52 protein-coding genes, 1 tRNA gene and 2 rRNA genes (2 of these 55 cut by a window edge) are annotated in these 56,277 nt (G+C 63.5%); 21 read left to right on the top strand and 34 right to left on the bottom strand.

Going from position 1 to position 56,277, the window contains the following annotated elements:
* Positions 1 to 338: the 5' portion of an imidazole glycerol phosphate synthase subunit HisH gene (gene hisH / locus CDQ91_RS16425; RefSeq protein ID WP_088473806.1), read on the bottom strand. Its footprint begins 271 nt before the window's first position; only the first 338 of its 609 coding nucleotides appear in the window; the start codon lies at positions 336 to 338; the stop codon falls past the left edge of the window.
* A gap of 8 nt (positions 339 to 346) precedes the next feature.
* Positions 347 to 934, bottom strand: a complete 588-nt coding sequence (gene hisB / locus CDQ91_RS16420; protein WP_088473863.1) for an imidazoleglycerol-phosphate dehydratase HisB — start codon at positions 932 to 934, stop codon at positions 347 to 349.
* An 87-nt stretch (positions 935 to 1,021) separates the two neighbouring features.
* On the opposite strand from hisB, the gene CDQ91_RS16415 reads away from it, so the two are divergent.
* From CDQ91_RS16415 to CDQ91_RS16400, 4 genes are read left to right on the top strand one after another with little or no spacing between them, the layout of a single operon-like run.
* Positions 1,022 to 1,504: an SspB family protein gene (locus CDQ91_RS16415; protein ID WP_088473805.1), complete on the top strand. Its 483-nt coding sequence runs from the start codon at positions 1,022 to 1,024 to the stop codon at positions 1,502 to 1,504.
* A gap of 4 nt (positions 1,505 to 1,508) precedes the next feature.
* Complete coding sequence (locus tag CDQ91_RS16410) at positions 1,509 to 1,820, top strand: hypothetical protein (RefSeq protein ID WP_088473804.1); 312 nt, start codon at positions 1,509 to 1,511, stop codon at positions 1,818 to 1,820.
* Positions 1,817 to 3,214 (top strand): class II fumarate hydratase, encoded by a 1,398-nt coding sequence (gene fumC, locus CDQ91_RS16405; RefSeq protein ID WP_088473803.1) that lies wholly within the window; start codon positions 1,817 to 1,819, stop codon positions 3,212 to 3,214. Before CDQ91_RS16410 ends, fumC begins: the two co-directional genes overlap by 4 nt.
* 40 nt (positions 3,215 to 3,254) lie before the next feature.
* Entirely contained in the window at positions 3,255 to 3,623 is a 369-nt protein-coding gene (locus tag CDQ91_RS16400) for a hypothetical protein (RefSeq protein WP_088473862.1), read from the top strand.
* Positions 3,624 to 3,725: 102 nt separating this feature from the next.
* On the opposite strand, the gene CDQ91_RS16395 is transcribed toward CDQ91_RS16400, so the two are convergent.
* Positions 3,726 to 4,289 carry a DUF2585 domain-containing protein gene (locus CDQ91_RS16395; protein ID WP_088473802.1) on the bottom strand — a complete coding sequence of 188 codons (564 nt, stop codon included), beginning with the start codon at positions 4,287 to 4,289 and terminating at the stop codon, positions 3,726 to 3,728.
* A 52-nt stretch (positions 4,290 to 4,341) separates the two neighbouring features.
* Here CDQ91_RS16395 and gmk point away from each other — a divergent pair, with 52 nt between their 5' ends.
* Positions 4,342 to 5,004 carry a guanylate kinase gene (gene gmk, locus CDQ91_RS16390; protein WP_088473801.1) on the top strand — a complete coding sequence of 221 codons (663 nt, stop codon included), beginning with the start codon at positions 4,342 to 4,344 and terminating at the stop codon, positions 5,002 to 5,004.
* 109 nt (positions 5,005 to 5,113) lie between these two features.
* Here gmk and CDQ91_RS16385 read toward each other — a convergent pair whose 3' ends face one another.
* The 4 genes from CDQ91_RS16385 to CDQ91_RS16370 form a co-directional block, all read right to left on the bottom strand.
* Complete coding sequence (locus CDQ91_RS16385; protein ID WP_088473800.1) at positions 5,114 to 5,551, bottom strand: acyl-CoA thioesterase; 438 nt, start codon at positions 5,549 to 5,551, stop codon at positions 5,114 to 5,116.
* 1 nt (position 5,552) lies between these two features.
* Positions 5,553 to 6,335, bottom strand: a complete 783-nt coding sequence (locus CDQ91_RS16380) for an SDR family NAD(P)-dependent oxidoreductase (protein ID WP_088473799.1) — start codon at positions 6,333 to 6,335, stop codon at positions 5,553 to 5,555.
* Positions 6,336 to 6,515: 180 nt separating this feature from the next.
* Positions 6,516 to 7,685 (bottom strand): acetyl-CoA C-acetyltransferase, encoded by a 1,170-nt coding sequence (locus tag CDQ91_RS16375; protein ID WP_088473798.1) that lies wholly within the window; start codon positions 7,683 to 7,685, stop codon positions 6,516 to 6,518.
* Between the two features lie 156 nt (positions 7,686 to 7,841).
* Complete coding sequence (locus tag CDQ91_RS16370; RefSeq protein WP_088473797.1) at positions 7,842 to 8,996, bottom strand: acyl-CoA dehydrogenase family protein; 1,155 nt, start codon at positions 8,994 to 8,996, stop codon at positions 7,842 to 7,844.
* Positions 8,997 to 9,348: 352 nt separating this feature from the next.
* Between CDQ91_RS16370 and CDQ91_RS16365 the strand changes: the two genes are divergently transcribed.
* The gene (locus tag CDQ91_RS16365) at positions 9,349 to 11,562 is read left to right on the top strand and encodes a M3 family metallopeptidase (protein ID WP_088473796.1); all 2,214 of its coding nucleotides are present in this window, start codon (positions 9,349 to 9,351) and stop codon (positions 11,560 to 11,562) included.
* Between the two features lie 349 nt (positions 11,563 to 11,911).
* Here the strand turns inward: CDQ91_RS16365 and CDQ91_RS16360 are convergent, their stop codons facing one another.
* Complete coding sequence (locus CDQ91_RS16360) at positions 11,912 to 13,072, bottom strand: IS30 family transposase (protein ID WP_088473795.1); 1,161 nt, start codon at positions 13,070 to 13,072, stop codon at positions 11,912 to 11,914.
* A gap of 438 nt (positions 13,073 to 13,510) precedes the next feature.
* Here CDQ91_RS16360 and CDQ91_RS16355 point away from each other — a divergent pair, with 438 nt between their 5' ends.
* The 5 genes from CDQ91_RS16355 (at position 13,511) to CDQ91_RS16335 (ending at position 18,103) form a co-directional block, all read left to right on the top strand.
* The gene (locus CDQ91_RS16355; RefSeq protein ID WP_088473861.1) at positions 13,511 to 14,413 is read left to right on the top strand and encodes an SPFH domain-containing protein; all 903 of its coding nucleotides are present in this window, start codon (positions 13,511 to 13,513) and stop codon (positions 14,411 to 14,413) included.
* 10 nt (positions 14,414 to 14,423) lie between these two features.
* Positions 14,424 to 14,627 carry a type II toxin-antitoxin system antitoxin gene (locus CDQ91_RS16350; protein ID WP_088473794.1) on the top strand — a complete coding sequence of 68 codons (204 nt, stop codon included), beginning with the start codon at positions 14,424 to 14,426 and terminating at the stop codon, positions 14,625 to 14,627.
* 119 nt (positions 14,628 to 14,746) lie between these two features.
* Positions 14,747 to 15,418, top strand: coding sequence for a ribulose-phosphate 3-epimerase (gene rpe / locus CDQ91_RS16345; RefSeq protein WP_088473860.1), 672 nt, complete (start codon positions 14,747 to 14,749; stop codon positions 15,416 to 15,418).
* Between the two features lie 2 nt (positions 15,419 to 15,420).
* The gene (locus tag CDQ91_RS16340) at positions 15,421 to 17,190 is read left to right on the top strand and encodes a heparinase II/III family protein (protein ID WP_088473793.1); all 1,770 of its coding nucleotides are present in this window, start codon (positions 15,421 to 15,423) and stop codon (positions 17,188 to 17,190) included.
* An 82-nt stretch (positions 17,191 to 17,272) separates the two neighbouring features.
* Positions 17,273 to 18,103 (top strand): hypothetical protein, encoded by an 831-nt coding sequence (locus CDQ91_RS16335; RefSeq protein ID WP_088473792.1) that lies wholly within the window; start codon positions 17,273 to 17,275, stop codon positions 18,101 to 18,103.
* A 54-nt stretch (positions 18,104 to 18,157) separates the two neighbouring features.
* On the opposite strand, the gene CDQ91_RS16330 is transcribed toward CDQ91_RS16335, so the two are convergent.
* Positions 18,158 to 20,488, bottom strand: a complete 2,331-nt coding sequence (locus CDQ91_RS16330) for a TonB-dependent receptor plug domain-containing protein (protein WP_088473791.1) — start codon at positions 20,486 to 20,488, stop codon at positions 18,158 to 18,160.
* Between the two features lie 184 nt (positions 20,489 to 20,672).
* Between CDQ91_RS16330 and CDQ91_RS16325 the strand changes: the two genes are divergently transcribed.
* Both CDQ91_RS16325 and purH read left to right on the top strand, forming a co-directional pair.
* Positions 20,673 to 21,704, top strand: a complete 1,032-nt coding sequence (locus CDQ91_RS16325; RefSeq protein WP_088473790.1) for a phytase — start codon at positions 20,673 to 20,675, stop codon at positions 21,702 to 21,704.
* A 300-nt stretch (positions 21,705 to 22,004) separates the two neighbouring features.
* Entirely contained in the window at positions 22,005 to 23,597 is a 1,593-nt protein-coding gene (purH, locus tag CDQ91_RS16320) for a bifunctional phosphoribosylaminoimidazolecarboxamide formyltransferase/IMP cyclohydrolase (protein WP_088473789.1), read from the top strand.
* 78 nt (positions 23,598 to 23,675) lie between these two features.
* Here the strand turns inward: purH and CDQ91_RS16315 are convergent, their stop codons facing one another.
* The 6 genes from CDQ91_RS16315 to CDQ91_RS16290 form a co-directional block, all read right to left on the bottom strand.
* Entirely contained in the window at positions 23,676 to 24,227 is a 552-nt protein-coding gene (locus CDQ91_RS16315) for a VOC family protein (RefSeq protein ID WP_088473788.1), read from the bottom strand.
* Between the two features lie 128 nt (positions 24,228 to 24,355).
* Positions 24,356 to 25,441: a 4-hydroxyphenylpyruvate dioxygenase gene (hppD, locus tag CDQ91_RS16310; RefSeq protein WP_088473787.1), complete on the bottom strand. Its 1,086-nt coding sequence runs from the start codon at positions 25,439 to 25,441 to the stop codon at positions 24,356 to 24,358.
* A 173-nt stretch (positions 25,442 to 25,614) separates the two neighbouring features.
* Positions 25,615 to 27,489 carry an ABC-F family ATP-binding cassette domain-containing protein gene (locus CDQ91_RS16305; RefSeq protein WP_088473786.1) on the bottom strand — a complete coding sequence of 625 codons (1,875 nt, stop codon included), beginning with the start codon at positions 27,487 to 27,489 and terminating at the stop codon, positions 25,615 to 25,617.
* An 88-nt stretch (positions 27,490 to 27,577) separates the two neighbouring features.
* Complete coding sequence (locus CDQ91_RS16300; RefSeq protein ID WP_088473785.1) at positions 27,578 to 29,125, bottom strand: DHA2 family efflux MFS transporter permease subunit; 1,548 nt, start codon at positions 29,123 to 29,125, stop codon at positions 27,578 to 27,580.
* Positions 29,126 to 29,129: 4 nt separating this feature from the next.
* Complete coding sequence (locus CDQ91_RS16295) at positions 29,130 to 30,278, bottom strand: HlyD family secretion protein (RefSeq protein ID WP_164499270.1); 1,149 nt, start codon at positions 30,276 to 30,278, stop codon at positions 29,130 to 29,132.
* Entirely contained in the window at positions 30,278 to 31,705 is a 1,428-nt protein-coding gene (locus CDQ91_RS16290) for an efflux transporter outer membrane subunit (RefSeq protein WP_088473783.1), read from the bottom strand. The genes CDQ91_RS16295 and CDQ91_RS16290 overlap by 1 nt, the downstream gene beginning before the upstream one ends.
* 53 nt (positions 31,706 to 31,758) lie before the next feature.
* Here CDQ91_RS16290 and CDQ91_RS16285 point away from each other — a divergent pair, with 53 nt between their 5' ends.
* Positions 31,759 to 32,415, top strand: a complete 657-nt coding sequence (locus CDQ91_RS16285) for a TetR/AcrR family transcriptional regulator (RefSeq protein ID WP_088473782.1) — start codon at positions 31,759 to 31,761, stop codon at positions 32,413 to 32,415.
* A gap of 12 nt (positions 32,416 to 32,427) precedes the next feature.
* Here CDQ91_RS16285 and CDQ91_RS16280 read toward each other — a convergent pair whose 3' ends face one another.
* Positions 32,428 to 33,288 carry an oxygenase MpaB family protein gene (locus tag CDQ91_RS16280; RefSeq protein WP_088473781.1) on the bottom strand — a complete coding sequence of 287 codons (861 nt, stop codon included), beginning with the start codon at positions 33,286 to 33,288 and terminating at the stop codon, positions 32,428 to 32,430.
* A 20-nt stretch (positions 33,289 to 33,308) separates the two neighbouring features.
* Positions 33,309 to 35,765, bottom strand: coding sequence for a TonB-dependent receptor (locus CDQ91_RS16275; RefSeq protein WP_088473780.1), 2,457 nt, complete (start codon positions 35,763 to 35,765; stop codon positions 33,309 to 33,311).
* A gap of 142 nt (positions 35,766 to 35,907) precedes the next feature.
* Here CDQ91_RS16275 and CDQ91_RS16270 point away from each other — a divergent pair, with 142 nt between their 5' ends.
* Both CDQ91_RS16270 and CDQ91_RS16265 read left to right on the top strand, forming a co-directional pair.
* On the top strand, positions 35,908 to 36,657 hold the full coding sequence (locus CDQ91_RS16270; protein ID WP_088473859.1) for a helix-turn-helix transcriptional regulator: 750 nt from the start codon (positions 35,908 to 35,910) through the stop codon (positions 36,655 to 36,657).
* A 48-nt stretch (positions 36,658 to 36,705) separates the two neighbouring features.
* Positions 36,706 to 37,836 (top strand): acyl-CoA dehydrogenase family protein, encoded by a 1,131-nt coding sequence (locus CDQ91_RS16265; protein ID WP_164499267.1) that lies wholly within the window; start codon positions 36,706 to 36,708, stop codon positions 37,834 to 37,836.
* On the opposite strand, the gene CDQ91_RS16260 is transcribed toward CDQ91_RS16265, so the two are convergent.
* Both CDQ91_RS16260 and CDQ91_RS16255 read right to left on the bottom strand, forming a co-directional pair.
* Entirely contained in the window at positions 37,833 to 38,858 is a 1,026-nt protein-coding gene (locus CDQ91_RS16260) for an acyl-CoA dehydrogenase family protein (RefSeq protein ID WP_088473779.1), read from the bottom strand. The two genes, CDQ91_RS16265 and CDQ91_RS16260, sit on opposite strands and share 4 nt — an antisense overlap.
* A gap of 97 nt (positions 38,859 to 38,955) precedes the next feature.
* Complete coding sequence (locus tag CDQ91_RS16255; protein ID WP_088473778.1) at positions 38,956 to 39,417, bottom strand: Lrp/AsnC family transcriptional regulator; 462 nt, start codon at positions 39,415 to 39,417, stop codon at positions 38,956 to 38,958.
* A gap of 124 nt (positions 39,418 to 39,541) precedes the next feature.
* Between CDQ91_RS16255 and CDQ91_RS16250 the strand changes: the two genes are divergently transcribed.
* Both CDQ91_RS16250 and CDQ91_RS16245 read left to right on the top strand, forming a co-directional pair.
* Positions 39,542 to 40,594 (top strand): Leu/Phe/Val dehydrogenase, encoded by a 1,053-nt coding sequence (locus CDQ91_RS16250; RefSeq protein ID WP_088473777.1) that lies wholly within the window; start codon positions 39,542 to 39,544, stop codon positions 40,592 to 40,594.
* On the top strand, positions 40,594 to 40,827 hold the full coding sequence (locus tag CDQ91_RS16245; protein ID WP_088473776.1) for a hypothetical protein: 234 nt from the start codon (positions 40,594 to 40,596) through the stop codon (positions 40,825 to 40,827). Before CDQ91_RS16250 ends, CDQ91_RS16245 begins: the two co-directional genes overlap by 1 nt.
* On the opposite strand, the gene hemN is transcribed toward CDQ91_RS16245, so the two are convergent.
* The 10 genes from hemN to ccoN are packed head-to-tail and all read right to left on the bottom strand — an operon-like array spanning position 40,824 to position 50,175.
* The gene (gene hemN, locus CDQ91_RS16240; RefSeq protein WP_088473775.1) at positions 40,824 to 42,131 is read right to left on the bottom strand and encodes an oxygen-independent coproporphyrinogen III oxidase; all 1,308 of its coding nucleotides are present in this window, start codon (positions 42,129 to 42,131) and stop codon (positions 40,824 to 40,826) included. The genes CDQ91_RS16245 and hemN overlap by 4 nt on opposite strands.
* A 59-nt stretch (positions 42,132 to 42,190) precedes the next feature.
* Positions 42,191 to 42,424: a hypothetical protein gene (locus CDQ91_RS16235; protein WP_144036799.1), complete on the bottom strand. Its 234-nt coding sequence runs from the start codon at positions 42,422 to 42,424 to the stop codon at positions 42,191 to 42,193.
* Positions 42,421 to 42,576 carry a cbb3-type cytochrome oxidase assembly protein CcoS gene (ccoS, locus tag CDQ91_RS16230; RefSeq protein ID WP_088473773.1) on the bottom strand — a complete coding sequence of 52 codons (156 nt, stop codon included), beginning with the start codon at positions 42,574 to 42,576 and terminating at the stop codon, positions 42,421 to 42,423. Before ccoS ends, CDQ91_RS16235 begins: the two co-directional genes overlap by 4 nt.
* Complete coding sequence (locus tag CDQ91_RS16225) at positions 42,573 to 44,642, bottom strand: copper-translocating P-type ATPase (protein ID WP_088473857.1); 2,070 nt, start codon at positions 44,640 to 44,642, stop codon at positions 42,573 to 42,575. The genes ccoS and CDQ91_RS16225 overlap by 4 nt, the downstream gene beginning before the upstream one ends.
* A 50-nt stretch (positions 44,643 to 44,692) precedes the next feature.
* The gene (locus CDQ91_RS16220) at positions 44,693 to 45,163 is read right to left on the bottom strand and encodes a FixH family protein (protein WP_088473772.1); all 471 of its coding nucleotides are present in this window, start codon (positions 45,161 to 45,163) and stop codon (positions 44,693 to 44,695) included.
* A complete protein-coding gene (ccoG, locus tag CDQ91_RS16215; RefSeq protein ID WP_088473771.1) occupies positions 45,160 to 46,617 on the bottom strand; it encodes a cytochrome c oxidase accessory protein CcoG in 1,458 nt (485 codons plus the stop codon). The genes CDQ91_RS16220 and ccoG overlap by 4 nt, the downstream gene beginning before the upstream one ends.
* Positions 46,604 to 47,578: a cytochrome-c oxidase, cbb3-type subunit III gene (gene ccoP / locus CDQ91_RS16210; protein ID WP_088473770.1), complete on the bottom strand. Its 975-nt coding sequence runs from the start codon at positions 47,576 to 47,578 to the stop codon at positions 46,604 to 46,606. Before ccoP ends, ccoG begins: the two co-directional genes overlap by 14 nt.
* Entirely contained in the window at positions 47,571 to 47,729 is a 159-nt protein-coding gene (locus tag CDQ91_RS16205; protein WP_088473769.1) for a cbb3-type cytochrome oxidase subunit 3, read from the bottom strand. The genes ccoP and CDQ91_RS16205 overlap by 8 nt, the downstream gene beginning before the upstream one ends.
* The gene (ccoO, locus tag CDQ91_RS16200) at positions 47,726 to 48,505 is read right to left on the bottom strand and encodes a cytochrome-c oxidase, cbb3-type subunit II (protein WP_088473768.1); all 780 of its coding nucleotides are present in this window, start codon (positions 48,503 to 48,505) and stop codon (positions 47,726 to 47,728) included. Before ccoO ends, CDQ91_RS16205 begins: the two co-directional genes overlap by 4 nt.
* Before the next feature lie 11 nt (positions 48,506 to 48,516).
* Positions 48,517 to 50,175, bottom strand: coding sequence for a cytochrome-c oxidase, cbb3-type subunit I (ccoN, locus tag CDQ91_RS16195; RefSeq protein WP_088473856.1), 1,659 nt, complete (start codon positions 50,173 to 50,175; stop codon positions 48,517 to 48,519).
* A 166-nt stretch (positions 50,176 to 50,341) separates the two neighbouring features.
* Between ccoN and CDQ91_RS16190 the strand changes: the two genes are divergently transcribed.
* Positions 50,342 to 51,013 carry an OmpW/AlkL family protein gene (locus CDQ91_RS16190; protein ID WP_088473767.1) on the top strand — a complete coding sequence of 224 codons (672 nt, stop codon included), beginning with the start codon at positions 50,342 to 50,344 and terminating at the stop codon, positions 51,011 to 51,013.
* A gap of 1 nt (position 51,014) precedes the next feature.
* Here CDQ91_RS16190 and CDQ91_RS16185 read toward each other — a convergent pair whose 3' ends face one another.
* Positions 51,015 to 51,707, bottom strand: coding sequence for a Crp/Fnr family transcriptional regulator (locus CDQ91_RS16185; protein ID WP_088473766.1), 693 nt, complete (start codon positions 51,705 to 51,707; stop codon positions 51,015 to 51,017).
* Between the two features lie 164 nt (positions 51,708 to 51,871).
* Between CDQ91_RS16185 and CDQ91_RS21325 the strand changes: the two genes are divergently transcribed.
* Positions 51,872 to 52,027, top strand: coding sequence for a hypothetical protein (locus tag CDQ91_RS21325; protein ID WP_158213696.1), 156 nt, complete (start codon positions 51,872 to 51,874; stop codon positions 52,025 to 52,027).
* Between the two features lie 28 nt (positions 52,028 to 52,055).
* On the opposite strand, the gene CDQ91_RS16175 is transcribed toward CDQ91_RS21325, so the two are convergent.
* Positions 52,056 to 52,463, bottom strand: a complete 408-nt coding sequence (locus CDQ91_RS16175) for a group III truncated hemoglobin (protein WP_088473764.1) — start codon at positions 52,461 to 52,463, stop codon at positions 52,056 to 52,058.
* Between the two features lie 100 nt (positions 52,464 to 52,563).
* On the opposite strand from CDQ91_RS16175, the gene CDQ91_RS16170 reads away from it, so the two are divergent.
* Positions 52,564 to 52,989, top strand: a complete 426-nt coding sequence (locus CDQ91_RS16170; RefSeq protein ID WP_088473855.1) for an RrF2 family transcriptional regulator — start codon at positions 52,564 to 52,566, stop codon at positions 52,987 to 52,989.
* 99 nt (positions 52,990 to 53,088) lie between these two features.
* Here the strand turns inward: CDQ91_RS16170 and CDQ91_RS16165 are convergent.
* From CDQ91_RS16165 to CDQ91_RS16155, 3 genes are all read right to left on the bottom strand, one after another.
* Positions 53,089 to 53,165: transfer RNA gene (locus CDQ91_RS16165), tRNA-Met, on the bottom strand.
* Between the two features lie 133 nt (positions 53,166 to 53,298).
* Positions 53,299 to 53,413 (bottom strand): 5S ribosomal RNA (rrf, locus tag CDQ91_RS16160).
* 132 nt (positions 53,414 to 53,545) lie between these two features.
* A 23S ribosomal RNA gene (locus CDQ91_RS16155) occupies positions 53,546 to 56,277 on the bottom strand; it runs 63 nt beyond the window's last position.

Here is a 56,277-nt window from a genome sequence, read left to right as displayed (position 1 = left end):
AAGGCGCGTACCGTGCCGCCGATCCAGCCGAGCCCGGCATGACGGCCATGCTCCTCGCCCGCATCGGCAAGCAATTGCATGCCGACGCAAATTCCCAGGAAAGGCGCACCTTCGCCGCGCACGCGCTGCTCCATCGCCTCGATCAGCCCCGCTATGGCGCTGAGCCCGTTCATGCACGAAGCAAAGGCGCCGACGCCGGGCAGCACGATCCGGTCGGCTTTGGCGACAATATCGGGGTCGGCTGTTACGGCGACATCGCTCGCGCCCGCCGCGACAAGCGCATTAAGCACCGAGCGAAGATTGCCCGCGCCATAATCGATCAGGGCGATGGCGCTCATGACAGGCCCTACAGCACACCCTTGGTCGAAGGAATCGCATCGCCCTTGCGCGGGTCGATCGCGATCGCCTGACGCAGCGCGCGTGCGAGCGCCTTGTAGCTCGACTCGGCGATATGATGATTGTTGTCGCCGTACAGTGTCTCGAGGTGCAGCGTGATCCCCGCGGTCTGCGCAAAGCTCGCGAACCAGTGCGGGAACATTTCGGTATCCATCTCACCCAGCCGCGGCTGCGAGAAGCCCGATTTATAGACGCAATAGGGCCGCCCCGAAATGTCGAGCGCGCAGCGCGTCAGCGTTTCGTCCATCGGCGCATGCGCCTCGCCGTACCGCGCGATGCCGCGCTTGTCGCCGAGCGCCTGCGCGACAGCTTCGCCGAGCGCGAGCGCCGAATCTTCGACCGTGTGATGCTGGTCGATGTGCAAATCGCCCTTCACCGCCATGCTGATATCGATCAGCGAGTGCCGCGACAATTGTTCGACCATATGATCGAGGAAGCCGATACCGGTGGACACCGCATATTCGCCCGTTCCGTCCAGATTGACGGTGATGGCGATGTCGGTTTCCTTGGTCGTTCGCTGGACAGTGGCGGTTCGCATGACCGCTCCCATAGCAGCCACTTTTTACCGCGCAAGGTGACTCTCCCCTCTTGACCCATCGACGCGGTCCGTTCATCCCCCTCCGCCATGAGTGACGACGTCCATGACAGCCTGATTCCCTATGACGAAATCGTGCAGGATGCCCTGCGCGCCGTGGTCGGCCGCGTGCTGCAGCCGATCGTGGGATATGATAGCCTTCCCGGCGAACATCATTTCTACATCACCTTCAAGACACAGGCCGCCGGGGTCAATATTCCGGCGCATCTGATCGCCAAATTCCCCGACGAAATGACGATCGTCCTTCAGAATCGCTTCTGGGACCTCCATGTCGCCGACGATCATTTCAGCGTCGGCCTGTCGTTCAACCAGACGCCATCAATTCTGACGATTCCCTATGCAGCGATCACCGCCTTCGTCGATCCGTCGGTCAATTTCGGGCTGCAGTTCCAGGTCAGTGACGACGATGCCATTCAGCCCGAACCGCATGACGAGGCCGACAACGACCGCCCCGACATATCGACCGAGGATGGGTCGAACGTCGTGACCGTGGATTTCGGCAAGAAGCGCTAGCGGCATGGCCAATCCCTGGCCTCCGACCCGCTTCTGGCAATATTGGGCTCTCGCCGGGATGCTGGTGCTGACCGCCGCCTTCTGGTGGAGTGTCACGGGCTATGCCCAGTTCGAAAGCGGCGGCACGCGCAGCCAGATTGCCGACGGCCTCCTTCGTTTCAGCCTGCTGATCCTCACCCCCGCGCTCCTGCTCGTCTGGCTGGCCGCGGCATGGTTGCGGCGCCGCGTCGGCGACGCGGGCTATTGGCAGATGCTGGGGCTGGTCGCGATGATCTGGGCAGGCTCCGTATTGGTGACAAGGATTTTGGCGGGATGAGCGATACGCGGCTCGAAAGCGACAGCATCGGCGAAATTGCGGTGCCAGCAGACGCTTATTGGGGCGCACAAACCGAACGTAGCCGGCAATATTTCGCTTTCCCCGCGCACGAGCGCATGCCGCTGCCGATCGTCCACGCGCTGGCGCGGATCAAGGGCGCCGCCGCGCGCGTCAACCGCTCGCATGGCCTCGACGACGGCGTTGCCGAAGCGATCGCCGCTGCGGCCGACGCGGTCGTCGCCGGGCAATATGACGACCAGTTTCCGCTCGCCATCTGGCAGACCGGCAGCGGCACCCAATCGAACATGAACGCCAATGAAGTGATCGCGGGCATCGCCAACGAAGCGCTGGCGGGAACGCGCGGCGGCAAGTCGCCCGTCCACCCCAATGATCATGTCAACATGGCGCAATCGTCGAACGACAGCTTCCCGACCGCGCTCCACGTCGCGGTCGCGGTCGAGACGGCGGCGCGCCTGCTGCCCGCGCTGGCCACGCTGACCGATGCGCTCGCGGCCAAGGCGGAAGCCTGGGCCGACATCGTCAAGATCGGCCGCACCCATTTGCAGGACGCAACCCCGCTGACGCTGGGGCAGGAATTTTCGGGCTATGTCGCGCAACTCACCGCCTGCCGCGCCCGGATCGAGGCCGCGCTCGCCCAGGATGTTTGCAAGCTCGCACAAGGCGGCACCGCAGTCGGCACCGGGCTTAACGCGCCCGCGGGTTTCGACGTCGCGATGGCTGCCGAACTCAGCCGCAGCACCGGCATCGTTTTCGAACCCGCGGCGAACAAATTTGAGGCGCTGGGGTCGAACGACGGGCTCGTCTTTTTCTCGGGCGCGCTGAACACCCTTGCCGCCGCGCTGACCAAGATCGCCAACGACATCCGTCTTTTGGGTTCGGGACCTCGCGCGGGACTCGGCGAGCTCGACCTGCCCGCAAACGAGCCCGGCAGCTCGATCATGCCGGGCAAGGTCAACCCGACCCAGTGCGAGATGCTGACGATGGTCGCGGCGCAGGTGATCGGCAATCATCAGGCAGTCACAGTCGGCGGGCTGCAGGGCCATCTCGAACTCAATGTCTTCAAGCCGCTGATCGGCGCCAATGTCCTGCGCTCGATCGAATTGCTGAGCATCGGCATGACGGGCTTCACCGAGCATTGCGTCGCGGGACTCGAGCCCAACCGCACCCGCATCGACGAACTGATGAAACGCTCGCTGATGCTCGTCACCGCGCTCGCGCCCGAAATCGGCTATGACAAGGCGGCGAAAATCGCGAAACATGCACATGAGTCGGGCAGCACGCTCAAAGAGGCCGCGCTCAACCTCGGCTATGTCGACAGCGCGACCTTCGACCGGCTGGTCGATCCGCGCACGATGCTGGGCCCGGAACCCTGAGGCCGGTTCGCACATTATGAGGGGATAAGGAGAGATGAGCATGATCGGTCGGATCGTTGGCGGCGTCCTCGGCGGCGCTATTGGACAGAAAAACGGCAATCACCCCATCGCGGGCACGGTGATCGGCGCGGCAACGCTGTTCGCGGCGCGCCGACTGATCCCACAGCGCTATGCCGTGCTCGCGGCGACGGTAGCGGCGGGCTATCTCACCAAGAAATGGGCCGAACGCGCGCAGGCGCGGCGGACAGCGGAAGAGGCGCACTCGGCAGACCCCGCGTTGATCGAGGCCGGGGTGGTCGATACCTATGCCGGAACAGCCAATGTCCCGCCCGACGGCCAGACGATGGGCGACGCCTTGCCGCCCGCGATTCCGGTCGCAAGCAATGGACGCGGCAGCGCGCTTCACTGATCGGCACATGTCGCCCCCGCGAAGGCGGGGACCGCTGCAGCCTGAAGTCGCGTAGAAAGACAAGCCGACAACGGCCCCCGCCTTCGCGGGGGCAACGATGTTTCACCCGCCCGCTTGCCATTTCTTCACCGCCTCGACCGGCGAGACCAGCATCAGTACATTGAGCGTCAGATTGTCGCGGATCGTCCACAGCGTGAACAATTCAAAGACGATAGCGATGGCAACCGTCACCCACCAGCGCATCCGGCTCGCGGCCAGAAACCCCAGCATCATGAACAGCGCGTCGCTTACCGAATTGAGGATCGAATCGCCCGCATAGCCATAGGCCATCGTCACCTCGCGATAGCGGTTGATGATGATCGGCGAATTTTCCAATATTTCCCACGCCGCCTCGATCCCGATGGCGAGCGCGAGCGCGACCCACAGCGGCTGGCGTGGCACCAGCCAGCGCGACAGGCCGTAGAAGATGAAGCCGTGGATGATGTGGCTGAAACTATACCAGTCCGAAATCTGCTGGCTGTTCTGGTTCGACTGGACGACGCCGTGCCACAGGCTGACGGTGCCGCACGGGCAGATCGGCGGGCGTCCCATGCCAAAGAGGATCGCGGTGAAAATCACCAGCAATGCCGCTGCGACCAGCCAGCCGTTGCGCGAAATTCCTGCCATGCCCCATCACCTTCGCGCTTGACCGCTGGCGCAGCTTTCGCGAATAGCCCCCATGGCTGAAAGCGTCCACCTGAACCGCCGCGGCGTGTTGTTCGTCCTCTCCTCGCCCTCCGGCGCGGGAAAGACCACCATTTCCAGAATGATGCTCGAGACGGACGATCATATCGCGCTCTCGATCTCCGCAACCACGCGCCCGCCGCGTCCGGGCGAAATCGACGGGGTTCATTATCATTTCGTCGACACCGACACCTTCAAGAAGATGGCCGCCGACGGCGAGTTTCTCGAATGGGCGCATGTCTTCGGCCATCGCTACGGCACCCCGCGACACCATGTCGAGGAATTGCTGGCGGCGGGCAAAGACGTCCTGTTCGACATCGACTGGCAAGGCGCGCAGCAGCTCTATCAGGAGGCCGGCCCCGACGTCGTGCGCGTCTTCGTCCTGCCGCCGACGATGGAAGAACTCGAACGCCGTCTGCGCAGCCGCAACACTGATAGCGACGAAGTGATTACCGCGCGCATGGAACGCGCCGCGAACGAGATCAGCCACTGGGACGGTTACGACTATGTGTTGATCAACGACGATGTCGAAAGCTGCTACGGCGAAGTGCAGGCCATCCTGCGCGCCGAAAGGCTGAAGCGCCGCCGCCAGATCGGCCTGATCGGCTTTGCCCGCGACCTGATCCGCTCGGTCCCCGACGCCGACAAAAAGCTGTAACCAGTTCCGTCATTGCGAGGAGCCGAAGGCGACGCGGCAATCTCCAGCTAACGTCCTTGCTCAAGGCCGTTAGCTGGAGATTGCTTCATTTCGCTCGCAATGACGAAGGTCAAACCGGCGTCACCAGATTGGCCGTCAACTCCGCGACCATGTCAGCGCGTAGCGGCTTGGCCTGGCCGTCGGTCCGGCACACGACCACAGTATCGCAGCTCGCGATCGCACGCCCGTTCTGGAACATCGCCTGCACGATTGTCCAGCTTGAGGTGCCGATCCGGCCGATGCCGGTTGCGATCTGAACCGGGTCAGGAAAATTGCCTTCGGCGAGATAATTGATCTCGACCGCCGCAACCATTGTGCGTTCCCCATTCACCCGTTCGGCGAGCGGACTCACCTGACGGTTGAGCAGCACGCGGCCGCTTTCGAACAAGGCGGCAAAGGCCACATTGTTGAGGTGGCCGTTGATGTCCATGTCCTGAAACCGCGTCTGGAATTCGGCACAGACGGGGTAGCTGGCGGCATCGAGCCGCCAGCTTTCCGGTTTTGCCATATCAGCGCGGCGCCATACGGATGCCGCCGTCGAGACGGACGTCTTCGCCGTTGAAATAGCCATTTTCGATCATGCACAGGGCAAGATTGGCATATTCGGCGGGGTTGCCCAGACGCTTCGGGTTGAGCACCGAGGCGCCCAGCGCATCACGCACCGGCTGCGGCGCGCCGGCGAGCAGCGGGGTGTCGAAGATGCCCGGAAGGATCGTGTTGACGCGGATATTCTCGTTGCCGAGATCACGCGCGATGGGGAGGGTCATGCCGACGACGCCGCCCTTTGATGCCGAATAGGCCGCCTGGCCGATCTGGCCGTCCTCGGCCGCAACCGATGCGGTGTTGACGATCGCGCCGCGCTCGCCGTCTTCCATCGTATCGAGCGTCATCATGCCCGCCGCCGACTTGGCGATGCAGCGGAAGGTGCCGACGAGGTTGATCTGGATCAGCCAGTTGAACGCGTCGAGCGGGAAATGTTTGATACTGCCATCTTCCTTGCTGCGGCTCGCGGTCTTGATCGCGTTGCCGGTGCCGGCGCAGTTGACGAGGATGCGTTCCTGACCATGCGCTTCGCGCGCCTTGGCGAAGCCGGCATCGACGCTGGCGTCGTCGGTGACATTCACTTCGCAGAAAATGCCACCGAGTTCTGCGGCGAGCGCGAGGCCCTTTTCTTCCTGAAGGTCAAAGATCGCGACCTTGACGCCCTTGGCGGCGAGCGCACGCGCGGTGGCGGCACCAAGGCCCGAGGCACCGCCGGTGACGACGGCGGATACGGTGGAATCGAGTTTCATTGAGTTTTCTCCTTAGAGCCCTCCCCTTCAGGGGAGGGGGTGATGGGTCGGTCATCCCCCCGGGATGACCTGGATCAGCCGAGGGCTGATCCACCCAACACCGGTGGGGCATGTTGGTGGGACGAGGATCGCAAACAGGCCCTCCCCCGGCCCCTCCCGTAAGCGGGAGGGGAGTTGGATTTACAGGCGTTCGATGATCGTGACGTTGGCCTGACCGCCGCCTTCGCACATCGTTTGCAGGCCATATTTGCCGCCGGTCGCGTCGAGCACGCCGAGCAGGGTCGCCATCAGCTTGGTGCCACTGGCGCCGAGCGGGTGGCCAAGCGCGATCGCGCCGCCATGGACGTTGAGGCGGCTATGGTCGGCGCCCAGATATTTCATCCACGCGAGCGGCACCGGCGCAAAAGCCTCATTGACCTCATAGGCATCGATATCCTCGATCTTCATGCCCGCGCGCTTCAGCGCCTTTTCGGTCGCGAACAGCGGTTCCTCGAGCATGATCACCGGGTCGCCCGCGGTCACCGATACATGATGGATGCGTGCACGCGGGGTCAGGCCATGGTCTTTCAGCGCCTGTTCCGAACAGATCAGCACCGCCGATGCGCCGTCGCAAATCTGGCTCGCCGAAGCCGCGGTGATCGAACCGCCTTCCTGGAGCAGCTTGACGCCGGCTATGCCCTCCAGCGTCGCGTCGAAGCGGATGCCTTCGTCGACCAGATGGATCTGCTTGCCCTCGGGGGTTTCGATTTCGACCCCGATGATCTCGCGCTGAAAACGCCCGGCTTCGCTCGCGACCTTCGCGCGGCGGTGGCTTTCATACGCATAGGCGTCGAGATCGTCCTTGGTGAAGCCATGCTTCTGGACGATCATTTCGGCGCCCATGAACTGGCTGAACATGATGCCAGGATATTTTTCCTCGAGGCGGGGCGATTTATAATTGCCCATGCCTTCCTTCATATAGAGCATCGCGGTCGAGCCCATCGGGACGCGCGACATGCTTTCGATGCCGCTGGCGAGGACCATGTCCTGCGTCCCCGACAGGATGCCCTGCGCCGCGAACATCATCGCCTGCTGCGACGAACCACACTGGCGGTCGATCGTCACCGAAGGGATCGAGTCGGGCAGGTTCGAGGCGAGGACGGCGTTACGGCCCAGATCGCCCGACTGCTGCCCGCCCTGCGATACGCAGCCGGTGATGACGTCTTCGATCGCCTTGGTGTCGAAATCATTACGGTCGGCGATCGCGTCGAACACCGCGGCGCCGAGGTCGACGGGGTGGATGCCGGAAAGCTTGCCGCCGCGCTTGCCGCCAGCGGTACGAACGGCGTCTACGATATAGGCTTCAGCCATGGAATATTCCTTTCACTACATCCCCCTCCCGCATGCGGGAGGGGTTAGGGGTGGGCGCGAGCGGAGCGAGCATCCGGGGGTGAGAAGCCCCACCCCGCTGCGACCAGGGAGCAAGCTCCCAAGTCTCGCTGCCCCTCCCGCATGCGGGAGGGGAGATTAAAGCTTTCGCCCGATCAGTTCCTTCATAATCTCGTTCGTGCCGCCAAAGATGCGCGTCACGCGCGCCGCGCGCCAGGCGCGGGCGATCGGATATTCATTCATATAGCCCGCGCCGCCGTGGAGCTGGAGGCACTTGTCCATCACTTCCCACTGAAGTTCGGTGTGCCAAAGCTTCGCTCCGGCGCCCTCTTCGGGGGTCAGTTCCTTCTTCAGGTGACGCGCCAGCGCCCAGTCGAGATGCGCCCAGCCGACCTGCAGCTTGGTCTTGAGGTCGGCGAGCACGAAGCGCGTGTTCTGGAAATCGAGGATCGGCTTGCCGAACGCCTTGCGGTCGCGGGTGAATTCGACGGTATCATCGAATGCGCGCTGCGCCGACGCCTGCGCGCTGACGGCGATCGAAAGGCGCTCCTGCGGCAGCTCACTCATCAGATAGATGAAACCCTTGCCCTCTTCGCCAAGGCAGTTGGTGATCGGCACGCGCACATCGTTGAAGAACATTTCCGACGTATCGGCCTCGTCCTGCCCGATCTTGTCGAGGTTGCGGCCACGCTCATAGCCTTCGCGATCGGCCTCAACGAGGACGATCGACACGCCCTTCCACGCCGGCTGAATTTCGGTGTCGGTCTTGACGCAGACGAGGATCAGGTCGGCGTTCTGGCCATTGGTGATATAGGTTTTCGACCCGTTGATGACATAATGATTGCCATCCTTCTTCGCGGTCGTGCGCATCCCCTGCAGGTCGCTGCCGGTGCCCGGTTCGGTCATCGCGATCGCAGTGATCACCTCGCCCGACACCATCTTGGGCAGCCAATGCTTCTTCTGCTCTTCCGAACCATATTTCACGATATAGCTGGTGACGATATCCGACTGGAGCGAGAAGCCCGTCGTCGCGCGGCCATAATAGGCGCTTTCCTCGTCAACGATCGCATTATAGCCAAAGTCGAGACCGAGACCGCCATAGGCCTCGGGCACCGTCGGGCACAGCATGCCCAACTCGCCGGCCTTGGGCCAGATGTCCTTGGGAACGATGCCATCTTCGGCCCATTTCGCAGCGTTGGGGGCAATTTCCTTTTCCAGAAACTGCCGCACCGTAGCGCGGAAGGCTTCATGATCCTCGCCATAGGCGGTTCGCGACAGCTTATCGAGCGACATGGTCTTTCCTCTTCTCCAAGGCGGCCGGACGACATCGGGGAGCCGGAACGCGCCAACAGCCGCGCGCCCAGGGCACGGCCTTCACCCCACACCTGACCTTACGTTTACGTGCACGTCAAGTAGAAATGCCGCTACGGCATGGACTCTTTGCTCATCGCCCTATCTTTCCTCGCCACCCCGGACTTGATCCGGGTTCCATTGCGGCGCTCAGCGACCGGTAGCGCGCAACCTCGCGGACCCCGGATTCGGCGGATAGCGGCCCGTCGCCGCCTTGCACTTTGCTGTTATGTCGGGTTAAGGCCCGCGCCGATATGGTTTCGACCGAAACCTGTTCTTCGATGGAGAAACATGCATGCCGCGCCAAGCGCCCCCCCTTGCCCGCCGCCTATTTTCCCGCCGCCTGTCGATGATGCTTGCATCCACTGCGATGCTCATGGGTTATAGCCAGATGACCGTCACCGCCACCGAATCCGCCGCCGCCAAGCCGGCCACCGCCACTGCGCCCACCGGCGAAAACCCGATGCTCGCACCGTGGACCGGCCCCTATGAGGGCGTGCCGCCGTGGGATAAGCTCGACCCCGAACTCTTCCCGGCCGCCTTCCCCAAGGCGATGGCCGAAGTGAAGGCCGAAGTGCAGGCGGTGATCGACAATCCCGCCGCCGCGACCTTCGAAAACACCCATATTCCGATGATGCTCGCGGGCGACACGATGGACCGCCTCTCGGCATTGTGGGGCGTGCAGACGTCGAACAAGTCGAACGACCGGGTCGAGGCCATCGACGCCGAATGGAGCCCCAAGCTCACCACTTTCTACACCGAGCTGTTTCTCGAACCCAAGCTCTTCGCCCGCTACAAGGCGGTATATGACAAGCGCCTGACGAGCGGCCTCAACGCGCAGCAGATCCGCATCGTCGAGCGCAGCTATGAAGAGATGGTGCGCGACGGCGCCAATCTGTCGGCAGCCGACAAGGTCAAAATGGTCGCGTTCAACTCGAAGCTCGAAAGCCTGTTCTCCAGCTTCTCGTCGAAGCTGCTCGGCGATGAAAAGCTCTACACACTCGTCGCCGACAAGACCGAACTGGACGGATTGGATGCCGGCTTTATCGCTTCCCTCGCCTCGGCCGCTGAAGCTGCGGGCAAGCCTGGCCAATATGCGATCAAGAACACCCGCTCGTCGGCGCAGCCGGTGCTGCAAAACGCCACCAACCGCGCGCTGCGCGAAAAAGTCTGGCGCGCCTTCGTCGGCCGCGGTGACAATGGCAATGCCAACGATACCAATGCGACGATCGCGGAGATATTGAAGCTGCGCCAGCAGCGCGCCGAACTGCTCGGCTTCCCGACCCACGCGCATTACCGCATGGCCGACACCATGGCGAAGACGCCCGAAAAGGCGATGGACCTGATGATGAAGGTGTGGCCGGGCGCGGTTGCGCGCGCGAAGGAAGAGGTCGCCGATATGCAGGCGATCGCCGATCAGGAAGCCAAGGCCGGCAAGGGGCCCAAAATCACGATCGAACCCTGGGATTATCGCTATTATTCGGAAAAGGTCCGCAAGGCGAAATACGACCTCGATGAAAGCGAAGTGAAGCCCTACCTCCAGCTCGACAAGCTGGTCGACGGCATGTTCTGGGCCGCGGGTCAGCTGTACGATCTGGGCTTTAAGGAAAATACCGGTGCCATCCCGGTCTTCGACCCCAAGGTGCGGACGTTCGAGGTCTATAATCTGAAGACCAACGAAAATGTCGGCGTCTTCTATCTCGACAATTTCGCGCGCGACGGAAAGCGTTCGGGTGCATGGATGACGACCTATCGCAGCCAGCAGACGCTGGGCGGCGAACGCAATGTCCTCGCCTCGAACAACAATAATTTCACCGAAGCGGCAAAGGGCGAACCGACGCTGATCAGCATCGACGACGCCACGACGCTGTTCCACGAATTCGGCCACGGCATCCATTATCTGCTGCAGCAGGTCAATTACCCCGCGCTCGCCGGCGTGCCGCGCGACTTCGTCGAATTCCCCAGCCAGGTGAACGAAAACTGGCTGATGACGCCCGAAATCTTGTCGAAATATGCGACCCACTATAAAACGGGTGAGCCGATGCCGCAGGCGCTGGTCGACAAGATTCTCGCGTCGCGCAAGTTCAATCAGGGCTTTTCGACGGTCGAATATCTGTCGAGCGCGATCGTCGACATGAAGATGCACGACCGCAAGACGCCGCCGACCGACATCGACAAGTTCGAGCGCGACACGCTGGCGGAAATCGGCATGCCGAAGGAAATCGTCATGCGGCACCGCCTGCCGCAGTTCGGCCACCTGTTCTCGAGCGACGCCTATTCGGCGGGCTATTACAGCTATCTCTGGTCCGAAACGATGGATGCCGACACCTGGGCGGCCTTCACCGAAGCCGGCGGCCCGTGGGATCGCACCGTCGCCGACAGGTTCCGCACCATCCTGCTCATGACGGGCAATGAAACCGACCGCGCCGAAGCCTATCGCGCCTTCCGCAGCCGCGACCCCGACGTGAAAGCGCTGCTGAAGAAGCGCGGCTTCCCGACCGGCGAATAGGTCGAACACAGCAAAGGCAAAGGGGGCGATTTCGCCCCCTTTGTTTTGGCGGATGCGAAGTCGTCCTCCCTCGTCGGCCCACACCCTCGCCACCCCGGCGCCCAAGCGACCGGCAGGAGCCACTCCCCTGCGAAAACAGGGGTCCAGAGCGCCACCAACTAGCGCCTGTTTTATGACGCACTGCCTCCCGGCTTTCGCCGGAGGGAGGGGAGTGGCAGAAAACGACCAATGCTAGCTGTTCCCCGGCGAAAGCCGGGGTCCAGAGCGCGATAAAGCCGGCGTCTGCGCTGAAGCTCACTGGGCCCCGGCTTTCGCCGGGGAGCAGCAAGGGCAGCAACCGGTGGTGGGTTCAACGGGTGGCCGCAACACGCTCGGCGAACATTTCCGCCGGTGTTTGATACATCAAGGTCTTTCTGGGTCGCTGGTTGAGCTGGCGGGCGATGGCGCTGAGTTTGGCCTGGCTGTGCAGGGAGAGATCGGTTCCCTTGGGCAGATACTGGCGCAGGAGGCGATTGGTGTTCTCGTTGGTGCCGCGCTGCCACGGGCTTTGGGGATCGCAAAAATAGACCTCGACCTCTGTCGCCAGGGTGAAGCGCTGGTGATCGGCAAGCTCCTTGCCGCGATCCCAGGTCAGCGACTGATAGAGCTCGCGAGGCAGTTTGCGCGCCTGCCTGATCAGGGCCGAGACGACGCTGGCAGTCTCCTTGTTCGCCACCTTGGCCAGGATCACATAGCGCGACTGGCGTTCGACCAGCGTCACGATATGGCTGTTTCGCGCGCCCGAGATGAGATCGCCCTCCCAATGTCCGGGCACGGCGCGGTCCTCGACCGAAGCGGGGCGCTCGCTGATCGATATCGCATCTTTTATCTGGCCGAGCCCGTCGCGCTTCAGGCTGGCATGGCGGGAGCGGCGGATCGTGCGCTTGGCCCGCAAATGCTCGAGCAGTTCCTTCTTCAGAACGCCTCGGGTCTGAATATACAGGCTTTTGTAGATCGTCTCGTGTGACACCCGATGCTGCTCTCCGTCCGGAAAGCTGCGCTTGAGCCAGCCAGCGATCTGCTCGGGTGACCAACTGCGGCGCAGCTTGCGCGATACTGTTTGCCGCAAGCCCGGGTGGCAAGCCAGCTTGCAGCGCTTGGGCCGCAGCGCACGGTCCCACGTCGACTGGTCCGATACCGTCGCGCGATAGCGGTCGACGCCGCCATTGCGGCCGACCTCCCGGCTAATCGTCGATGGTGCACGGCCGAGCTGGGCTGCAATGGCACGCAGCGAACGGCCAACCGTCAGACCTCGCGATATCTCTTCGCGTTCGATCAAGCTGAGCGCGCACCGCGATCGCTTGCGCTCCGACGGACGAATGCCGCCCGACGGCGATAGCACCGAGAAAATCGACGACGACTGCCGATCAAAACGCCGCCCGATCGAACTCATCGATTCCCCGCGCTGCCACCGGTCCCAGATCTCGGATCGCTGTGCCGCCGAGTAATAAATCCGCTGACGCTGCTTCATCCCCACACTCCTTCTCCTCAAAGATGAAGTGTTGCGACCACCCATTGAACCCACCACCCCAAAGCCGACATCTGCCGCTCAAAAAAAACGCTGTCCTACATAATCCGGCTGTGCCAGCCTCCATCCCGGCTCTTTGAATTGTTGGACAAAGGCGGTCGCTACCCGAACGGTCGGGTGCAGCCAAGACGCGACGCGCCGGGTCCGTCCAGCACGCCGTAAGGTCCAGAACGGGCGATGCATAGGGCTGAACTTTGCTGAACTTTGGAATGATTACACGGCCCTTGCGCCGACCCGACCCGGGATCCAACCCGGGATGACGAAAGAAGGCAATGGCGCTTCTCCACCCCAAAACAGCCACCCGCGCCAGTTCACCCAAATCCGATTGACCGTCCCCAGATTCGATATAAATATGATATCATAATTATATCGGAGGGCATGATGAGCGATTCCAATACAACGGCCGGCCTGAACCCGACCCGCGAAGTCCGTGCTGCTACCGCTAGCGGCTATGTCATGCTGCTCATCTGGCTGGCCTTGCTGGCACTGGCCATCTGGTGCGGCGTCCAGCTGGCGAACGACAATAGCTCGCCGACGATCATCGCCATGCTCGCGACCAGCGCCGTTGCCGGGACGTTGATCCTTTGCGGATTTTACCTGATCAACCCCAATGAAGCCGCCGCGATCCAGCTGTTCGGCGCCTATAAGGGCACCGATCGCGAAAATGGGCTGCGCTGGGTGCTGCCGTGGCTGACGCGCCACAAGATCGCAGTGCGCGCAAACAATGTGATTTCGGACAAGATCAAGGTCAACGACCTGCGCGGCAACCCGATCGAGATGGCGGCACAGGTCGTCTGGCGCGTCACCGACACCGCGCAGGCGCTGTTCGACGTCGACGATTATAAGGGCTTCGTCATGGCGCAGATCGAGGCCGCAGTGCGCTCGATCGGCTCGCGCTATCCCTATGACGATATCGAGCATCAGGAAGTGACGCTGCGCGGCAATCATGACGAAGTCGGCGTCGAACTGCGTAAGGCGTTGATCGAACGGCTGAGCGTCGCGGGAATTACCGTCGACGAATGTGGGCTGACCCACCTCGCCTATGCGCAGGAAATTGCGGGAGCGATGCTCCGCCGCCAACAGGCCGAGGCGGTCATCGCGGCGCGCAAGAAGCTGGTCGAGGGTGCGGTGACGATGGTCGAAATGGCGCTGAACCAATTATCGGAAAAAGGCGTCGTCGACCTCGACGACGAACGCAAGGCTGCGATGGTATCGAATCTGATGGTCGTGCTGTGCGGCGAACGCGACACCCAGCCCGTCGTCAATGCCGGCTCGCTCTACTAACGCGACCCCCATGCCCGCGTCCGCCAAAAAAGCCTTTGCCCTCCGTCTCGACCCCGCGCTCTATGCCGCGATCGAGCGAATGGCGGCGGCTGAACTGCGCAGCGCCAATGCCGAGATCGAAATGTTGCTGCGTGAGGCGCTGGCGCGGCGCGGAATAAGCGTCAAACCGCCAGCCCCCGCCAAACGCGGCCGACCGCCCAAAGATGCAATTTAGAATACCGCGCGGGTCCTTATGGGCGACAAATGACCAATGGGCGCCCGAATCAGGCCTATTATCGCTGACATGCGCGGCCCCGCTTGCCCCCCACGGGCTTGATGGTTAAGGCCGATTCCATGACCGCCCATACCACCCCCGTCCGCATTGCCCCGTCCATCCTCAGCGCCGACTTCGCGCGGCTGGGCGAAGAAGTACGCGCGATCGAGACCGCGGGCGCCGACTGGGTTCATATCGACGTCATGGACGGCCATTATGTCCCCAATCTGACGATCGGCCCGGCGGTGGTGAAGGCGCTGCGCCCGCACTCGACCTTGCCCTTCGACGTTCACCTGATGATTTCACCGGTCGATCATTTCCTCGACGCCTTTGCTGCGGCGGGCGCCGACATTATCACCGTCCATCCCGAGGCCGGCCCCCACATCCACCGCACCGTCCAGCACATCAAGTCGCTGGGCAAGCAGGCGGGCGTGTCGCTGAACCCCGCGACGCCTGCGAAGATGCTCGACTATCTGATCGAAGATATCGACCTGGTGCTGATCATGAGCGTCAATCCCGGCTTCGGCGGTCAGAGCTTCATTTCGAGCCAGCTTCGCAAGATCGAGGCGGTCCGCAAGATGATCGACAAGGCCGGCCGCGACATCAGGCTGGAAGTCGATGGCGGCATCGACGCCGCGACGGCGCCGCTGGCGATCGCCGCAGGCGCCGACGTGCTGGTCGCGGGGACCGCGACCTTCAAGGGCGGACCCGATGCTTACGCCGACAATATCCGGCGTCTGCGCGGCGCCTGAGCATGGTAAAACCGGTGACGGCCCCAACCGACAATGATCCGGGTACCGCCGCTGCCGATATCCTCGATGACATGATCGAGCCCGGCAAGCGCCTGATCCGCCTGCCCGCCGACAAGGGCCTGACGCTCGGCGACCGCATCGCCAACCATATTACCCGGCTGACCTGGCGCACCCCGCTCCACGCGCTGCGCCTGAAGGGCCGCTTCCCGCTCAAGCTGCTCGGCGTGCCGACCGATCCGGTTCCGGGCGACGCCCGCGCCGGCACCGCGATCCGCGCTGGCCATTTCCTCCATCGCGGGCTGAAGCTCTCGCTGGGCGATCTCGATTTCGCCGCGCTCGATGTGCCACCAGCCTTCGCCGACTATCTGCACAGCTTTGCCTGGCTGCGCGATCTGGCTGCGACCGGCACCCGCGCCGACGGCGTACCGATCGCCGAGGCCGTCGTGCGCCACTGGCTGGCGACGCACGGCGAAACGGTGAGCGAACCGGCGTGGAAAGCCGACAACAGCGCGTGGCGCATCCTGTTCTGGGCCGCGCACGCGCCGCTGATCCTGTCGTCAAGCGACCTCATCTATCGCTCGGCGGTCCTCAACCACCTCGCGCGCGCGGCGCGGCACCTCGACCGCATTGCCGACAAGACGCGCCCCGGCACTGGCCAGATGGTCGCATGGGTCGGCATCGTCGCCGCATCGCTGCTGATGCCCGGCGGCGAGCCGCGGCAGATTTTTGGAGAAGCGGGCCTTCGCAAAGTCCTCGAAACCAGCTTCTACGCCGACGGCGGCAATATTGCGCGCTCGCCGCAGGCCCAGCTCGACGCGATCATGGCGCTGTCGATGCTCGCGCAAGTCTATGACATGCGCCGCATGGAAGTTCCGCCCTTCGTCCAGGAAGTGCTCGCGCGCGCGGTCCCCGCGCTGCTCGGTCTCGTCCACAGCGACGGCGGCATGGGCAATTGGCAGGGCAGCGGCGCGACCGCCGCCGCCGACATTCAGGCGATCGTCCGCGCCAGCGGTATCCGCACCCGCCCGCTCAAACAGGCACGCGACTGGGGCTATCAGCGGCTCGTCGCGGGCAAGGTCGTGCTGCTCGCCGACGCCGCCCCGCCGCCGATCGCCCGCGTGACCGAAGCAGGCTGCGCCTCGACCCTCGCCTTCGAACTCAGCGATGGCGACGAGCGCATCGTCGTCAACTGCGGCGGCGCGGCGCTGACTGGCGCGACGATCCCCGCCGACCTCGCGCGCGGGCTGCGCACTACCGCGGCGCATTCGACGCTGATCCTCGCCGACACCAATTCAACCGCGATCCTGCCCAATGGTTCGCTCGGCAAGGGGGTGACCGAGGTCGAGCTCGACCGCCGCGAAACCCCACAGGGCAGCCGGCTGGAGATGAGCCACGACGGCTATGCCCGTCGCCACGGCCTGATCCACCGCCGCCTGCTGATCCTGTCGCCCAACGGACGCGAACTGCGCGGCGAGGATTTGCTGCTTCCCGCCCCGCGCAGCCGCCGCAAGGGCGACAAGGGCTTTGCGCTGCGCTTCCACCTTGGCCCCAACATGTCGGCCAGCCTGACCGCCGACCGGCTCGGCGCGCTGCTCCGCATCAATGGCGGGCCGTTGTGGCAGTTCCGCACATCTGAAGGCATGCTGGAGGTCGAGGACAGCCTGTGGGTCGACGGCGACGGCCGCCCACACCCGTCCGAACAGCTCGTCGTCACCGGGACCGCACCCGCTGGCGGCGCGAGCATCGGCTGGATTTTCAAGCATATCGGCTGAACCGCCGCGGCAATAATGATATTGCACCACTGTATTATTATGATAGTTCACTTAGCGTAGGTCCGTACGCAGGGGAATTACCATGAAGATGCTTGCTGTCGCGGCGCTCGTTGCTGCCGCCATTCCTTCCGCCGCCTCGGCAACCAGCTGCGAGGAAAGTTTCGTCAAAAAGGGCAATGGCGTCACCGGCCTGAAATTCACCGCCAGCGTGTCGGTCAAGGATTTGACCCCCGCCAGCGCGGTCGGCCAGATGCGCGGAATTGCAATCACCAAAGGCTATGACGTTCTCGCCGAAGAGCCCGGCGAAGGCAGCATGTTGCTGGAACAGCCGCGCACCGGCAAAGCGCGCTCCTTTCCGATCGTGATGTCGACGGTGACCGCCGGATCGCTGGGCGTGGTGACGCTGGAGGCAAAATTGCCGGCAACGATGTTTGCGCCCGAAGATGGCGCGCGAACCGAGATTTGTTCGATGCTGAACCAGTTGCAGGGCGGCAAGGCAGGGCTTGCGGCGGCGGGACGCAGCAAGGGCGCGGTGTCAACGGTCGCGCCGGTTACCTATGTCGCGCAGGATCTGTCGCAGCTGCTGTCCAAGGAAACCCAGCGCAGCGCAGAAGCGATTCCGCTGCGTTACAAGGGCAAGACGATGATCGTCACCGGCACCGTCGATTATGTCATCAAGGACGGCAACCAATATCGCGTCGCATTTAAGGTGCTGGCGCCGCACGAGCTGGCGCTGCGCCCGCCCGGGCTCGCCGATTTCAAGACCGACATCAGCTGCCTGCTCGCCAACGGGCAAAGCGTTTTCGCGCTGACCCTGAAACCCGGCAAGTCGATCAAGCTGCAGGGCACCTACCGTGATTTCGACCAGTTTCGCCACGTCATGTGGCTGGATCAGTGCCGCCCGGTCAAATAACCGGTTGGGAAGCGAGGCGGCGACGGGCAAGGGACTGCCCGCCGCCGCACAGCGTCAGAAGGCGTAGCGCGCCATCAACTGAAAGACCGGACCGGCCTTTTCGGATTCGAGTTCATATTCGTCGAACTTGCGGTCGGCCTGATCCTCGGGGCTGTCGAACTTGTTGAACGCCTCGCGCTTCGCGCCGTTGAGCAGGTTCGAACCCACGGCGCGGATCGTGAATTTCTTGCCGAAGCGTTTTTCGACGAAGATTTCGAGGTCGCTGCCATAGCTGGTGCGGATTTCCTCACCCAGCACGCGGTCATAAGCCGCGCCCTGCTTGCGATGGGTCGCGCCGAAGGCGACGCCCCATTTCGGCAGATCCTGGATGAAGCCGATGTTATAGACATAGTTCGACTGGCCGTTGAAGCGGCGCTCGCCCGCAAAATCTTTGATCTCGCTGTCGAGCCACGAGACGTTGCCAAAGATGCCGGTGTCGGGAAGCCCGACGAAGCCGAGGTCGGTCGAGATGTCGAATTCGACGCCCCAAACCTTGCCATCGCCGACATTCTGCGGCTGATAGACGACGGTGCCCGCCCCCTCCGAGCCGGTTTCTTCGGTGTTGATGAGTTCGATCAGGCCGGTCACGTCGCGATAGAAAGCGTTGAGGCCGACGATCCCGCGCGCGCCGATGCGGCGTTCATAACCGACATCGATCCCCCAGGCGGTTTCGGGGCCGAGCTGCGGATTGCCGATCAGGTCATTGTCGCCGACTTCCTTTTTGAGCGTCGCGGGCGAAATATAGTTGAAATCGGGGCGGCGGTTGGTGCGCGCCACCGATGCGGTGATGCGGTCGTGCGAGGTCAGGTCGAACTTGATTGACGCCGACGGCAGCCATTTTTCATAATCATTGTCCTGCGTCAGCACATCGTCGGGGTCGCTGAAATCGCGGATATCGAGCTTGGTCGTCTCGTAGCGGACGCCCGCCTCCCAAGTCAGCCCACCCGTTTTACCCTGCACCAGCGCAAAGCCATCGAAGCGGCGCTCCTTGATCCGGTTCACCCCGCCATCGGTGGGCTTGAGCGCGCCGAAAGGCTCCATCAGGTCGGTCGGATTGTCGGCGAACGGGTCATAGCTGGTCTGGAGACCGGGAAATTCCATTTCGGCATCGGCGTCGAGGATCGCCATGCCGCGTTTTTTCTTTTGATAAAGGCCGCCGACGACAAGCTGGATATCATCGCCGAGTTCAACTTCATGGTCGAGCTTCGCCGTATATTCCTTGTCGGTGACGTCGGTCGCGGTGAACACCTGTTCGAACGCAGGATCGTCCTTGTCGTCGAATTCAATCTGATATTCGGTCTCGCGCTGCTTGTCGTCAAAACGCGCATAGCCGAGGCGCAGCGTCGTTTTGCCGAGCGACCAGCGGTGCGCCAGCTTGGCGTCGATGCTGTAATTTTCCTGATCGATCTCGTTCACATTGGCGTTGTCGCTGATCAGCGGGCCGAGTGGCAGCGGCCCGCCGGTCGCGGTCGGATCATCATATTCGAAGCTGCGCTCGCTTTCGGTGCGGTCGGTGCGGACATAAAAGCCGCTGACCCGGAAATCGGTGGTTTCGCCGTCGATCTCATAGCTTGCGTTGGCCGAATAATCCTTGCCGTCGCGGGTGTCGCGCTGGTCCTCACGATTGTCGAATTCGGTGGTGGCATAGTCGGGCTCGTTCTCGGGCGAGTCCTTGTAGCGCAGCGAATATTTCTTCTTCGGATTGTGACGCCCCTGAAGATTCAGGCCGACGAGCAGGCGGCCCGGACCAACCGCGCCGCCATAAACCAGCCCCAGGCTGGGTTCGAGTTCCTTGTCGTCATAATAGAGCCCGCCCGCGCGGACATAGCCGCCGTCGAGTTCATAGGCGTCGCGCAGTTCGATGTTGATCGTGCCCGCGACCGCATCGCCGGTGCGCCGTGCCGACGAAGAGCGGACGATCTCGACGCGGTCGATCAGTTCGGCGGGGATGCGATCGAGGAAGAAGCTGCGGTCGGCGTTGCTGCCGGGGACGCGTTCGCCGTTGATCAGGATTTGCGTATAGCCCGGCGGCAGGCCGCGCAGCCGCGGCCCGTCGCTTTCGATCACGTCCGAGAGGAAGGTCACCGACGGCACGCGCTTCAGCGCGTCGCCCGCGGTGAGCGGCTCGAAACGCTGGAAAAATTCGCTGTCATAGGTGAGAACGGGCTCGGCGGCGTCGTTGCGGCCCCGATAACCGACGCTGCCGAGAACGACGATGTCCTGCGCCGAGGTGATGCTGCCGTCGTCATTGACGATCGGCGCTTCCTGCGCAGTGGCCGGAGCGGCAGCGAGCGCCGCAGCAAGAGCGAGTGCGGCGGCGGAATGCAGGCTGAATGTTCGAATCATGTTGGTCAGACCCCCTTTGTGGTTGCCGGGCGTCTAGGGGTGGCGTGTGACAGTTTGCGGCGAGCTGTGTGACGGTTATGTTTCAGTTAAGTGACTGAAATATTGTAGTATTGACGTCTCATCACTTTGCTGGGACGGGGCGCGCCAGCCGCACTTTCGCGCCGCCGGAAACAGGGGAATCATCATGGTCGCTACGTACAAGTGGAAGTTGCTGACTTCATTGGCTTTTGCATCCGCGCTGGCGGGATGCGCGGGACAAGCCGAACCGATGATCCACGGCCTGCCCCCGGCGCCGGTCACCGCGAGCGGCGAAACCGCGCCCGTCGGCACCAACCGCGCCGATGCCGCCGACGATCCGGCGATCTGGGTCGACCCCGCCAATCCGAACCGCGCGCTGGTCATCGCGACCGACAAGAAGGCGGGCCTCCATGTCTATGATCTCGCCGGCAAGGATCTGGCGTTCATCAAGGCCGGGCTGGTCAACAATGTCGATGTGATGGGCGACATCATCGTCGCCAGCGACCGCAACGATGGCGTGAACGCCCATCTCGCGGTCTTCCGCCTCGACGGCGCCAAGCCCGCGCTGACCGCAATCGGCCGCGCCCCCGCGGGTGCCGGCGAAGCCTATGGCCTCTGCCTCGCCCAGACCGCGCCCGGCGCGCCGCTCACCGCCGCGCTGATCGTCAAGGACGGCACGGTTCGCGTCGGCACCCTGACCGTCGCCGACGGCACCGCGCCCGCCTTTGCGGTGCAGTGGGAATATAAGATCCCGACCCAGTCCGAAGGCTGCGTCTTCGACGGCGACACGCTGTATGTCGGCGAGGAAGATGCCGGCATCTGGCAGTTGAAGCAGAATGGCACCGGCGCGACCGCGCGTCTCGTCGCCCCGGTCGACAACCAGCGCCTCGTCGCCGATGTCGAGGGTCTCGCGACGATCGATCACAAGAGTCAGCGTTACCTGATCGCCTCGAGCCAAGGCGACAACGCTTTTGCCGTCTTCCGCCTGCCCGGGTTCGACTATGTCGGACGTTTCGCGGTCGCCGCAGGGACATATGGCGCGACGAGCGAGACCGATGGGATCGCGGCAGCGGCGGGCAATTTCGGCGGCGATTATGCCGGGGGACTGTTCATCGCCCAGGATGGCGACAACGCACCCAAAGCACAGAATTTCAAGCTGGTCGGCTGGGACCGGATTGCGGCGGCGCTGGGGCTATAGACAAACGTCGCCCCCGCGAATGCAGGGTTAAAGCATAGCGCGTTCCTTATAAACCGCTCGCCCCGAGCTTGTCGAAGGGCCGTTCTTTCTTTGCGACGTCAAAGAAGAAAGGACGGTGCTTCGACAAGCTCAGCACAAACGGGGTTGGATGGCGTTGCGGATCAACGGCATCTACCCACTTGCGGCCCCCGCCTTCGCGGAGGCGACGTTCAATTGGATGGGCGGACTCACCTTGCCCAAAAGCGGCCATGCGCCTAGGGGGACTGCGTCTTTCCACCCCCTGAGCAAAGCCCCTTCCCCATGACCGATCTCGTCCCCGTCCGCCGCGCGCTTCTGTCCGTCAGCGATAAGGCGGGTCTCGCCGACCTCGCCGCCGCGCTCGTCCGCCATGGCGTCGAACTGGTCTCGACCGGCGGCACCGCAAAGGCACTGCGCGAAGCGGGGCACAATGTCCTCGACGTCGCCGACCTGACCGGCTTTCCCGAGATGATGGACGGCCGCGTCAAGACCCTGCACCCGACGGTCCATGGCGGCATCCTCGCCGTCCGCGACGATGCAGCGCATATTGCATCGATGGAAGAACATGGCATCGGCGCGATCGACCTCGTCGTCGTCAACCTCTACCCCTTCGCAGCAACCGTCGCGAAGGGCGCCGCACGCGACGAAATCATCGAGAATATCGACATCGGCGGCCCCGCAATGGTGCGCTCGTCGGCGAAGAACCACGCTTTCGTGAACATCGTCACCGAGCCCGAAGATTATGCCGCGGTGATTGCCGAGATGGACGCGAACAATGGCGCGACGACGCTGGGGCTGCGCAAGCGCCTCGCCGCAACCGCCTTTGCGCACACCGCGACCTATGATGGCATGATCGCCAGCTGGTTCGCCTTTGCCGACCAGGGCAAGCTGTTCCCCGACACGCTGCCGCTGACCGCGAAGCTGCAGACCGAGCTGCGCTATGGCGAGAACCCGCACCAGAAGGCGGCGCTCTATCTCCCCGCAGGCCCCGCCTCGCGTGGGATCGCGCAGGCCGAGCAGGTGCAGGGCAAGGAGCTCAGCTACAACAATATCAACGACGCCGACGCGGCGCTCGAGCTGGTTGCCGAATTCCGCGACGCCGGGCCGACCTGCGTCATCGTCAAGCACGCCAACCCGTGCGGCGTCGCGAGCGGCGCGACGATTGCGGAGGCCTATGACGCCGCACTGAAGTGCGACGATGTCTCGGCTTTCGGCGGGATCATCGCAGTCAACCGGCCGCTCGACGGCCCGACAGCGGAAGCAATCAGCGGCATCTTCACCGAAGTCGTCTGCGCGCCCGACGCCGACGCCGATGCCCGCGCGGTGTTCGCGAAGAAGAAGAATCTGCGCCTGCTGCTGACCGGCGAGCTTCCCGATCCCGCGCGCGGCGGCCTGATGATGAAGACGATTGCAGGCGGCTGGCTCGCGCAGAGCCGCGACAATGGCCACATCACCCGCGATGATCTGAAAACCGTCACCGACCGCGCGCCGACCGAAGAAGAGCTGACCGATGCGCTCTTCGCCTGGACGATCGCCAAGCATGTGAAGTCGAACGCGATCGTCTATGCCAAGGGCGGATCGACCGCAGGCATCGGCGCGGGCCAGATGAACCGCCGCGATAGCGCGCGCATCGCCGCGATCAAGGCACGCGAAGCCGCCGAGACGCACGGCTGGGCCGCGCCGCGCACCGTGGGCAGCGCGGTCGCGAGCGACGCCTTCTTCCCCTTCGCCGACGGCCTGCTCGCCGCGGTCGAGGCGGGTGCGACCTGCGTCATCCAGCCGGGCGGCTCGATCCGCGATGACGAGGTGATTGCAGCGGCGAATGAAGCCGGACTTGCGATGGTATTCACCGGGATGCGCCACTTCCGCCATTAATAGCTGTTCCCCGGCGAAAGCCGGGGCCCATGCTTTCGGCGCCGCTATGGACCCCGGCTTTCGCCGGGGAACAAAAGCTTACTCGTTCGCCGCGGTGTGCAGCCAGTCGGCGTGGCGTGGCGCCTTCTTGGTCTGGCTCCATTCCTCGAGCATCAATGGCGCGACGCGGCGCAGTTCGGCATATTGCTCGGCGGTGCCGATATCGCACGCCAGCTCGACGCGATGGCCGTTGGGGTCGAAGAAATAGATCGACTTGAAGATGCCGTGATGCGTCGGGCCAAGCACGTCGACGCCATTCGCCTCAAGATGCGCCTTTGCCGCGACCAGCTCGTCGAAACTGCCGACCTTGAACGCCAGATGCTGGACCCACGCCGGGGTGTTGGTGTCGCGCCCCATGTCGGGCTGGTTGGGCAGTTCGAAAAATGCCAATATGTTGCCGTTCCCCGCGTCGAGGAAGACGTGCATGTACGGATCATATTCGCCGGTCGACGGCACATGATCCTCGGCAAAGGCGGTGGTGTAGGTCATGCCGAGCATGCGTTCATACCAGTCCACCGTCTCTTTCGCGTCGCGGCAGCGATAGGCGGCGTGGTGTACGCCGCCGAGTTTAATGGGCGATTGGCTGGTCATTGTCCCAAAACTCCGTTCGTGTTGAGCCCACCCCGTTCGTGCTGAGCTTGTCGAAACACTGTTCTTATCTTCGTTGTTCAAGAAGAGAACGGCCCTTCGACAGGCTCAGGGCAAACGGGTTTAGGGGATCAAGCGGTCTCTTTCACTTCCAATGCCCCGCGACGAATCTGGTCCATTTCCATCGATTTGAACAGCGCGGTGAAATTGCCCTCACCGAAGCCCTCATCCTTCTTGCGCTGGATGAATTCGAAGAAGACCGGGCCAATCACCGTCTGGCCGAAAATCTGGAGGAGCAGGCGCGGGTCGCCTTCGGTCGTTGAACCGTCGAGCAAGATGCCGCGCGACTGCAATCCTTCGACCGACTCGCCATGGCCCGGCAGGCGCTCTTCGAGCATTTCATAATAGGTTGCGGGCGGGGCGGGCGCGAACGGATTGCCGAGTGCCTTGAGCTTGTCCCACGCGGCGTAAAGATCGTCGCAGCTGAACGCGATATGCTGGATGCCCTCGCCATTATAGGCGCGCAGATATTCTTCGATCTGGCCGCCGCCGCCCGCGCCCTCTTCGTTCAGCGGAATGCGGATCTTGCCGTCGGGGGCGGTCATCGCCTTCGACGTCAGGCCGGTATATTCGCCCTTGATGTCGAAATAACGGATCTCGCGGAACCCCGCGATGCGTTCATAGAACGACGCCCAATGCGCCATGCGGCCGCCGTAGACATTGTGGGTCAGGTGATCGATCAACTGCATCCCCGCGCCGACCGGATGGCGATCGACGCCCTCTTCATAGACGAAATCAATGTCATAGATGCTGAGGTCGTCGCCGTAGCGATCGATCAGATAGATGATCGACCCGCCGATGCCGCGGATGGCGGGCAGGCGCAGTTCCATCGGCCCCGGCATCACTTCGACCGGCTCGGCGCCCCGCGCGATCGCTTCGGCATAGGCTTTCGCCGCGTCGCGGACGCGCCAGCCCATGCCGCACGCTGACGGGCCATGTTCGGCTGCAAAATAGGCGGCGGGCGACTGGGGCTGATAATTGGCGATCAGGTTGATGCCGCCCTGACGCCACAGCTGGACGTCCTTCGAGCGGTGATGCGCGATCTGGGTGAAGCCCATCGCGGCGAACACCGGTTCGAGAATCCCCTTTTCGGGCGCCGAAAATTCGACGAATTCAAAGCCGTCGAGGCCCAGCGGATTGTCGAACAGGTCGGCCATCATCATCTTCCCATCTAGTTTCAATTGAAACTATTATGATGGATTGGGGTGGCGGAGTCAATGCGGGTTGGCCCACAACAACTTCGTCATGCCGGACTTGATCCGGCATCCATCGCAGCTTCGATGTCTGGACCCCGGATCAAGTCCGGGGTGACGATATCGGGGAGAATAATCTAGGCGGTCGCCGCTCCGAACGCCTCCAGCGCCTCGCTTGCCGCGACCCAACGCGCCTCGGCGGCTTCCTGCGCCGCGACGATCTTGCCGCGCCGCTGCGACAGCTCGCTCATCGTCAGGCCCTTATATTCATTCGCCGCGCCCTGCGGATCGAACATCGCGCGATCGATGGCGGACAGAACGACCTCATATTTGGCAAGATCGGCTTCGGCATCCGAAACCTCCTTTTTGACCTTCGCAGCGGCTTCGCGCGCAGCAGCGGCGGCCTTGCGGTCTTCCTTCTTGTCGGCCTTCGACATTTTTTCCTTCGCCGGTCCCTTGCCGAGAATCATGTCGACATAATCGTCCATGCTGCCGTCATATTCGCGCGCGGTGCCGTCATCGACGAGCACCAGCCGGTCGGCAGTGAGTTCGAGCATATGGCGGTCATGGCTGACGAGCACCACTGCGCCTTCGAAGCCGTTGAGCGCCTGCACCAGCGCCTCACGCGCATCGACGTCCAAGTGGTTCGTCGGTTCGTCGAGGATGAGCAGATGCGGCGCCTCGCGGGTGATCAACGCCAGCGCGAGCCGCGCCTTTTCGCCCCCCGACATTTTGGCGACCTGCGTGGTCGCGCGATTGCCCGAAAAGCCGAAACGCCCGAGCTGTGCGCGCACCGCGCCCTGCGGCTTGCCCTCCATCACCCGCGTCATATGTGCGAGCGGGGTGTCGCTGCCGTCGAGTTCCTCGACCTGATATTGAGTGAAATAGCCGACGCGCATCTTGCCCGACGCCGCCATCGCGCCCGCCATCGGCGACAGCTGCGCCGCGAGCAGCCGCGCGAGCGTGGTCTTGCCATTGCCGTTGCGGCCGAGAAGCGCAATCCGGTCGTCGGGATCGATCCGCAGGTTGAGCCGCTGGAGCACCGGCTTGTCGGCATAGCCAACGCTCGCGAGATCGAGGGTGATCAGCGGCGGCTTCAGCTCGTCGGGGCTCGGGAAATCGAAGGCGAGCGTATGGTCTTCGGCGAGCGCGGCGATCGGCTGCATCCTGGCGAGCATTTTGGCACGCGACTGCGCCTGCTTCGCGGTCGAGGCGCGCGCGCTGTTGCGCGCGACATAGTCCTGGAGCTTCGCGCGCTGGGCATCCTGCGACGCCTTGGCCGCGGCGAGCTGTGCCGCGCGTTCGGCGCGCTGGCGCTCGAAGGAGTCATAGCCGCCTGCATAGAGCATGACCTTGCCGCCCTCGAGGTGGAGGATATTGTCGACGACATTGTTGAGCAGATCGCGCTCGTGGCTGATCACCACCAGCTGCCCCGGATAGGCGCGCAGGAAATTCTCGAGCCACAGCGTGGCTTCGAGGTCGAGGTGGTTCGACGGTTCGTCGAGCAGCAGCAGGTCGGGTTCAGAGAAGAGCAGCGCCGCGAGCGCAACGCGCATCTTCCAGCCGCCCGAAAAGCTGTCGAGCGGCTGGCCCTGCATCTCCTCGTCGAACCCCAGCCCGATCAGGATGCGCGCGGCGCGCGCCGGCGCAGTATAGGCATCGATCGCGATCAGCCGCTCGTGGATATCGCCGAGCTTGTCGGGATCCTGCTCGGTTTCCGATGCGATGAGCAGTTCGGCGCGTTCGGTGTCGGCGGCAAGCACGGTGTCGAACGGCGTCGCAGTGCCGCTCGGCGCTTCCTGCGCGATATAGCCCACGCGGGTGCGGCGCGGCATGTCAATGCTGCCTTCGTCGGGTTCGAGCTGGCCGATCATCACCTTCATCAGCGTCGATTTGCCGGCGCCGTTGCGGCCGATTAGCCCGACACGGCTTTTCGCCGGCAGGCTCGCCGTGGCGCGTTCGAGGATGGCGCGCCCGCCAAGGCGTACAGTGATTCCGTTGATGGTCAGCATGGGCGCGCGCCTAGCATGTTGCGACGCACAACCCAAGGGGCTGGATTTCCTCTGGGCGGTGCTGCACCGGCCCGCTTGCTAAAAGCATCTAGTGCGACGAACCCATCGACACATGCTTGGGCAGCGGCGCGCACCACACGGCAATCCCGGCAAGAACGAACACCACCCCCGATGCAAGGAACAGGTGGAGCACGCCAAGGGTCGATGCCTGCACCTCGACCAGCCGCTCAATCGCGGCGCGCGCCTGTTCGAGCGTCATCCCCGCGCGCTGGAGCATGTCCATCGTGCCGCCGGTATCGTTCATGCCGGACACGAGTTCCGACCGCGCGACACGGCTTTCCATATCCCATGCCGTCGTCGCGACCGCAGTGCCCATCGCACCGCTCAGCGTGCGCAAAAAGCTCATCAGCCCCGCCGCCGATGTCTGATCCTTTTGGGGAACGCTCGACAGCGCGAGCGCGGTCAGCCCGACGAAAAAGAAGGGCATGCCCATTCCCTGGAGCAGGTGCGGCAGCGCGAGCGTCCAATAATCGACGTCGGCGTTCCAGCTTGCGCGCAGGACCGAGATAAAGGCCATCCACAATATCCCGGCGCAGATCGAGATACGAATATCGATCTTGCCGATCAATCCCGCCGCGACCGGTGACAGCAACACCGCAAACACCCCGATCCACGCGACGATATAGCCGGTCTCGGTCGCGGTATAGCCCGCGACCTGTTGCAGCCACAAAGGCGTCAGCACGACCTGCGAGAAAAAGGCGCCAAAGCCCAGCGATATGGCGACGGTCGCAAAGGTAAAGCCGCGAAAGCGGAAGACGCGCAGGTCCACGACCGGATTGGCGTCGGTCAGCTCCCATATCACGAAAGCGGCGAAGCTGACCGCCGAGATAACCGCGAGCATCACGATCCAGCTCGATTCGAACCAATCATGCTCGCGCCCGGTGTCGAGCATCAGCTGGAACGCGCCGACGGACAACACGAGCAGCACCAGCCCGACGACGTCGATCCGCGCCTTCTCACGCTTGGTTTCAAACTTGCCGAGCAAGCTGCCGACGCCAAAAGCGCAGATCGCAACCACCGGCAGGTTGATGAAGAAGATCCACGGCCAGCTCCAATTGTCGCTGATCGTGCCCCCCAGAATCGGTCCGAGGATCGGCGCCGTGGTCGTCGTCATCGCCCAGATCGCAAGGCCGATGCCGGCCTTTTCCTTCGGAAAGATGCGCAGCAGCAGGATTTGCGACAACGGCATTAGCGGCCCGCCCGACAGCCCCTGCAGGATGCGAAAGACGATCAGCGAATCGAGCGTCTGCGAAATACCGCACAGAAAGGAGAAGAGCCCGAAACCGAGGATCGAATAGAGGAACCAGCGCACCGTCCCGAACCGCATCGCGAGCCAGCCGGTCAGCGGCACGGCGATCGCATCGGCGACCGCATAGCTGGTGATCACCCATGTCCCCTGCGTCGGCGACACCGCGAGGCCGCCAGCGATATGCGGCACCGACACATTGGCGATCGTCATGTCGAGCACGACGACGAAGTTGGCGAGCGCGAGCGCGAAAGCCGCGGCGATCAACTTGACCCCGGTCAGCGGCGCGGGTTCGCTGGAAGCTCCGGCTGTCAGGGCGGCGCTGGCCATCGCCTCAATTCCCGCGCGTGTCGATCGTGGCTTCCATCGACAGCCCGACGCGCAGCGGATGCGCCTTCAGCTCCTTGGGATCGAGCGCGATGCGCACCGGCAGGCGCTGAACCACCTTCACCCAATTGCCCGTCGCATTCTGCGCCGGAATCAACGAGAAGGCCGCGCCCGTGCCGCCGGCGATGCCGACGACCTTGCCGTGAAAGACGACATCGCCGCCATAATAGTCCGACACCAGTTCGACCGGCTGGCCAATGCGGATATCCTCGAACTGGCTTTCCTTGTAATTGGCGTCGACATAGGCCGTGTCGATAGGGACGATCGTCATGATCGGCGCGCCCGCAGCGATCCGCTGTCCGACCTGCACCTGCTTGTTCGTCACAATGCCGTCGACCGGCGCGCGGATCACGGTGCGCGCGAGGTCAAGCTGCGCCTTCTCCAGACGCGCCTGCGCCGCCGCCACGTCGGGCGCGGTCTGGATCGTCGTCCCGCGCACCAGCGCTTCGGCGGCGCCGAGATCGCCGCTCGCAGACCCGCGCGTGGCTTCGGCCGAAGCAATACCCGCCGCCGCCAGATCGCGCGCCGCCGTCGCCGACACGAACGCCGCGCGCGCGGCCGCCAGATCTTCGCCGGACACCGCGCCAGTGCCGGCAATGCTTTCGCGCCGCGCCAGTTCTGCGCGCGCCTTCGCGACCGTCGCATTGGCGTCGCGCAGCCGCGCCTGTGCTTGGGCAATATCGGCGCCACGCGCCGAGACCCGCGCCCGCGCCGCATCGGCGTTCGCACCCGCCTGCCCGTAACGCTGCCGCGCCTGCCGCAGCGTCGCTTCGGCGTCGGCAAGCGCGAGCTTCGCATCGCTGTCATCGAGAATGACGAGAATATCGCCCTTCCTGACCGCCTGCGTCCCCGCGACGCGCACTTCTTTCACCGGCCCCGAAACGAGCGCAGTGACCACGGCCGAATCGGCGCCGACATAAGCATTGTCGGTATGCACCCGTCCGGATTGCGTCAGGAAATACCATGCGCCCCAGATGAGCGCGGCGACGAGCACCACCAGCCCGAGGATGCGGAGCATTTTGTTGCGCTTGGCGCCGCGGGCTTCGTCGGTGGCGGGGAGAGCCTCGGTTTCGATCGCAGCCGTATTGTCGGCCATCATATGTCTCCTGTGGAATTTTGCGCGTGATATCCGCCGCCGAGCGCGCGGATCAGTGCGATGTCGAGCGACAGCTGCCGCGCCTCAAGATCGGCGACCGCGCGGCTCAAGGCGACGAGGCTGTCTTCGGCGGTGAGTTGTTCGAGCTGGTTCGACAGGCCCGCGCGATAGCGCAGTCCCGCGAGCTTGGCCGCCTCGCCCGCCGCTACCCGCGCTTCGCGTCGGCCGGCAAGCTGACGCATATTGGCTGTGCGGCTTGCGACCAGATCGGCGACATCGCGCAACGCATCGATCAACGTGCGGTCATAGGTTGCGACGGCCACGTCATAGTCCGCCCGCGCGCCGCGATAGCGGCCCTGCAGGCGCCCGCCGTCAAAGATTGGCAGGCTGATCGCCGCGCCGCCATTACCATATTCGGACCCCGCGCTGAACAGGTTGGAGAGGCCCAGCGACTGCAAGCCGACAAGCGCCGACAGGCTGATGTTCGGATAGAAATCGGCGCGCGCGACGTCGATGCGCTTCGCCGCCGCCTCGGCGCGCAGCCGCGCCGCGACAATGTCGGGCCGCCTGCCGATCAGGCCGATCCCGGCCTCGGGCGGCAATCCCACCGCCGCACTGGAAAGTGTTGGCCGCACGATCGAAAGCCCGCGATCGGGGCCAGCACCGACCAGCGCCGCCAACCGGTTGCGTGTCGCCACAATCGCCTCGTCGAGCGCGGCGATATCCGCGCGCGCCGACGCCGCACGGCTTTCGGACTGACGCTCGGCCGCGCGATTTTCGATTTCGGCGCGTGCCCGCGCCGCCGATAGCGCAGCGCTCGCACCGCGTATCCGCTCCGCCTCATTCGCAACGTCGAGCGCAGCATGATAGCCCGCGAGGTCGGCATAGGCCGAGGCGATGCCGGTGGTCAGCATCAACCGCGCCTGCGCTTCGTCGACCCGTGCGGCCTCGGCTTCCGATGTTGCCGCCGCGAGCGCCGCGCGATTGCGACCCCACAGGTCGAGGTCGAAGGAAAAGGTTGCGGCGACATGGCCGGTATCCTGGATGCCATCAGGCACGAAGGCTGGCGGGATCCCCATATTCTTGCTCTGCTGGGCGCCGCCCGCACTGCCCTCGACACCGACACGCGGCGCAAGCTCGGCCCCAGCCTGCCGCGCCATCGCATCGGCGGCGCGCACTCGCGCCGCGGCAATCGCGACATCGGTCGAACCCGCAAGCCCCTCTTCGATCAGGGAATTCAGTTGCGCGTCGCCAAAGCCACGCCACCAGCCTTCGGTCGGCCACTCGCCCCGCGCGTCAGCGAAGGAGGCGGTCGATCCCAGCGACTCGGGCGCAGCCGGAACCGGTGCTGGCCCCAGATCGGGAACGGCGGCGCAACCCGTGAGCAGGCCGAAAACAGCGATTGTGACAAATTTGAGCCGGGCCATGGAATCCAACGATACTATCTGGTATCATGAGCATCTGAACTTCGGAGAATGCGTTGTCAATCGAAATGATACCAACCGGTACGGCACCCCTGGACGATGCCGCCGCCGCGCGCCGCAAGGCGTTCGTCGATGCGGCACGCGAGCTGTTCTTCGCGAATGGCTATGCCGGGACGACCATGTCGTCGATCGCGAGCAAGGTCGGCGGATCGAAGACGACGCTTTGGACTTATTTTCCGTCGAAGGAGGATTTGTTCGCTGCGGTCGTCGACGACATCGTCGGCCATTATGGCGCGGCGCTGCAGGTCGAACTGCCGCTCGACGAGCCCGTCGTCGACGTGCTCAGCCATTTCGGCAATGTATTGGTGAACACCCTGCTGTCGCCGGCAATGCTCGCTCTGTATCGCCTGGTCGTCGGCGAGGCTGAACGCTTTCCGCACCTCGCCGAAACCTTCTATGACCGCGGCCCACGCCGTGGAAAGGCCCGCATCGCCGCGTGGATAGGAGAGAAAATGGTGATGGGCGAACTGCGCATGGGCGACCCCATGCAGGCGGTCTATCATCTGTCCGGCCTGTGTCAGTCGGGACTCTATTATCAGGCGGTCCTCAGCCTGCCTGAAGGGCGCGACCGCAATCGCGAGCGCGTCGCCGCCGAGATCGAAGCTGCGATCGACACTTTCTATCGTGCGTGGAGGCCCGAAACGAACGGCTGAGGAGCCGCTCCGTCAGCCTTTGCGGCGATAAAGATAATCATGGGGCAATCCCATCCGCACACTCGCCTGACACGGCGGCGATTGGGGAGCGGCGCGCCGGTCGGCCAGTCGCCCCGCGAGTTTGAGCGCCATGCGATCGAGACGCGTCAGATCGAAGCGCACACCAAGGTCAAGCCGCTGGCGGATATGATCGGGAAGCAGCGACACCGACGCCCGCGCGATCGCGCGGTGCAGGAAACGCGGCACGTTCGGGGCGGCGCGACCCGACTGGATGATGTCGAGAAATTCGAAGATGATCGGATGCGGCTCGAACCGTGGTTCGAGCGCCGCCATCATATCCATGAAAGCATCGATCGTCTGCGGCGTGTGCCGCGCGCCGAATTCGCGGCCGATCGCCTCGCTGTCGCGCATAAAGCGATTCTTGTCGGCTTCGCTCAGCGGGTGGACGAAGCGGTCATACGCCGTCAAAAAACCATAGGATGCGGTCGCCGCAACCCAGTCGAGCAACACCGGATCCATCGCGCGATATTTTTCGCCGCCGGGGGTTTCGCCCTTCACCTTGCCGTGCAGCCGGTTGACGCTGCCGATCGCCGCCCTGGCGGTGCTGGCAGGACCATAGCAGGAGAGCATCGCGACCAGCCCGGTGCGCTTCGAGCGGCCGATCGGGTCGGCCTTGTACGTCGAATGATCCCACACCCCGCTGCGGATGCGCGGCTCGGCAAATTCCAGCAGCACCGCGGCGATGCCGCCGATCCCCAGCGCAATCTGGTTTTTATAGACGCGCCACTGGACGCTGTCGGGGGCGAGCAGCGCAGGCTCGCCAATGGGGGCGGTGAAATCGACCGCCGTCCCCATATAGCTGTCCTGCGCCATCTCCACTTGCAAGTGCTCCCTTAAAAATCGAGACCGACGGTCAGGCCATAGGTCCGCGGCTGATTAGCAAAACGCACGACGACATTGGCGTTGCTCGACACCGCCGACCAATAATATTTGTCGAACAGGTTTTTCGCCCACAGCGACACCGACCAGCCGCTTTCGTCGCGAAGCCCGACGCTCGCGTTGACGGTGCCATAGGCATCGACCTTGTAGAGATCGATATCCTCGAAGATCGTGTTCGACTTGCTCTGATACCGCGCGCTGATCGCACCGAAGGCATCGATCGTGTCGGTGGCCGGGGTATCATAGGCGAGCGTGATGCTGCCCTGGAATTTCGGGCTATAGATGAACTCGGCCCCGTCGAAATTCTCGGGCTGCCCGGCGGCGTTGGTACCATCATAATCGATGACCCGCGTCTTCAGCCACAAGGCGCTGGTCGAAATACTGACCCCCTGCATCGGCCGGACGATCAGCTCGCCCTCGACGCCATAGGCTTTGGACTTGGGCACATTGTCGAGCCGCGACAGCGCGGTGTAGATCGGATCGGCGAAATAGGTGCTGATCTGCTTGTCGCGATAGTCATAGTAGAATGCCGACAGGTTCGCTTGCACCATGCGGTCGGCGAGCGTCGCCTTGACCCCGACTTCATAGGCGGTCAGCTGCTCCTGCTTCACTGACGCATTCTGCCGCGCCGTGCTGGCCGTGTTGACTGGCGTCGTCCCGGCCTTGTAGCCGCGCGACACAGAGGCATAGAGCAAGGTATCGTCGTTCGGCGACCAGTCGAGCGCGACGCGCCAGGCGACATTGTCTTCATCCAGTACCGACTTCACCTCGCCGAACATGTTGCTCACGGGGTCGAAGGTGTTGCACTGGCCCTGCGTGATCTCCGGCGGGGTCCTGCCATAGGTTTGGGTATAGAGCGCGCGGTTCACGACATTGACGTTGGGCAGCATATTGCCGTTCACGTCGCGCGAGCAGCCATTGTAGCGCTGCTTGTCCTGCGTGTAGCGGACCCCTGCGGTCAGCTTCAGCTGCTCGGCGAGCTGCCAGTCGCCATTGGCAAAGATGCTCCACGTCGTCGTATTGATCCGGCCGATATCCTGAAAAGTGCGAAACGCCTGCGACAGTTGCAGCGCGGTATAGCCGCCCGAATTGAACGGCGACGCCAGCAACGGAATTCCGGCGGCACGGATCAGCCGGGGGTTGGCGTTCTGCCCCAATATCGTGCGGTTGGAATCGAGGATGCGGTCCTTCGCATAATAGCCGCCGACGAGCCATGTGACCGGTCCCGATTCGCCCTCGACATGCAGTTCCTGCGCAAAGCTCTTGATCCGGCCGACGGTGTTCTGAAGCAGGATCTCGAACGGCGCGCCGCTCCAGTCAGACAGCGAGTTGCGCTTGAAGTCATTATAGCTGGTGAGCGAAACCAGCTTCATCGCGTCGCCCAAATCCTGATCCCAGCGCAGCTTGAGGCCCCAAAAGCGATTATCCTCGGCGAGCGGACCCTTGAGCCCCAATCCGGTCCCAATGTCGGCCGAGCGCTCCGCCTCGGGCGCCCAATCGGCCTGGCGAGCATTGGTCGGGAAATTATTCGCCAGATAGGTGGCGAGGCCCGGCGTGTTGAAAAAGCGCGAATTGCTCGTGCCGCCGACCGGATTGGTCGCAGGCGTAAAGCCGATCCCCTGCCCGACCACCGTGTCGGACTTGTTCTGCCACCATGTCACCGACAGGTCGAAATGGGTACCGGGGCCGGGATCGAAGGCGAGCGAACCGCGCACGCCCAGCTTCTCGACCTCGCCCTGCCGCTCGCCGCGCGAATTGCTGACCTGCCAGCCCTTGTCGCTATTCTCGCTGCGAAAGGCGACGCGCGCCGAAAGCCCTTCAGCGAGCGGGCCGGACAGATGGCCGCCGATATTCCACGTCTGATAATTGCCAAGGTCGGCGCGAATGCTGCCCTCGAAACTGTCGGTCGGCTTGCCGGTGATGAAGTTGATCAGCCCCGCGGTAGTGTTGCGGCCATAGAGCGTGCCCTGCGGTCCTTTCAGGATTTCGACGCGCTCCAGATCCATCACCGGGCCGGTGTTCATGATCGGATAGGCATAGGAGACTTCATCGACATAGGTGCCGACGGTCGAGGTCGACGACAGGTTGATCGTGTTGAAGCCGATACCGCGCAATGTGTAGGTCGGCACCCCCTGATAGCTTTGCGAGACGGTGAAGCTCGGCGCGACCGCGGTCAGGTCGCGGACGTCGGTGACGCGCAGATTTTCCAGCGTCTGCCCGTCGACCGCCTGGATCGCCATGCCGACATCGTTGAGCGATTCGGCGCGGCGCTGTGCGGTGACGATGATCTCGCCCTCAACCGGCGCGGCTTCTGCGGCCACGTCTCCCGCTGCATCGGCGGCGAAGGCCGGAGCTGCAAACGCAAGGCTGGTCGCGGTGCCCGCGAGCAGGAAAAGTCGATATGCCGTCATGGTCAATCCTCCCTCAATCGGCTTGTCGCGCGGCTCGTCTTTGTGCGAGCGTCGTTCCAGCCGGACCCTGACAGATGAGATTATTGCTCGGCGATCAACAAGCTGTCATCTGTGTCAGGATGGTTTTGGGGAATTGGTCGGCGTGACAGATTATCAAGCGCTTAGCTGGTCGCGGCTTCCGGCGATGATCGCCGCGGTGCAGGCCGCGGGCGACGCGATCGGCCTGCCCTATATCGCCGCGCAGGCCGATCTGGGCGACCCCGAGCCGATGGCCGATGAGGAAGGCCGCCCCTATGCCGTCGCCAGCTTTGCGTGGATAGACCCGGCGCATGAATATTGGCGCGACCGCAAACTGGCGCTCCACATCCCCTTCCTGACCGCCGCCCGGCTGGTCGCCGAGCCCTTTTACTACAGCGATGGAGCCCTCAACAGCTGGCGCCCGACCGGACTGCTCGACGCGGTCGATTGCAGCCAGGTCCGCGAAAGCCCGCATCTGGGCGAGGCAATCATCGCCCCCGTCCATCTGCCGCGCGGCCTTGTCGGCGCGGTGGTCTGGTGCTCGCGCGAGCCGGTGGGAGTCGCCGCGCTGTTCGCCGACCATGCCGAGCGGATGCACACGCTCGCGCTGCAACTCGTCGCGACGCACAATGAGGCGCGCGACCGGCCGCGCAATGCGACGGTCCCGCAGATGCTGACCCGCCGCGAAGTGCAATGCCTGCGCTGGGCGGCGGCGGGAAAGACCGATGGCGAGATCGGCACGATCCTGTCGCTGTCGGTTTCGACGGTGCGCTTTCACCTGCGCAACGCCGCCGCCAAGCTCGGCGCGACCGGGCGCGCGCAGTCGATCCAACTCGCCGCCGGGCTGGGCTTTGTCGGCGCGCGCGCCGCCTGACGCATTCGCCAGCTTGGCCCCCGCGCCGCACAGCCTAAAGATCGCAGCATGGACATGCTGAACGACCCTGAACTTGCCGCCTTTCGCGACGAAATACGCACCTTTCTGTCGGAGCATCTCCCCGACGAGCTGCACCGCGCAGCCAGCCGCGCGACAAGCGTGTTCATGGACCCCGCGGTCTCACTCCCCTGGCAGCGCATATTGAACGCGCGCGGCTGGGCCGCGCCCGACTGGCCCGAAGCCTTTGGCGGCCCGGGATGGAATGAGGCCCAGCGCTATATCTTCGCCGCCGAATGTGCCCGCGCGGGCGCCCCGAACCTCGCGCCGATGGGGCTCAAGATGGTCGCGCCGGTGATCATGCACTATGGCAGTCCCGACCAGCAGGCGCATTATCTGCCGCGCATCCTGTCGGGCGAGGATTATTGGTGTCAGGGCTTTTCAGAGCCCGGCGCGGGGTCCGACCTTGCCGCGCTGCAATTGCGCGCGACGCCCGATGGCAGCGACTATATCCTGAACGGCTCAAAAATCTGGACCACCCACGCGCATTTCGCGAACCGCATGTTTTGCCTCGTTCGCACTTCGAACGAGGGCAAGCCGCAGGCGGGGATCAGCTTCTTGCTGCTCGACATGACGTCGCCCGGAATCACCGTCGAACCGATCCGCACCCTCGCCGGCGACCATGAGCTGAATCAGGTTTTCTTCGACGATGTCCGCGTCCCGCAGGCAAACCGGCTGGGCGCCGAAAATGAAGGCTGGTCGGTCGCCAAGCATCTGCTGACCTTCGAGCGCGGCGGAAAATATGCGCCGGGGCTGATCGGGCGCCTCGAACGGCTGCGCGCGCAAGCCGGTCTCGACGCGGTGCAGCGCGCGCGCGCAACGCGCGAGGCGATCAACCTGCGCGCGCTGCAAGCGCTCGAAATCAAGGCGATGCGCGGGCTGGGGGGCAGCACCGCGCTCTACGCCTCGGCGCTCAAGATCATGGGCACCGACAGCGCGCAGCGGATCGACAGCCTGGCATGCGATATCGCGGGGCATGCAGCTTGGGCCGAGGCAGACGGACAGACCTCCGCCGAACTCGCCATCGCGGTGCCGCGCTACCTCAACGACCGTGCGGCGAGCATCTATGCGGGGTCGAACGAGATCCAGCGCGATCTGGTCGCACGCATACTGCTCGGCTAGGCGGCGGCTTCGGCGAAACGCGCCAACTGACCCGCCGACCCGATGGCGGCGGCAACCGCCAGCGCGCGCTTGAAATAGCAGCCAAGGCTCAACTCCTCGGTCAGCCCCATCGCCCCGTGGATCTGCACCGCGCCCTCACCGACGATGCGAACGGCGTCGCACACTTCGACGCACGCCGCGCTCACCGCCGCATCGCGCTCGGCGCCGTCCAGCGAAAGCACGGCAACCTCGGCCAAGGCGGTCGCCTTCATCAACGCCAACTGCATATCGGCGACGCGGTGGCGGAGCACCTGAAACGATCCGATCGCCGTCCCGAACTGCCGCCGTTGCCCGAGATAATCGACGCTTTCGCCGAGCATGCGCTGCATCAGCCCGGCCGCCTCGACGCAGCGCGCCGCGAGCATCAGGTCGTTGATCCATGCCGCGCGTGCGCCTGCCACCTCACCCTCCGCCAGCATTTCGACATCGGACGGCGCGAGCGCAAAACCCAGATCGGCGTTCATGCTGCCATCATGCATAGCGCGCGGCCGTCGCTCGACCTTCGCATGGTCCGCGGCGATTAACAGGATAGCGGCTCCATCGGCCAAGACGAACAGGTCAGCCCCCGCCGCTCCCGCAACCAATGTTGCCGTTCCGCCGACGATCCAGCCGCCATCACCGCGCTCGACCCGTGGCATAGCCGACGCCGAGGCCGGACAGATGATCGCCGCCCGCAGTCGCCCAGCCGCCAGATCGGCAAGCGCCGCATGTCCAGGCGCTGCCTGTGCAATCAGCATCGTCGCCGCCGCATGCGACAGCCAGTCGGCGCCCGCGAGCGCGGGGCCAAGTTCGGCCATCACCAGCGCGATGTCGCCCGGCCCACCGCCAAAGCCCCCCGCGGCCTCGGGCACCGCAACGCCGCCAAGGCCCAGCTCGTCGGACAATTGCCGCCAATCCGGTCGCTGGTTGTCGGCCAGAAAGCGTTGCAGGCTGTCGCGCAGCATCTGCTGCGGCGCGCCAAACGGCAGGTCGAGGCCAGTCATGTCGGCGTCCCGGCGCCGTGGTGCGATATGTCGTGCGTCATGCCCGATCCATGCGGCGGCCAGCGAAACGCCGCTAGCTGACGAGCGTGGCAGGTGGTCAGAGCGGCAGTTCGGTCGTCGACTTGATTTCGGACAGCGCGACGGTCGAGTTGATCTCCTGAATCCCCGGAAGCTTGCTCAGCCGATCGAAGAAGAAGCTTTCATAAGCGTCGATATCCTTCGCGACGACGCGCAGCATGAAATCCATCGCCCCCATCAGTACATAGGCGTCAAGCACCTCTGGAAAGGAGCGAAGCGCCGCGCTGAACTCGTCGAGATTGGCGCGTCCGTGCGCGTTGAGCTTCACCTGCGCGAAGACATGCGCGCTCAGCCCGACCTTGCGCCGGTCGACGATCGCCACGCGCTTGCGAATAAAGCCGTCGCGTTCGAGGCGATCAATGCGGCGCCAGCAGGGCGATGCCGACAGGCCGACGCGCTCGGCGATCTCGGCCGTCGTCTGATTCGCATCGCGCTGCAATTCGCGGAGGATATTTATCTCAAAACTGTCCAACTGGGTCATTCCATCCTGATATTCTATATATCTGGGTTTGAATATCCAAAATTCATCCGAAAATTGGGCAAAGCAAGCAAGATTGCCCGCTCCTGAGATGCGATAAGGCCGTCCTTGCCCGAAGGAGAGTCTCATGGTCGCCCGTCTTGCCCGCCTGCACCCACCCATGGAGTGCGTCCGCCTGCACGACCCGAAATACGGGCTCGACGGCGTGATCGCGATTCATTCGGCCGCCTTGGGGCCGGGCGCCGGGGGATGCCGCCTTTGGAGCTATGCCGACAGGGACGCCGCGCTCGCGGATGCCGTCCGGCTTGCCGAGGGCATGAGCTATAAAAATGCCCTCGCCGGCCTGCCTCTGGGCGGTGCCAAGGCAGTGTTACGGAGGCCTTCGGGCGATTTCGACCGTGCCGCGCTGTTTCAGGCGTTCGGGCGCGCGGTCGAGGAACTCGGCGGCCGCTATGTCACCGCCGAAGATGTCGGCACATCGGTCGCCGACATGCAGGAGGTCGCGACCATGACGCGCCATGTCGCCGGGCTGCCTTCCATCGAAGGCCGTGCAGGCGGCGATCCGTCGCCATGGACTGCCCGCGGCGTGTTCGAATCGATGCAGGCCGCCGTCGCCTTCGCTCTCGGCCGCGATCTTTCCGGATTGACCGTCGCGGTGCAGGGTACCGGCAATGTCGGCGCCGACCTTTGTCGCCGCCTCGCCGACGCGGGCGCACAGCTGATCGTCGCCGACCCCAACCCGGCCAGGCGCGACCGGCTGGCGCATATTCTGGGTGCCCGGGTGGTCCATGTCGACGACATCGCGGGGGTGGAGGCCGATATCTTCGCGCCCTGCGCGCTCGGCGGCGCGCTCGATCAGGATAATGTCGGCCGGCTGAAGGCGAAGCTGGTGTGCGGCGCCGCGAACAACCAGCTCGCGAGCCCCGAGATCGCGGCGCTGCTGGTCCAGCGCGGGATCACCTATGCCCCCGATTATGTGGTCAACGCCGGCGGTATCATCAGCGTCTCGGCCGAATATCTGGGCGAGAACGAAAGCGATGTCGCGGCGCGCGTCGCCGAAATCGCACCGCGGGTCACCGCGATCCTCGAACGCGCGGCCTGCGAGAAAATGTCGCCCGCGGTCGTCGCCGACGAAATGGCCGAGCATGTGATCGCGGGCGCGCAGCGCGCGGCGGCCTGATGTCGCGGTTCCAAATCGACGCATTGGTCGACCCGCAATCGCTGCCGCGCATCGCCGGTTTTTTCGCGCAGCGCGCGATCATTCCGGCCGAGATGATCATGCGCGTCGCAGGCGAGCGGATGGAGATCGAGGTCGCGGTGCCCGGCCTCGAACCGGCCCGCGCGGAGGTCATCGCGGCGAAACTGGGCGAAGTTTTTGCGATTCTCGATGCCCGGGTCGCGGCGCCGGTTTAGGCCGCCGCGATCACCACATTGCGGTGCTGATCAAAGAGAGCGGCGATCAAGCGGGCATAGGGCTGCGATCCCGCGCACAAGACCAGTTCGTCGCCGTCCCATCGGATCAGTTTTCGCGCCTCAAAGCCGGATAGCGCCTGCCGTGCTGCGGCGACGCGGTCCGGATCGAACCGAGCGCGTCCCTGACAGAGGATCGCCTTGATGATATTTCCGCGCCATTGATCCTCGGCATCCAGCCGCACGCCGCGCGTCGCGGGCAGTATCCCCGACCCGACCAGATCGCGGTACGGCCCGGCCTTTTTCTCATTCTGCACGATCAGGTCGGGCAATTTGCTGATCGCGCTTGCCCCGAAACCCAGCAGCACCGGCGCGTCGTCGGCGGTGAAGCCCTGAAAATTCCGGTTCACCCTGCCCGCTGCGGCGGCGATCGCCAGACTGTCGCCCGGCCGCGCAAAATGGTCGAAGCCAATCGGGACATAGCCCGCCGCGGTCAGTCGTTCGAAACCATGCGCGGCCTGTTCAAAACGCAGTCGGTCCACAGGAAGGTTGCTGCCATCAATCCGCCGCTGGCGCGGGATCATCGCCGGAAGATGGGCATAGCCGAACAGCGCGATCCGGCTGGGCGCGATGCGGATCGTCTCGCCCAGTGTCGCGTCGAGATCGGCCATGCTTTGTCCGGGCAGCCCGTACATCAGGTCGAAGTTGATCGCGTCGATCCCGCGCAGCCGCAGCGCCGCGACCGCGGCCTCGATGTCGGCAAGCGGCTGGACGCGTCCGATCGCCTGCTGGATATGCGGTGCGAAGGTTTGCACCCCCATGCTCACCCGGCCGACGTTCGACGCCGCGAGCACCAGCGCCCATTCGGACGTGAAATTGCGCGGATCAATCTCGACCGAAATATCGGGCTTGCTGACGTCAAACGCCGTCTGGAGGCGATCGAGCAAGCGGACGAAATCGACCGGCGCGATCGCATTGGGGCTGCCACCGCCAAAGGCAATATGCTGCACCCGGCCCCGTCCGCCAAGCCGTTTGGCGACCGCGCCGATTTCGCTGTACAGCGCCGCCAGATAATCGATCAGCCGCTGCTTGCGCCCCGCCGCGCCGGTGTTGCAGCCGCAATACCAGCAAATCTGTTCGCAAAAGGGAATGTGGACATAGAGCGACAGCGGAGTCGCCGATTCGACCTGATCGAGCGCCCGCGCATAATCGGCTGCACCGACATCATCGCCAAACTCGAGCGCGGTCGGATAGCTTGTGTATCGCGGCACCGGCCGTGCGAGCAATTCGGGGTAGTGGGTCCACATGCCGATGATCTAGGCGACCCGCGCCGCCGCAACATTGATTCAGGTCAAGGCAGCGGTGATCATATACAGCAATTTTTCTTCTGATCCTTGCTGCGCCGGTCGCTGGCGGCGTGACAGGCCTTGGCGCAATCGCGACCGCCGCCGCGATCAGGCGCGGTGGGGTCTTGCGGCAAGACAAGCATCCGGGCGCCCGCTCCGCAGCCCGGTACGATCAGAAGCTGCGCATCGCTCGCCAGCGGCGCAAAGGCGAGCGCGGCGGCGGCGGGAACCGCTCCCCAAATACGGCACATCATGGCGCCTCGTCCTCTTCATCCTCGACAAAGATACGCAGCGCGGCGCCGTCGAGATCGTCAAACTGCCCTCTGCGCAGCGACCAGAAAAAGGCCGCGAGACCCAACAGACCGAGCCCAAGCGCGATGGGAATGAGGAAGATCAGGCCGTTCACCGGATCGCCCTTTTCAGCCGCAGCGCATTGCCGACGACGATCAGCGACGACCCCGACATCGCGATCGCCGCGACCAGCGGGGTGACATAACCGAGGAAGGCCAAAGGCACGGCGATGAAATTATAGCCGATCGCGAGACAGAAATTCTGCCGCACGATCGCCTGCGTCCGCCGCGCCATGCGCACCGCCTGCACGACAGGCATCATATGGTCGCCGAGGAAGATGCAGTCAGCGGCGTTTTTTCCCGCATCGCTCGCCGACCCCGGCGCCATCGACGCATGACCGGCGGCAAGCGCCGGCCCATCGTTAAGTCCGTCGCCGATCATCAGCACCCTATGCCCCGCCCCCGCCTGCCGTGCGATCGCGGCGAGCTTGTCCTGCGGGCTCATCCCCGTCTGCGCCGTCAAACCCAGCTCGCGCGCAACCGGCGCAACGGCTTCGGCACGGTCGCCCGACAGGATCGTCGGCGCAATACCCTCGGCGCGCAGCGCGTCGACCGTCGCACGCGCATCGGGACGAAGCTGGTCGGCGAAGTGGATCGTCGCGACCGGATCCCCGTCGATGGCAAGCTGGGTCGCCAGCCCGTTGTCGCCAACCGGCATGTCGGGACGGCCGAGCGTGACGCGGCGCCCATGCCATGTCGCCTCCATACCGAAACCCGGAGTTTCGCTCAGTGCGTCCACGGGCTCCGCGTTAACGCCCATCGCGGTGAGATCACGCGTCAGCGCAGCGCTCAACGGATGGCGGCTCGCCTGCGCCAGTGCCAGCAGCAACGGCCGCACCGTCGGCTCGACATCATCGAGGTTCGTCGCAACCGGTCGGCCAAGCGTCAACGTCCCGGTCTTGTCGATCAGCGCGCGATCGACCTCCGCCAGCCGCTCGAGCGCCGAGCCGTCCTTGATCAGCACGCCGACGCGCATCAATGCCCCCGCCGCGACGATCTGCGCCGCCGGCACCGCAAGGCCGAGCGCGCACGGGCAGGTGATGATCAGCACCGCGACCGCGATCAACATGCTCTGGTGCCAGCCCGCGCCCGCGACCATCCAGCCGGCAAATGCGAGCAGCGCCAGCGCATGAACCGCGGGGGCATAGAGCCGCGCCGCGCGGTCGGCGATGCGGACATAGCGCGACTTGCCCTGCGCCGCCTCGCCCATCAGCCGCGCGATGTCGGCGATCGCGGTGTCGGCGCCCGCGGCGGTGATCTTCACCCGCACCGGCGCATCAAGATTGAGCGTCCCCGCATGGACCCGGTCATCGACACCAACGCGCTGCGGCACGCTTTCACCGGTGAGCAGCGACAGGTCGATCTGACTCGCGCCCGCGGTGACGATGCCGTCGGCGGCCAGCCGCTCGCCCGCCGCGACGAGCATCACCATGCCGGGCTCAAGTGCATTTGCCTCGACCCAGCGGCTCGCGCCGCCATCCTCGACGACCATCGCGCCCGCGCCCATGTTGCGCAGCAGCGCGGTCACACCGCCGCGCGCGCGGTCGCGCATCACGCTGTCGAGCCAGCGCCCGCACAGGAGGAAGAAGATCAGCATTACGACGCCGTCGAAATAGGCGTGCGGCCCACTCGTCGCGGTCTCGTACAGACTAAGCGCCGTGGTGATGAGCACCCCGATCGCAATCGGCACGTCCATATTGGTCTGACCGTGGCGCAGCGCGCCCCACGCCGAACGGAAGAAGGGCCGCCCCGCATAAGCAACGGTCGGCAAGGCAATCAGCGCCGACAGCCAGTGAAACAGGTCGCGCGTCGCTCCGGTGGCGCCCGACCAGACCGACACCGAGAGCAGCATGATATTCATCATCGCAAAGCCCGAGACGCCCACCGCGAGCAGCAGCTCGCGGCTTGTCGCCGCCTCGGCTTCGGCGCCTTCATTGGCATCGCCGATCGGATGCGCCTCAAACCCCAGCAGCGTGAAGGCGCCGATCAAATCGGGGGTTTCGGCGTCGGGCGCGCACGACAGATGCACCCGCTTTTCGGTGAAATTGACCCGCGCCGCAGCGATCCGATGATCGCGGACCAGCCCCTGCTCGAGTTTGGCGATGCAGCCCGCGCAGCGCATGGCGGGAACCGCAAAATCGCGCTCGACAAGCAGGAAGGCTGCGGCGCCGCTCACCTGAGGTCGATCCGGTAACGCGCTTCGTCGGCGGCATGCCGCACCGACAGGTCGAGCCGCCAGCGCCCCGCAGGCAACGCCTCGGCCGACCGCAGCGTCCCGTCCATGCCCGCCTCGAACCGCATCGGTCGCGACGGGGCGCGGCCGAGTGGATGGGCGATCGTTGCCGCGACGCCCATGCCTTCGAGCAGCATGCCATCCTTGCGAAACGCCAACCGAACATGCCGGTCGCGATCGACGCTGACTGTCCGCTCCCACCCCAACTGGTCCTGCGCATCGGCGCGCGCGAGCCATTCATTATAATGCTGGCTCGCGACATAGCTATTCTCGACGACCTTGCCGCCGAAAGTCGACATTGCGAAATGCGCCATCACGAAATTGACCGTCATCACCACCCCGAAAAAGCCGACGAGGATCGCGGTCATGTGCCAGCCGGTGAAGGCGCGGGGCGTCGGCTTGTCGGTCATTCTGCTGTCTCCGGCCGGTCGAACTGGATGGTGTCGCTGTCGCCGCGCTCCTTGCCGTCGAGCCCGCGCGTCGCGATGGTGAAATCCTGTCGCGCCGGCCCCTTGCCGGGGGCGGCGATGAACAATTTCACCGGCGTCACGCTGTCGGGCGGCAGCGATATTTCGACCCGCTGCGCGGCCTCTTCGCGCGACCCCGCCTCGGTCCACAGCTGTGCGCCGTCGAGCCCGGTGACCGACACTTCGACGCGGCGCGGCCGCGTTTCCATATTACGCAGCTTCAGCGTGTAATTGTTGCGGATCATCCCGTCGGACAGCTGGACATAGAGCGGGCTGCGCTCGTGCTGGACGGCAAGGTCAAGCCGCGTGCGCTGGCCCAGCGAGAAGAGCATCGCCGCACCGATCGCGCCCCAGATCCCCAAATAGATCAAGGTGCGCGGGCGCAGCAATGTCTTGCGGATCGGCTGCGCCACGCCGCCGGCCTTTTCGGCTGCGGCATCGTCGAGGGTGCAATAATCGATCAGCCCGCGCGGACGCCCGACCTGCGCCATCACGCCGTCGCACGCGTCGATGCACAGCGCGCAGGTGATGCAGCCGATCTGCGGCCCTTCGCGAATGTCGATCCCGGTCGGGCACACCGCGACGCACTGGTTGCAGTCGATGCAGTCGCCGAAAGCGCCGGGATGCGCCTGTGCCTTCTTGGTGCTGCCGCGCGGCTCGCCGCGCCAGTCCTTATAGGTCACGAGAAGCGATTTTTCGTCCATCATCGCGGTCTGGATGCGCGGCCAGGGGCACATATAAATGCACACCTGCTCGCGCAGGAAACCGCCGAGGATGAAGGTCGTCGCGGTCAGCACCGCGACCGTCCCGTAAGCGACCAGCGCCGCATCGCCGCTCCAGAACTCACGGGTCAGCGTCGGCGCGTCGGCGAAGTACATGATCCACGCGCCGCCGGTCCAAAAGGCGATGGTCAGGTAAATCGCATATTTGACCGTCCGCTTGGCGATCTTCTCCGCCGTCCATGGCCCGTTCGCGAGCCTGATCTGCGCGTTGCGATCGCCGTCGACCAGCCGGTCGACATGCTGGAACAGGTCGGTCCACACCGTCTGCGGGCAGGCATAGCCGCACCAGGCGCGGCCGACCGCGCTGGTGACGACGAACAACCCGATCCCCGCCATGATGAGCAGGCCCGCGACATAGTAAAATTCATGCGGCCAGATTTCGATCTGGAACATGTAAAAACGCCGGTTCGCCAAGTCGACGAGCACCGCCTGGTCGGGCGCATAGGGCCCACGGTCCCAGCGTATCCACGGCGTGCCGTAATAGATCGCTAGCGTGATCCCCATGATCGCCCATTTGAAGCGGCGAAAGGGACCGTCGACCTTCTTGGGGTAGACACCCTTCCGCGCTTCATAGAGCGAGGGAGGCGGATCGGCGAGAAGGTCAGCGCTGGCCATTGGCTCCCGGACCTTTCGCTTCGCTTGCCGCCGGCATGGGCGCCGGCGCGAGTGCCGATTTCTCGCCGCCGCCGAGCGAATAGACATAGGCGGTCAGCATCTTGATCGTCACGGGGTCGAGCCGCTCGCCCCAGCGCGGCATCACGCCGTTGCGCGGTGCATCGATCGTCGCGGTCAGGCTGGCGCGGTCGCCGCCATAGAGCCAGATTGCGTCGGTCAGCTTCGGCGCGCCGACCTTGCGGTCGCCTTCGCCCTTCGCGCCGTGGCAGACGGCGCAATTGTCCGCGAATATCGTCGCCCCGCGCGTCGCCGACGCGCTCGGCTTTTCCTGCCCGCTGATGACGCGGATATGGCTGACGACATCGGCGATCGCTTTGGCGTCGAGAATTCCGTCGCGCCCGAAGGCGGGCATCAGGCTGGTCCGCGTTACCTTATGGTCGGGGTTCCTTATGCCATGCTCGACCGTATAGGCGATGCTGGTCAGGTCGCCGCCCCACAGCCAGTCGTCGTCGGTCAGGCTGGGATAGAGTTTCGCAACCCCCGCCCCGCCCGCGCCGTGACACTGGACGCAATGGACCTTGAACGCGGCGCTCCCGCCCTGCACCGCCGCGCGCATCAGTTCGGGCTTGGCGGTCAGGTCGGCGATCGGCGTCGCAGCGATCGCGTTGACGATCGGCGCCCGGCGCACAGCGTCGGCGCGCATTTCCTTTTCCAGCTCGCCCCGGCTGGTCCAGCCGAGAACCCCCGTCGTCGCGCTGTTGACCAGCGGCCAGGCTGGATAGAGGATGACATAGATAAGCGCCCAGACGATGGTCGCATAGAAGGTCCACAGCCACCAGCGCGGCATCGGCGTATCGAGTTCCTCGATCCCGTCCCATTCATGCCCGACCGTGCTCGTACCGGTGGCTTCGTCGATGCGCTTCCCTCCGGCAGCGGCTGGAAAATTGTCGGAGTCAACCATGTTCGTCGTCCTTGAAGATCATCCGCGCCGCTTCTTCATTGCGGTGCCGCGCGCCCTTGCGGAATGGCCAGGCGACCAGACCGAGGAACAGGATCGCCATGGCGAGCAGCCCCCAACTGTCGGCGAAATGTCGCAGATCATTGTAATTCATGGCGCCTTCTCCGCAGTGGGCGCGGGCGCGGCGGCCTGTTCCTGCGGCGCCGCCTTGTCGACGTCGACCAGCGTTCCCAGCATCTGGAGATAGGCGACCAGCGCATCCATTTCGGTGATCCGCGCCGGATCGCCGTCGAAGTCACGCACCTGCGCCTTGGGATAGCGCTTCTGAAGCTCGGCGGCGCCGCCCGCGTCGGGATCGGCCTGCGCCTTCACATCGTCGTTCGCCGCGGCGATCGACGCCTTGCTATACGGCACACCCAGCCGCGACAATGCGGTCAGGTCGCCGCGCATATCGCCGGTCTTGAGGTCGCGTTCGGCCAGAAAGGCATAAGGAGGCATGATCGATTCGGGCACGACGGCGCGCGGGTCGATCAGGTGGGCGCGGTGCCATTCGTCCGAATAGCGGCCGCCGACGCGTGCAAGGTCGGGCCCGGTGCGCTTCGATCCCCATTGGAAGGGATGGTCATACATGCTCTCGGCGGCGAGGCTGTAATGGCCATAGCGTTCGACCTCGTCGCGGAACGGACGGATCATCTGGCTGTGACAGGTATAGCAGCCCTCGCGCATATAGATGTTGCGCCCGGCAAGCTCGAGCGGGGTGTAAGGCCGCATTCCGTCGACCTTCTCCACCGTATTGTCGATCCAGAACAAGGGGGCGATCTCGACGATCCCGCCGATCGTCACCGTGATCAGCGCGAGCGCGCCGAGCAGGGTGACATTGCGTTCGATGCGTTTGTGGCTGAAGCGCTTTGCGGCTTTCTCACTGGCCATTGCCTGGCTCCTTATTCAGCGGGAACGGGCGCGAGCGGACGGTCCGCTGCGGCGTTATACGGGGTCTCTGTCATCGGCTTTTCGGCGCGCACCCTTCCGCTGAGCGTCGCCCAGACGTTGAAGACCATGATCAGGAAGCCGGCGAGATACATCGCCCCGCCCGCGGCGCGGATCAGATACATCGGGTGCATCGCGGCGACGCTTTCGACGAAGCTGTAGACGAGATAGCCGTCCGCCCCATATTCGCGCCACATCAGCCCCTGCATGATCCCCGCGACCCACATCGACGCGGCGTAGAAAACGATCCCCACCGTCGCGAGCCAGAAGTGCCAGTTGACCAGGCGCAGGCTGTAGAGGCGCGGGCGTCCCCACAGGCGCGGCACCAGATAATAGACGCAGGCAAAGGTGATCATGCCGTTCCAGCCCAGCGCGCCCGAATGGACGTGGCCGATCGTCCAGTCGGTGTAATGCGACATGGAGTTGACCCATTTGATCGACATCATCGGGCCTTCGAAGGTGCTCATCCCGTAAAAGGCGAGCGCCATCACCATCATGCGGATGATCGGGTCGGTGCGGATCTTGTCCCACGCGCCGTTCAGCGTCATCAGCCCGTTGATCATCCCGCCCCAGCTCGGCATCCACAGGATGATCGAGAAGACCATGCCCAGCGTCTGCGCCCAGTCGGGCAGCGCGGTGTAGTGAAGATGGTGCGGTCCGGCCCAGATATAGAGGAAGATCAGCGACCAGAAGTGCAGGATCGACAGGCGATAGCTATAGACAGGGCGCTCGGCCTGCTTCGGCACGAAATAATACATCATCGCGAGGAAGCCCGCGGTCAGGAAAAAACCCACCGCATTGTGGCCGTACCACCATTGGGTCAGCGCATCCTGCACCCCGGCAAAGGCGGCATAGCTTTTCGATCCGAGCAAGCTGGCGGGCAATGCCAGATTGTTGACGATGTGAAGCATCGCGATGGTGATGATAAAGCTCAGGTAGAACCAGTTGGCGACATAGATATGCGGTTCGCGGCGCTTGACGATCGTGCCGACGAATACGACCAGATAGGCGACCCAGACGATCGTCAGCCACAGGTCGACATACCATTCGGGCTCGGCATATTCCTTGGCCGCGGTGACGCCCATCAGATAGCCGGTCGCCGCCAGCACGATGAACAGCTGGTATCCCCAGAAGACAAAGCGCGCGAGCGTCGGAAAGGCGAGCCGGGCGCGGCAGGTGCGCTGCACGACATAATAGCTGGTCGCGATCAACGCATTGCCGCCAAAGGCAAAGATCACCGCCGAGGTGTGGAGCGGCCGCAGCCGCCCAAAGGTCGTATATTCCAGATTGAGGTTCAGCGCCGGAAAGGCGAGCTGGAGCGCGATGAACAGCCCCGCCGCCATCCCCGCGACACCCCAGAACAGGGTCGCGATGACGCCCCAGCGGATCGGGTCGTCGTCATAGACGCGCTCATCGGCGGGGGATTGCAGCACCCCGCGCGCCGCAACGCCGTAATCGGCGCGCGAGACGGCGAACCACAGCGCGGTCAGACAGGCGACCGCGACGATGACCATGTGCACGGCAAAGGGCGCATCGACGGCCAGCGCGGCCGCCACCAGCGCCAACAAGGCCAGCGCGAGCCAGCCCCCCGCCTTGAAAACCAGACCGTCGATCATCGCAATACCCCATTTGGCGCAGCCCTTTGCTGCGTGGATGGGATCGCCATGGGCGTTTCGGCCGCGGGATACATTGACCTGGATCAACGAATTTGTTGCGCCGCATCAATGCGGTGCCCGGTGCACCGGATCAGAAGGGCTCCATCAACCGAGGAGCCAAATCATGATACCCAAGTCTCTCCCCCTTATCGCTCTGGCCGGGGCGCTCGCGCTACCCGGACAAGCAGCCGCAAAGAGCGGCGATCTGCAGGTCAAGATACTCGCGACGCTGGTCGCCCCCGATGGCAAGCTCAAGGATGTGAAGCTCGACGCGATCGGGCTGCCCGCGGGTGCCCAGACCAAGGCCGACGACAATGTCATCCCGACGATCGCGATCGAATATTTTGTCGCCGACCATATCTCGATCGAAACGATCGCCGGGGTGACCCAGCATGATGTCGTCGGGCGCGGCGCGCTCGCCGGCGCGGGGCTGGTGTCCGACGCGAAGATCGTCCCCGCGACGCTGACACTCAAATATCATTTCGGTCAGGAAGATGGCATCCAGCCCTATGTCGGCGCCGGACCCAGCTATTTCATCTTCATCGACGAAAAGCCGGGTGCGGGTGCGGTCGCGCTCGGCGCGACGCGGCAAAAGATGAACGACGCGCTGGGGTTCGCGCTTCAGGCCGGGGTCGACATTCCGCTTAATGACAAGGGACTGTCGGTAACGCTCGACGCCAAGCGCTACTTTATGCGGCCGACCGCGCGCTGGCTCGCGGGGACGACCGAAGTGCTGCGCACGCGCCACAAGCTCGATCCGTGGGTGATCAGCGCAGGCGTAGGCTTCCGCTTCTGAGTCAGCCCGCCATCACCACCATCGCCGCGCGGTCGTTAATCACGACCTCGCGGCGCGACGGCAGGTCGAGTACCCCCTGGGCGCGCATTTTGGTCAGCTGGCGGCTCGTCGTCTCGATCGTCAGCCCCAATATATCGGCGATCTGCTGACGGCCGAAGGGCAGCTCGAACCCCTTGTCGAGCGTTCCGGCATCGCATCCCTGCCCCGATAGGCGTTCGGACATTTCGAGCAGGAAGGAGGCGACCTTCTCCGACGCCGACTTGCGCCCGAGCAGCATCATCCAGTGCCGCGCACGGTCGAGCTCGTCTAGCGTGCGGCGGAGCAATTTTTGCTGAAGGTCGGGGTGCGAGCTTGCAAACGTATCGAAACTATTGCGATTGAAGATACACACTTCGGCGTCGGTCATCGCGGTGACGCTGTACGGGCTGGTCTTGCCGAACGGGCGGCCGATGAAATCGGACGGAAACACAACCCCGACAATCTGCTCGCGCCCATCGGCGGTCGCCACGACCAGCTTCAATACACCATCGAGAACGTTCGCCACTACCGGCGCATCATCCCCCTCCCACAACAGCGTATGCCCCGCCTTCACGCGCTGACGGCGCCCCATCTTGCCGAGCAGGAGAAGCTCGTCGGCGTCGAGACTGGCACAAATCGCGCGGTTGCGCACGACACAGGAAGAACAATCCGTCACACTCGCTCTCTACAAAATCGGAGCCGCCACGCCGAAGGGAATTTGTCCCGGCGGCGATCCATGGTGGAAGTCCGGGCATCTAACATCGCATTGTGGCGCGATGATGCCAATCGCGATACGATGGAATGCTCACGCCGCCTTCGCATCAGACCGAGAGAAACGACATGAGTGACAGGAAAAGTCCCAAGGATAAGGGCTCTGGTCAGGCCCCCCAACCGAAGACCGGCGCCGTGACGCCGGTGCCGCTGTGCCGTTACGAGGAACTGGCGCTGCGCGAGAATCACTTGCGGCACGCGGCCTCCCGACTGAACGAGAAATAGACCAGTTCCACCCGGTCGACGCACGGCTTCAGGCCGTCCGGCGGACCGCGTCGCCGACGGGATCGTCGAGACGGAAGAAGAGCGCAAGCTGCAGGCTTTCGGCGATACGCGCCGCCTTAGCCTGAAGCGCAGCCGCCGCGGCGCTCGGCATGACCTCATCAGTAACCTCCGACCAAAGTGCGAGCCAGCGGTCAAACAGCGCCGGGGTGATATGGGCTTTGTGCTTGAGGTGGGCGGCCATCGGGCTGCCCTTGTAGCGGCCGGTCGTCAGCATCACCGACGACCAGAAAGCGGTAAGTCGCTCGAGATGCTCGGCCCAGTCGTTCACCGCCGCGTTGAAAAGCGGGCCGAGTTCGGCGTCGGCGCGCACGCGATCGTAGAAAATCGGGATCAGCCGTGCGAGGCTGGCCTCATCGATATCGCTGTTGTCGTTCACACCGCTGTCCAATCATGCAGATGCACTGCATCTATGTCGGACAGTTGAAACATGCAACAAAAATGCATATTATGCGGTCAAACGGGATTGGGAATTTGCGATGCGCCTGACGCGCTACACAGACTATGCAATGCGGGTGCTACTCTATCTGGGCGCCCAACCAACGGATCGGCTATCCTCGATCGCCGAAATGGCGGACGTCTATGATATTTCACAGAATCATCTGATGAAGGTCGTCAGCGATCTGGTCAACGCCGGCTATCTGGAAAGTGTGCGCGGCCGGTTCGGCGGCGTGCGGCTCGCGCGCGCGCCAGCGGAAATCAACATCGGCGAAGCCATACGCCACACCGAGGATAGCTTCGCCCTGGTCGACTGCGCTCCCTGCATTATCGCGCCGGCGTGCGGGTTGACGAGTGTGCTGGCCGAGGCGCTTGCGGCGTTCATGGCGGTGCTCGACGGCTATACGCTGGAAGATCTGCTGAGTAGGCGGCGAGGGTTGCGCGCTCTGCTGGCATTGAGGCTTTAGGCGCCGCTGTCCAATCGTGCGACTGGATCGGCCGCAGGAAGGCCCCCTGCGGCGGGTGGCGGAGGGGGCGTATGTTGATGTGCTGAGGTTGGGTGTGATTGGTTGCGGGAGTAGGATTTGAACCTACGACCTTCAGGTTATGAGCCTGACGAGCTACCGGGCTGCTCCATCCCGCGCCACCAATATGCGGATCGATGGGTTGATGTTCAACCGGCCTGATCCGTAAAACAGCAAAAGGCCGGCATTTCTGCCGGCCTTTTAACTTTGTGAATGGGTTTTTCTGATTTCGTACCGCACGTCGGCCACAATGCCTGGCGACGTCCTACTCTTCCGTTGCTTAAGCAGCAGTACCATCGGCGCTGTCAGGTTTCACGTCCGAGTTCGAGATGGGATCGGGTGGGTCACTGACGCCATGGTCACCAAGCAATGAGGCCGGCGTGGGTCAAAATCGGGTTTCAATCGATGTCCGTGCAATATTTGTCTGACTACAATCATCCACTTCGCGGACGTTCCTGAGGCTTTTGGCCATTCAGGATTGTCGTTGATGGTGGGACTCTTAAGTGCGAATAGAGCAATTAGTATCGGTTAGCTCCACACATTGCTGCGCTTCTACATCCGATCTATCAACGTGGTGGTCTTCCACGGCTCTAAGAAATCTTATCTTGAGGGAGGCTTCCCGCTTAGATGCTTTCAGCGGTTATCCCGTCCATACATAGCTACCCTGCTGCGCGGCTGGCGCCACGACAGGTACACCAGAGGTATGTTCAACCCGGTCCTCTCGTACTAGGGTCAACTCCTCTCAAATTTCGACGCCCACGGCAGATAGGGACCAAACTGTCTCACGACGTTCTGAACCCAGCTCACGTACCACTTTAATTGGCGAACAGCCAAACCCTTGGGACCTGCTCCAGCCCCAGGATGTGATGAGCCGACATCGAGGTGCCAAACGATTCCGTCGATATGAGCTCTTGGGAATCATCAGCCTGTTATCCCCGGCGTACCTTTTATCCGTTGAGCGATGGCCCTTCCACTCGGGACCACCGGATCACTATGACCGACTTTCGTCTCTGCTCGACTCGTCAGTCTCGCAGTCAGGCAGGCTTATGCCATTGCACTCTTGCAGACGGTTTCCAACCGTCCTGAGCCTACCATCGCGCGCCTCCGTTACTCTTTAGGAGGCGACCGCCCCAGTCAAACTACCCGCCACAGAGGGTCCCTGATCCAGTTTCATGGATCGAGGTTAGACATCAGAAAACAACAGGGTGGTATTTCACCTATGGCTCCACGTCAGCTGGCGCCGACGCTTCAAAGCCTCCCACCTATGCTACACAGTTCTTTCCTAATGCCACTCTGAAGCTGCAGTAAAGGTGCACGGGGTCTTTCCGTCTAACCGCGGGTACTCCGCATCTTCACGGAGAATTCAATTTCGCTGAGCATCTCCTGGAGACAGTGGGGAAGTCGTTACGCCATTCGTGCAGGTCGGAACTTACCCGACAAGGAATTTCGCTACCTTAGGACCGTTATAGTTACGGCCGCCGTTTACCTGGGCTTCATTTCGCAGCTTGCACCACTCCACTTAACCTTCAGGCACCGGGCAGGCGTCAGGCCCTATACGTCGTCTTGAAGCCGACTTAGCAGAGCCCTGTGTTTTTGCTAAACAGTCGCTACCCCCTGGCCTGTGCCCCCCACAACTGGTTGCCCAGAAGTGGGGCCTCCTTCTTCCGAAGGTACGGAGGCAATTTGCCGAGTTCCTTCAGGAGACTTCTCTCAAGCGCCTTGGTATACTCTACCATTCCACCTGTGTCGGTTTAGGGTACGGTCTATAATGGAGGGGCTATTTCCTGGAACCTCTTCAAAGCCTGCTCAATCCAATAAGAGCAAACAATTTACGAGATCCGTCACACACCTCCAGGCCCACGAATATTAACGTGGTTCCCATCGACTACCCCCTTCGGGCTCGTCTTAGGGGCCGGCTTACCCTGCTCAGATTAGCTTTAAGCAGGAACCCTTGGAATTTCGGCGAGAGGGCATCTCACCCTCTTTATCGCTACTCATGTCAGCATTCGCACTTCCGATACCTCCACGACCCATTACCAGATCGCTTCATCAGCCTACGGAACGCTCCGCTACCGCGTGATCGTAAACGATCACACCCTAAGCTTCGGTGCACGTCTTGAGCCCCGTTACATTTTCGCCGCAGGAACCCTTATTTAGACCAGTGAGCTGTTACGCTTTCTTTAAAGGATGGCTGCTTCTAAGCCAACCTCCTGGTTGTTTTGGGATTCCCACATGCTTTACCACTTAGACGTGACTTGGGGACCTTAGCTGTAGGTCAGGGCTGTTTCCCTTTTGACGACGGACCTTAGCACCCGCCGTCTGTCTGCCAGATATTACTCTTGGGTATTCGGAGTTTGGTTAGAATTGGTAGATCTCGCGACCCCCGCATCCATCCAGTGCTCTACCCCCCAAGGTATTCGTCTGACGCTCTACCTCAATAGATTTCGCGGAGAACCAGCTATTTCCCGGTTTGATTGGCCTTTCACCCCTAAGCACAACTCATCCGACAATTTTTCAACATTGAACGGTTCGGTCCTCCAGTGCATGTTACTGCACCTTCAACCTGGTCATGCATAGATCACCGGGTTTCGGGTCTAATGCAACAAACTCAGTCGCCCTATTCAGACTCGCTTTCGCTGCGCCTACACCTAACGGCTTAAGCTTGCTTGTTACACTAAGTCACTGACCCATTATGCAAGAGGTACGCTGTCAGGTCTCAAGGACCCTCCAACTGCTTGTAGGCGTTCGGTTTCAGGTACTGTTTCACTCCCCTCATCGGGGTGCTTTTCACCTTTCCCTCACGGTACTAGTTCACTATCGGTCATACAGGAGTACTTAGGCTTAGAGGGTGGTCCCCCTACGTTCAGACAGGATTTCACGTGTCCCGCCCTACTCATATCCTTTGACATCGCTTTCACATACGGGGCTGTCACCCACTATGGCGCTCCTTTCCAGAAGCTTCTGTTAGCTGAATCAAAGGCATTGGCCTGGTCCGCGTTCGCTCGCCACTACTAACGGAGTCTCTGTTGATGTCCTTTCCTCCAGGTACTGAGATGTTTCAGTTCCCTGGGTTCGCTTCACCAAAGCTATGTATTCACTTCGGTGATACCCTTCCCATTTAACCTTCGACGCCGATTACTCGGCGGCGAAATTAAATGGTGAGGGTGGGTTTCCCCATTCGGAAATCGTTGGATCAAAGCTCGCTCACAGCTCCCCAACGCTTATCGCAGC

The organism is Sphingopyxis witflariensis, assembly GCF_002205635.1.
In the GTDB taxonomy this organism is placed as follows: domain Bacteria; phylum Pseudomonadota; class Alphaproteobacteria; order Sphingomonadales; family Sphingomonadaceae; genus Sphingopyxis; species Sphingopyxis witflariensis.
Note: the sequence above shows the minus strand (reverse complement) of the source record. Positions and strands in the feature narration are given on the sequence as shown.

Bases quoted from the DNA above. Each gene is read 5' to 3' on its own strand.
- hisB (WP_088473863.1), bottom strand. From the start codon at position 934: ATGCGAACCGCCACTGTCCAGCGAACGACCAAGGAAACCGACATCGCC.
- CDQ91_RS16415 (WP_088473805.1), top strand. From the start codon at position 1,022: ATGAGTGACGACGTCCATGACAGCCTGATTCCCTATGACGAAATCGTG.
- CDQ91_RS16410 (WP_088473804.1), top strand. From the start codon at position 1,509: ATGGCCAATCCCTGGCCTCCGACCCGCTTCTGGCAATATTGGGCTCTC.
- fumC (WP_088473803.1), top strand. From the start codon at position 1,817: ATGAGCGATACGCGGCTCGAAAGCGACAGCATCGGCGAAATTGCGGTG.
- CDQ91_RS16400 (WP_088473862.1), top strand. From the start codon at position 3,255: ATGATCGGTCGGATCGTTGGCGGCGTCCTCGGCGGCGCTATTGGACAG.
- CDQ91_RS16395 (WP_088473802.1), bottom strand. From the start codon at position 4,289: ATGGCAGGAATTTCGCGCAACGGCTGGCTGGTCGCAGCGGCATTGCTG.
- gmk (WP_088473801.1), top strand. From the start codon at position 4,342: ATGGCTGAAAGCGTCCACCTGAACCGCCGCGGCGTGTTGTTCGTCCTC.
- CDQ91_RS16385 (WP_088473800.1), bottom strand. From the start codon at position 5,551: ATGGCAAAACCGGAAAGCTGGCGGCTCGATGCCGCCAGCTACCCCGTC.
- CDQ91_RS16380 (WP_088473799.1), bottom strand. From the start codon at position 6,335: ATGAAACTCGATTCCACCGTATCCGCCGTCGTCACCGGCGGTGCCTCG.
- CDQ91_RS16375 (WP_088473798.1), bottom strand. From the start codon at position 7,685: ATGGCTGAAGCCTATATCGTAGACGCCGTTCGTACCGCTGGCGGCAAG.
- CDQ91_RS16370 (WP_088473797.1), bottom strand. From the start codon at position 8,996: ATGTCGCTCGATAAGCTGTCGCGAACCGCCTATGGCGAGGATCATGAA.
- CDQ91_RS16365 (WP_088473796.1), top strand. From the start codon at position 9,349: ATGCCGCGCCAAGCGCCCCCCCTTGCCCGCCGCCTATTTTCCCGCCGC.
- CDQ91_RS16360 (WP_088473795.1), bottom strand. From the start codon at position 13,072: ATGAAGCAGCGTCAGCGGATTTATTACTCGGCGGCACAGCGATCCGAG.
- CDQ91_RS16355 (WP_088473861.1), top strand. From the start codon at position 13,511: ATGAGCGATTCCAATACAACGGCCGGCCTGAACCCGACCCGCGAAGTC.
- CDQ91_RS16350 (WP_088473794.1), top strand. From the start codon at position 14,424: ATGCCCGCGTCCGCCAAAAAAGCCTTTGCCCTCCGTCTCGACCCCGCG.
- rpe (WP_088473860.1), top strand. From the start codon at position 14,747: ATGACCGCCCATACCACCCCCGTCCGCATTGCCCCGTCCATCCTCAGC.
- CDQ91_RS16340 (WP_088473793.1), top strand. From the start codon at position 15,421: ATGGTAAAACCGGTGACGGCCCCAACCGACAATGATCCGGGTACCGCC.
- CDQ91_RS16335 (WP_088473792.1), top strand. From the start codon at position 17,273: ATGAAGATGCTTGCTGTCGCGGCGCTCGTTGCTGCCGCCATTCCTTCC.
- CDQ91_RS16330 (WP_088473791.1), bottom strand. From the start codon at position 20,488: ATGATTCGAACATTCAGCCTGCATTCCGCCGCCGCACTCGCTCTTGCT.
- CDQ91_RS16325 (WP_088473790.1), top strand. From the start codon at position 20,673: ATGGTCGCTACGTACAAGTGGAAGTTGCTGACTTCATTGGCTTTTGCA.
- purH (WP_088473789.1), top strand. From the start codon at position 22,005: ATGACCGATCTCGTCCCCGTCCGCCGCGCGCTTCTGTCCGTCAGCGAT.
- CDQ91_RS16315 (WP_088473788.1), bottom strand. From the start codon at position 24,227: ATGACCAGCCAATCGCCCATTAAACTCGGCGGCGTACACCACGCCGCC.
- hppD (WP_088473787.1), bottom strand. From the start codon at position 25,441: ATGGCCGACCTGTTCGACAATCCGCTGGGCCTCGACGGCTTTGAATTC.
- CDQ91_RS16305 (WP_088473786.1), bottom strand. From the start codon at position 27,489: ATGCTGACCATCAACGGAATCACTGTACGCCTTGGCGGGCGCGCCATC.
- CDQ91_RS16300 (WP_088473785.1), bottom strand. From the start codon at position 29,125: ATGGCCAGCGCCGCCCTGACAGCCGGAGCTTCCAGCGAACCCGCGCCG.
- CDQ91_RS16295 (WP_164499270.1), bottom strand. From the start codon at position 30,278: ATGGCCGACAATACGGCTGCGATCGAAACCGAGGCTCTCCCCGCCACC.
- CDQ91_RS16290 (WP_088473783.1), bottom strand. From the start codon at position 31,705: ATGGCCCGGCTCAAATTTGTCACAATCGCTGTTTTCGGCCTGCTCACG.
- CDQ91_RS16280 (WP_088473781.1), bottom strand. From the start codon at position 33,288: ATGGCGCAGGACAGCTATATGGGGACGGCGGTCGATTTCACCGCCCCC.
- CDQ91_RS16275 (WP_088473780.1), bottom strand. From the start codon at position 35,765: ATGACGGCATATCGACTTTTCCTGCTCGCGGGCACCGCGACCAGCCTT.
- CDQ91_RS16265 (WP_164499267.1), top strand. From the start codon at position 36,706: ATGGACATGCTGAACGACCCTGAACTTGCCGCCTTTCGCGACGAAATA.
- CDQ91_RS16260 (WP_088473779.1), bottom strand. From the start codon at position 38,858: ATGACTGGCCTCGACCTGCCGTTTGGCGCGCCGCAGCAGATGCTGCGC.
- CDQ91_RS16255 (WP_088473778.1), bottom strand. From the start codon at position 39,417: ATGACCCAGTTGGACAGTTTTGAGATAAATATCCTCCGCGAATTGCAG.
- CDQ91_RS16250 (WP_088473777.1), top strand. From the start codon at position 39,542: ATGGTCGCCCGTCTTGCCCGCCTGCACCCACCCATGGAGTGCGTCCGC.
- CDQ91_RS16245 (WP_088473776.1), top strand. From the start codon at position 40,594: ATGTCGCGGTTCCAAATCGACGCATTGGTCGACCCGCAATCGCTGCCG.
- hemN (WP_088473775.1), bottom strand. From the start codon at position 42,131: ATGTGGACCCACTACCCCGAATTGCTCGCACGGCCGGTGCCGCGATAC.
- CDQ91_RS16235 (WP_144036799.1), bottom strand. From the start codon at position 42,424: ATGATGTGCCGTATTTGGGGAGCGGTTCCCGCCGCCGCCGCGCTCGCC.
- CDQ91_RS16225 (WP_088473857.1), bottom strand. From the start codon at position 44,642: ATGCGCTGCGCGGGCTGCATCGCCAAACTCGAGCAGGGGCTGGTCCGC.
- CDQ91_RS16220 (WP_088473772.1), bottom strand. From the start codon at position 45,163: ATGACCGACAAGCCGACGCCCCGCGCCTTCACCGGCTGGCACATGACC.
- ccoG (WP_088473771.1), bottom strand. From the start codon at position 46,617: ATGGCCAGCGCTGACCTTCTCGCCGATCCGCCTCCCTCGCTCTATGAA.
- ccoP (WP_088473770.1), bottom strand. From the start codon at position 47,578: ATGGTTGACTCCGACAATTTTCCAGCCGCTGCCGGAGGGAAGCGCATC.
- CDQ91_RS16205 (WP_088473769.1), bottom strand. From the start codon at position 47,729: ATGAATTACAATGATCTGCGACATTTCGCCGACAGTTGGGGGCTGCTC.
- ccoO (WP_088473768.1), bottom strand. From the start codon at position 48,505: ATGGCCAGTGAGAAAGCCGCAAAGCGCTTCAGCCACAAACGCATCGAA.
- CDQ91_RS16190 (WP_088473767.1), top strand. From the start codon at position 50,342: ATGATACCCAAGTCTCTCCCCCTTATCGCTCTGGCCGGGGCGCTCGCG.
- CDQ91_RS21325 (WP_158213696.1), top strand. From the start codon at position 51,872: ATGAGTGACAGGAAAAGTCCCAAGGATAAGGGCTCTGGTCAGGCCCCC.
- CDQ91_RS16170 (WP_088473855.1), top strand. From the start codon at position 52,564: ATGCGCCTGACGCGCTACACAGACTATGCAATGCGGGTGCTACTCTAT.